Origin of the sequence: Halococcus dombrowskii, assembly GCF_022870485.1 — an archaeon.
In the GTDB taxonomy this organism is placed as follows: Archaea; Halobacteriota; Halobacteria; order Halobacteriales; family Halococcaceae; genus Halococcus; species Halococcus morrhuae.
Map to the genome: position 1 here is coordinate 115,344 of NZ_CP095006.1, position 57,671 is coordinate 173,014.

Here is a 57,671-nt window from a genome sequence, read left to right on the forward strand (position 1 = left end):
CCGACGAATCGCTCCTCGTTTGTTGAACGCGTATCCCCCTCCCGGGTCGTCTCGAATTTGGCCTTGAAGCCGTCCTAGTCGGTGATCGTCTGGTCCGTTCGCGCGTCGAGATCCATCCATTCTCGTATCGAAGCCACCGTCGACGAGAGATGGACGAGATATGACATTCCAACTACAGTGGCATGGAAGGCGACGATCGCACCGATGTGTGAGTCTGTCTGGATCCTAGCATTGGCCTTGATCTAGTTGATACTCCTTGCCTGTTCGGCGACTATCAACTTGGCGCGTTCGTCCACGGCGCCACGGGATCATCCATCTCCGATCTCGCGATCCCGTAGATGTTCTACCATTCCCTGGTGACGTTACCGAGTTCAAGAAACCCAAGGATGAGGTAGTAGATCTCGTCCTTGTGCACGACGTAGCCATCCTCCGCAACGTCTGGAGGTGGTTGTGGACGGTTCTCGTTGAACGGTTTGTCCCCCGGCCAGCGTGGTAATACTTCTACCGGCGTGATCGCGCAGTAGTTCGACGATGGCGAATGACGTTTCGGTAGCGCCTATCCGCTTTTTCGCTTATTTCTCAAGCGCAACCAAAGAAGCATTTCTTGCCATGACGCGTCTTTCCGGCTTCACGCTACTACTCTTGATATCAGTCCTTGTGGCGTGGCTCTGCAGCCAAGCAAAACATCCAAATAGACGGCCTTCATAGATGAAAGAGAAATGACTCAATCAACCGGTGCGTCGCGCGACATGGATCAACCACCCTCGTGTAAGATCGACCGAGCGGCTGCTGCATACGATCTCTCCGACGAAGCCGAACGGTTAGAGAAGTACTGGACACGCGATGACGAACGGTACAGCCTCAGAGAGCTTGCCGTTCATTTCAACTATCTACTTCTCCGCGCAGCCATGAAACGCGCGGGACTGAACCCGCTCGATGGGGAAGTCGACAACACGTATCGTTTGCTGACTGACGAGGACGTAAGTCAGGGTATGCGCACGCAAGCGCGCAACCGTCTCGAAAAACAGGGTATCGATGTCGACCAACTTCACTTGGATTTCGTCTCGTATGGGACCGTCCGCCGTCATCTCAAGAACTGTCTCGGCGTTGAGCGAGAATCTACCGGGACAGACAACAACCCTGCTGAAACCGGTGCCCAGCGTATCGCTGCCTTACAGAATCGCACGGTTGCCGTTACCGAAAACACGCTCTCACAGCTTGCTTCTGCTGATGAACTCGCTGCTGGCGATATCGATGTGTTTGTCGATATCACCGTCTCCTGTACTCAGTGTGGGATGCACGCTACTATCCAGGAATTCATCGAGAGTGATGGGTGCGATTGTGAGAATCCTACTCTAGAGTAACACACATAGTGATGTTACACACATCTCCGCTTCTATATAACACACATAGTGGTGTTACAGATGCCTGCAGTCATTGTGAAGACACTCTTTCGACGACAACAACTTAGTAAGTCGCGCTATGAGTGATGGCTGAGAAATGAGCCAACCACAGACTTCGGAACGACTTGCCGAGATTCATGCCGAGAACATCGGTGGGATTGACGACACCACTGTGTCGCTCTCATCAGGTGTGACCGCTCTGACCGGCCGTAACGCGACGAATCGTACGTCGCTCCTGCGAGCACTCATGGGAGCGCTTGGTAGCGATCGTGTTTCGTTAAAGGGTGACGCTGACAAGGGCCGAATCGAACTTACCCTCGGCGGAGAGGATGACAGTATCTATACGCGCACACTCGCGCGTGAGGACGGTACGGTCGTGATGGGTGGCGAGCCATATCTGGAGGATTCGGAAGGTGCTGACTTGTTCGCGTTTCTTCTTGAAAACAACGAAGCACGTCAGGCCGTCGCCCGCGGCGAGGATCTTCGCGAAGTCATCATGCGGCCCGTCGACACTGACGCGATCCAAGCCGAAATCCGCCAGCTTGAAACCCAAAAACGTGATCTCGACGAGCAACTCGACCGGCTAGAGTCGCTCGACGATCAGCTTCCCGACCTCGAACGACAGCGCACACAACTCGAAGACCAGATCGAGGACAAACGCACTGAACTCGACGAGAAAGAGGCAGCTATTGAAGACGCAGATAGCACTGTCGACGATACCCGCGAGCAAAAAGCCGAGTTCGAAGACGCGCTCGACGATCTGCAAGAGGCGCGCTCGGACCTTGATGACATCCGCTATCGTCTCGATACCGAACGAGAGAGCATCCAAGCACTCGAAGACGAACGTGAGGGGATCCGTACAGAACTACAGGAAATGTCCGAGACGCCGGCGGGTGATCTCTCGGATATCGACGCGGAGATCGATCACCTCCGCGAGCACAAACAATCGCTCGAATCGACCATCAGCCAACTCCAGCGTGTCCTCCAGTTCAACGAGGAGATGCTTGAGGGAGACAGCCCCGAACTCCAGCAAGCTCTGCAGAACACCACTGATAGCGGGAGTGCGGACGAGGGAGCACTCACCGACCAACTGCTTGCCGACGAGGGCGAAACCACGGTCTGTTGGACCTGTGGAAGTGAAGTCGAACGCGAAACGATTGACGAGACCCTTGAGAGTCTCCGCTCGCTGCGGGAGGAAAAATCCCACGAGCGTAACGACCTCCGGTCCGAACTCGACGAGCTGACGACCAAACGCAGTGAACTCCAGGCCGATCGCGATCGCCGCGAGCGTCTCGACCGGAAACTCGACGAGATTGATCGCGAAATCGACGATCGCGAGAGTACCGTCGCAGAGTTGACCGACGAGCAGCAGGAGCTTGAAGACGAAATCAACGATCTCGAAGCCGATGTCGAAGCCTTGGAAGCAGAAGAGCACAGCGAGCTCCTCGATCTGCACAAAGAGGCCAACCAGCTCGAATTCGAGCTCGGCCGACTCAAAAATGATCTTGAAGACGTCACCGACGAAATCGAGACGGTTGAGGCAGACCTCGACGAGCGCGAGAACTTGGAAAAAGAGCGTACCACCTTCCAAGAGGAGTTAGCGGATCTGCGAACACGCATCGAACAACTCGAAGCACAGGCTGTCGAGGAATTCAACGAGCACATGCAGACCATCCTCGAGATCCTCGCCTACGAGAACATCGAACGTATCTGGATCGAGCGTGCCGAACGCACGGTTCGTGAAGGCCGACGGAAGGTCCAGCGAGGCGTCTTCGATCTTCACATCGTGCGGAACACAGATGAAGATGCCACCTACGAGGATACCATCGAGCATCTCTCTGAAAGCGAGCGTGAGGTCACTGGGTTGGTTTTCGCGCTCGCGGGCTATCTGGTCCATAACCTCTACGAGACGCTTCCGTTCATTGTGGTGGACTCGCTCGAAGCACTCGATTCCGACCGGATCGCCGCGCTGGTCGAATATTTCGAGGAGTATGCTGAATATCTCGTCGTCGCGCTGCTACCCGAGGATGCAGTTGCACTTGATGGACAACATCATCGCCTCAACGAGATATAGGCTCGAGATCACGTACCCCTCAGCCATCCACCGCTTTCTCGGCTCTGCACGTTCATAAACTCCCCTCAGAATGGAGGAAGAGGTGGTCGATCTCCTCCATCAGTCCGTCGAGATCGTGGTCTGGCTGGTCACGCACCCACGAAAACATGTTGTAGATCGTCTCTTTGAGGCCGTGTTCGAGCTGCGCTCGGAGCGACGAGGCTTTCGAGACGAGTCGCTCCGAGACGCTCGATTCGGGACCAAGGCGAAGGAGGCTGTAGGTCAGCATCTGAAGGTGCCAGTGGCGACTGGCACCGTCAGAATCACGCACCTCGCAGCCTCCAAGGCCGAGATCCTGCTTCGAGTCCTCGAAGAACGTCTCGATTCGCCACCTGTACGAATAGCTCCGAATGAGATGGCCAGAGGGAGCGTCGATCTTGTTCGTTGCGAGATACTTGACCGGGTTGTTTTCGTCCTCGTCAGTGACTTTCTCGGCGATTACCAGCCGTATCTCACCTAACTTCGAGATCGGGAGCGTCTTCGTCCAGATCTTGTACGTTTCCTCGTTGATTTCTCGCTCTACTTTGTCGATGCGCTCTTCCAGCGCATCGACGCGCATCTCCTCGTTATCGAAGGTCACCTGCCGGTTGCTCCGTAGTGGTCCGATCCAGTCCTTGCCGTAGGATTCGACGTGCTTGATCAGGTCCGAGTCGTGGGCGAACCACGAGTCGAAGAGGTAGGTGTCCGCAGGTACACCTACCTCTTCTTCCAGTTCTGTGACTATCTCTCGGGAGAGATCGTACTTCGTCTCCTCGTTGTCCTGGTCTTCGTCGTCAGCTTTCTGGTACTGGCGAAATGCGAGTGGATAGGAGGTTTTGTCGTCAGTGTAGAATGCGTAGACGAGGTCCTGTCCCCAGACGGGTTCTCCTTCGGTGTGATCGTAGAACTCTCCAGCACCGGGAAGTTTCTTCCCGGTTCGCTGGAACACCGAGTCGTCGATGACGATGTAGCCGTCCTGTGACCAGCGCGTCTCGCCGTGTTTTTGCAACTCCTCTAATCGCTCGTGGTTGAGTTGATCTTCGTTCCAGTCGTACTCAGTGAGGAATTTGTTGAGTGCTCGGTCGCCTTGAGCTGGAAGGACTTCACGTGCGATCCCGGTCACGGTCTTGCTGCGGGCCGCAGCAAGACCTGTTACGTACGTTTTGGCGTGATGAATCTGGTGATACGACAGCGAGTCGAACTCGTCCAGTGGATCGGTGCAGGACAGGAAGTCCGTAATCGGAAGCATCGGCCGTCACTGCCGTCTACATCGCGTTCCTACTTAAACGTGCAGAGCCGAGTCAGTCACTAAACGATCGGTTCTTCCGATAGCTGCGCCGCCCAATCAGGGTATGGTCGTGAATGGCGACACTGTCGCGTCGGCGGCGATTTGCCGCCGACAGCGACTCACCAGTCCAAAACTCACCGGCGCTATCGTTCCGATGTCCGTTTGGGAATCAGTCATACGGATTCAACACCTGTCGGACGACGTCGGGACTGTATCATATGGTTAACTGAACGTGCATTCGAACTAAGCATTGACGACAAAATCATACCGCTCGCCGTACTTGCCAATCTCATCATCGACCAGAACATCCAATCGGCATTTTCGAAGAATTGGTCGAAAGCCGCGATACGGGATCGGCTTCGACGGACAGGATCGCTATCAACAGGATATCACGGCTAAGAGTGTTGATTCAGCTATCACTTTCCGCTATTGGATGCAGCCGATCACGTCACCGGCATCGAAACGAAGCCGTCACCGATCACCATCAACCGCTGTGCCAAAGAATACGGTAGCAAGCTCAAGCAGTTCCGTCCAGACTATGTTGCGAGAACAGACACTGACGCTATCATCACCGACGGAACAAAGTGTCACAGTCGAGATGAGATCGTGCGTACCACTCCGTCCAAGCAACGCTTGGCAAAAATAGCTGGAGATCTACGATCCATGTTGAATCTACCAGTCAACGGTGACTGGAACGAGATAGTATCCAAACTTTAGAGGACTTTGTGACACGACCAAATCAGTTATCCAAGCAATTTCTCACGGTCAGGATCAAATCGTGGTTCTTCGCGGACCGACGCAGCGTAGCGTTCATCGTTGACAGCGACTTCAATCGAGGTTCCAGAATCCGTATATTCTATTGGGAGATAGCCGTAGAGAATGCTCTCATCAACCGAATATCCGAAGTCACTGCGGACGGGCTCACCTAGTTCAGCATCATCATCGACAAACATCGCGTCGAAGCCAGGAATGGTCCGCGAATCATCGAGTGTGACAGGGACGAGCTGTTGGTTGACGCCCTCCTTTTTGATTGTTTTGAGCGCCTCTTTGCCAACGAAATCAGTGTTCATATCAACAGTAAACGCTAGGTTTGCCTCGTAAGGATTGTAGTCAGGAGATATATCTGCTCCCCAGAAGCGGAATCCTTTTTCTAGACCCATTGAGTTGAGTGCAGCAGTCCCCATAGGAATGCCCTCATATTCTTCAATGGTTTCTGCAAGTGTATCCCACAGTTGCCCGCCGTAACCCATTGGAGTCCACAGTTCCCAGCCAAGTTCGCCAACGTAGGAGAGTCGCAGCGCTGCTACCGGCACTTCGTCGACCACTAGTTCTTGTGCTGTGTAGTACGGGAAAGCACTATTTGAGAGGTCTGCATTGGTGACTGACTCAAGGACATTGCGAGCGTTTGGTCCCCATACGCCAATACCACAGAATTCCTCACCACGGTTGACGACGTTAATACCGTCGGGTGCAAATTCACGGATCCAAGATGTATGCTGGCGCCCGGTCCCAACTCCGAGCGTGATAACACGGAATCGATCATCGCTCATTCGGACAACGGTGAGGTCAGCCTGAATGCCACCGTCCTCGTTTAGCATCGTTGTGTAGCGCATCTGACCGACATCGATTGCCATGTCGTTGGCGAACCGTTCTTGCATGAATGACTCTGCTGAGGACCCTTGCACCTCAATAGGTGTGAATGGAGTCAAATCGTATAGACCTACATGCTCACGAACATGCTTATGCTCAACTGCCTGCCGCATTGAGAGGTCAGCGCCTGTCGCACCGTCATAGGATTCCTTGAGGTGCTCATTTTCACCATACCAGTTCGGAGAGTGCCAATCACCAAGATTGACAAAATCCCCGTTCAATTGCCGCTGTTGCTCATAGAATGGACTCCGACGAAGAGGTTCAACGACTGTGTGCATCTGTTGATCGAGTTGGTTGCCAGTGTAGTTAGTGTCGTCTGACATGTGTTCAGTCATCCAACTACAACATCGATCAGTAGGACCAAAAGAATTTCCCATATTAATAGAATATTTCTAATATCAAAAAACGAATTTGAAGAGTGTCGAAGACAGTGGATCAGTTGTCACTCAGTGGACCATCCAGTAAATCCGTACCCAGATAGAACTGCAACGTTATCTCCTCTCAGCCCCTCTATATGGGTGTTCTCTGTGGAGAAATGTATATCATGTCGCCCGGACCTTACCCCGTCACAATCACCCTGACCGCTCAAGATCGTCTCGATCTTGAAGCAGTCATATGCAAAGCAACCAGCCCACAACGGGATGTGTTCCGTGCGCGGATTGTTCTCCTCGCAGCTGCGGGAGCCACTAATACTGAAATCGCGGAGGAACTCGCCTACACGAGGAAAACCGTCCGCAAGTGGCGCGGACGCTTTGCTGAGGCTGGCCGGGCCGAGCTCGTGGACGCGCCCCGGTCCGGCCGACCGCCCATCTACGATGATACTGTCCGTGCGCACATCACCGCTCTCGCGTGTGAACTCCCGGTCAAACACGATCTTCCCCTCTCCCCTCGGCTTGGAAACTCTTTCCTACGCTCGCTGACCGATCAGCGAGCAGCCAGTAGTGAGATCGAACGGCGGTTCCGGGTGCGATCCTAATGTTTTCGTCCTGTGCTCGGCGTTACTCGTCTCCCGCCGTGGTTCGAACAAGCACTCTCAGCGTTTGAGCCAGCTTTCTCCGACAGCCGCAACGCTGATTCGCTCAAATACCTCGTGAGCGCGCTGATTCTCGCCGAAACGCAGTGGACTGTTAGCGGACTCTCCCAAGGGATTTCGCGTCCCGACGGGAACGCGAAATCCCGCAGAGCCTACGACTACTTCTTCGAGGGAGCTGATTGGTCGGCCACCGATCTTGCCCAACTCCACGCTGAGTACGTCTTTGACCAGCTCCAGGTCGGTGCCGGTGACGACGTGCTCCTCCACATCGACGATACGTTCGCCGGCAAAACCGGCGACGCCACCGATGGCGTCGCCCGGTTGTACAATCCAGTCGAAGGAGAGACGGAGCTTGGCAACAAGCTCGTCACTTCCTGCCTTCAGGTTGGCGACGTCTATGTTCCTTACCTTGCGCGGATGTACGTTCCAGAGGATCTCGCGCCGGATTTCGACGAGCCGTTCAAGAAAAAGACCGAGATCGCTGTCGAGGAGATCGCCACGCCGCTCCAGCTGCCGGCTGGAGCGGCTCTCACCGTCGTTTTCGACTCCGCGTACTATGGCGACGAGAGAGTTGCTACGATCCAAAATCAGGGCCATAATGTCGTCTGTCGGCTGAAATCCGACAAACACGTCTCACCACAGAGTGTCGTCTGGACCCAACGCGTCGACGCCCTCGCGTCGACGCTGGAGTACGAATCGACGTCGATCACAGTTCGTGGGAAGGAGAAAACCTACGATGTCGCGAGCGAGATCGTCGAAATCGAAGACGTTGGACCGGTGAAGATCATCGCGAGCAAGACCGAGGACACGACTCGGCACTACTTGAGTACGGATCTCGGCCGATCAGCGGCCGAGATCCTCGAACTCGTCGAACACAGGTGGAACATCGAGACGGTCCACGAGGAATCGAACGCGAAGTTCGGCTTCAAGCAGTACCAGCTGGAAGGAAAACAGGCAATAGAGCGCTACCTCCAGTTGGTGTTTCTGGCATGGACGCTGGTAACATTCGCTGAACAGGCGAACGTGGCGTTTTGGGACGAACGAGGCGGACTGAGTGTCCGCCTCGATCACGCCAAGGAAGCGTATCTCGTGGAAACGATGCTCGAAATCATCGAAGAGGTCGCTCCGCTCGCGGGAGCGACGGAGCGACGGGAGCAACTGCATGAACTGGTGCGTGAGTTCTCGTGGTCCTCTTTCGCAAATTCTTTTATTACAGTTGATAACGGATATATTCCATCAAGTGGATTATGTAGTTTCTATGCTGATTTGATTCGGAGAGTCACTTCGATAAAACGAATACAGCATCTCTGGCCAGATTAGACCCAGTTCGCTGATTCAGACGATCTTGCCAAGCCGAGCTCTCCCGATTGAGCATCACCGATATTCATATGGTCGCTGTTTCTGAGATCGATCTCTGTCCCTCACCATCAACGATCGCCGCCTGGCTCAAGCACGCGGCGATCAAACCGTGGACGTGGATCTTGTGGAATAATGATCCAGGCACGCTCTGCAAGTTCGTCCAGAGATTTATGATTAGAAGGCCGTTACTGCTGGTTCACAGAAATCACGAAATCGGTGAATCGAGGTTTATATGACGCCGATCAAAACAGTCATATTCAGGTATGTAATGAGGCAATTCAGCCATTACTGATTCGCCCGGGCGAGATTACGGTAAACATTACAGTAAACACTTAACTGGATTAGATCGCTGTACACCCGGTGTACGGCTTTCTTAGATCGTTATTTCTCTTCCGTGAATCTACTTTCAAAGCTTCTCTCACCCATTACACCACGAGATCCGGAGTTTGCCCAGAAAGCTGTGCCTGTCCTCGATCTGTACAACGGAACGTGGACGGCGAAAATCTAACTGACGGAGACGTAGTCATCTGTGCTGACGAAAAGACAGCGATCAAAGCCCGGTCCCGGCACCGCAGTCCGCCGGAACCGGGCACACCGTTGCACGTCAAGCATGAATACGATCGCCACGGTGGCTGTACGTATCAAGCGACTCTCATCGTCGGTACAGGAGAAGTCTATGGACAGTGTGTGACACGGAATACCCGAGCGAATTTCGAGCGACTCGTCGAAGACGTGATGAACCACCCGCTCTGCTCGATGGCAGATCGGGTGTTCTGGATCCTCGACAACGGGACTGCACATCACCCAAACACGTTCACTGGCTGGCTGAAAAAGCAGTATGACAACGTCGAAGGAGTGCATCTGCCGAAGGGAGCCTCGTGGCTGAATCAGATTGAACTCTACTTCTCAGTACTAACTCGGAAAACGTTGACTGGTGGGAGCTTCGAGTCGATCGTGGAATTGATGCACCAGATCGCGGGATTCGAAGTGCTCTGGAACGCGGTTCCAGAGCCGTTCGAGTAGACCTACACGACAAGTGATTTGGAGCGGTTGCTTGCGAAGCTGCCAGCAATAGCGTAAAGCTCGCTGGAAGCGTCTGAGTAGTATGGCCCCGATTCCAGAGCCAGTTCGCCGGACGCTCACCGATCGCCTTGAGACCCACGCGCGCACCGCGTGGGTGAGCGGTGCGCGCGTGTAGACGTTCGCTTCCGCGGCGACTATGCCTACATCGACGCCTTCGAGAGGAATCCATGGATTCGGCCTGATGCATCCGAAGAAGAGCAAGAACAGATCCAACAGACACCGACGAAACTCTGCCGTCTAACGTGAATGGGCAATCTTGACTCATGAAAATTCGCCTTCTACAAATACAGTGACGAGCGGTACGGGCCGTCGATTTCCCTCGACGGCTCGTTCGGTGGATCTCCAGAAGCCTGCTTCGACACCGCTGCGCAAGTCTATCTCCGGTAGCGGTGGTCACACGGGGCCTGCTACTGGGTACGGATTTACTGGATGGTCCACTCAGAAGCACAAAGCTGCATCTGTTGATGATCGATTCGAATCAATGAACTGTCGCTCACAAGTTGTCCGTTTGAAAAACCTGCCTAACCTTCGGCAATGGAAGATTTCGTCCGGTAACTGGAATAGCGATTGTTTCGCCAACAAGATCATCTTGAAGCTGATCCATGATGCTAATTGGGGGCGCACAGGCCCCTTCGATCAAGATCCGTTCCTCAGCGAATAGTGCTGCAACCGTCTCAATGATCTCTGATTCACTGCTTGTAAACATTGCATCTAACTGCTCTCGCATGATTTCTAGTGGTACGGTGAACGGGACACGTGCGCCGATTCCTTCGGCAAACGTGTCAGCATTTTCTTGAGGAGTAAGATCGCCAGTCTGCCACGCTTGATACACTGCATCGGCATCGGTGGCCTGCACTCCAATCATGCGTGCATCTGTGACTGTTCCGACAGACAACGAATATCCGGCACCCACGCTTCCGGCCCCCACTGGACACAGAACAGTATCGACCTCAGGAAGTGCTTCGGCGATTTCTAATCCACCTGTTCCAGCACCTGCGATGACGAGGCGCTCGTTACCGGGATGAGCGTATCGGTAACCCTGTTCGGCTGCCTGCTGTTCGGCCCACTCACGTGATTCGTCGTAATCGGTTCCCAATATCTCTACACGTGCGCCCAGTTGTTCGATACTATCGATCTGATTCTGGCCTGTACCCTCGGGAACTACGATGATTGCAGGGATGTCGAACCGTCGGGCCGCGTGGGCGATAGCTCGTCCATAATTACCGGTACTCGCGGTGATGACGCCACGTTCGTGGAATTTCTCGTCTATATTGGCGATGAGATTCGTTGCCCCACGAATTTTGAACGATCCGGTCGGCAGCGTATCCTCACGTTTCAGGTAGACCTCAGCATTGTACTTGGTAGAAAGCCGCTCACTCCGAACAAGGGGTGTCTGCGGGATGAATTCACGAATTGTCTTCCGTGCCCGGTACACGTCGGCAGTTGTCGGTGGTGTCAAATCATGATATTCGAAAACGGTCGATGCATCCGGAGACTCAACGGGTTGGTATTCTGGCGACGACATTGAATCCGATTGAGAGGCCAAGCATTGTGAAGCTACCTTTCATATCGTGTCAATCTAATGAGATGGTAAACTAGCGAGTACAAATCTGAAGCTACACTCAGCTCCGTGTTGAAGGCTTGAGCCACTCATTTGTTTAGGGTGAGGCGTGATCTCTCTGGTTGGCGTGCCTCACGACGCACCAGTTCAGGAAGATTTGGCGGTGGATGGCCCAGAGCAACGCCAAGATTACCAAGCACTAGCTGAGCGACGACCTTTCAGTCGGTCGCCCAGCGTTCTACTGGATACTCTACGTCAGGATCCAGCTTCTGAAACACCGCCAGCAAGGCTCCGCTGACCAGTAGCGTCAGTAGAGCCGCCACTACAAGCAACTCTGCAATCGCTTTATTGCCAGTCTCGAACTTCCCCAGGCCGTACCGTGACTTCAACTCGCGGAACAGCAATTCGACCTTCCACCGCAGGCTGTACAGCGCCGCTACTTGCTCCGGCGTGAACCCATCCGGGAGGTTCATCACGTAGAGGTGGTAGTCGTCGGTTCCTTCGTTGCGGACACCGACGACGCGGAACTTTGCTGTGTCACTCGATTGCTGCTCACCGTACGGTCGTCGCTTGAACCCGAATCGACCAGTTACGTCGATATGCTTCCGCTTGAGGTCTGAGAGATGATCCTGGAGATACGTTCCTTTCAAGCAAATAGCGCGTCGCGCCATTTCCGTCGCTCACCCACGATCAGCGGATTCGCATTCATCTTCGTCAGTAAAGGCCGGCTCCGGCCGAGGTCTCTTCAGCGAGACCCCGGCCTTGTTCATGAATCGACAGACGTGACGGGAAGAGAAAGCAACATCAAGCATCTCAATGAGGGAGTGTTGAGCGAGAATGCTACTTTACGGGAACACAGCGATAATCTAGAACGCATGCCTTTGCACCAGGGTTCAACGGCCATACGCCAACAAAAGGAGGATTAGTCAGAGCATATAAAAATCCATCAATATTGGATCTTTTCGAGTGCAAATAATCAGAGGCTAACAACAGTAATCTTGTTATTTTACTGGATTTCACTGAATGACCCTCAGTGAGAATTCTATATATTATTTAATTATCTAGAGTTAATTTTGTTCTAGTTCTTGCATATAATTGGATCTTCTGAAATCTCTATTCAAAATGCTCTTCTCGATATGCTTCTTCAATTCTTGTTTCAAGCGATAATGTAACATCTTTTAGTATTTTTGGTATTTCATCATCAATTCGATCATTCTGGAATCGATACGTCGGCCCAAAGACGGCAATGGCGCCAAGAACGCTGCCATCTGGATTTTTAACTCTGCGACCAACTTCTCGGAGTCCTTCCATATATTCTCCATCAGTAAACGCTATTCCGCTTTGTCTAACTGTTTCTAAATTTTCAAGCAATGAAGATCTATCAGTGATTGTATTTTCAGTTTGTTCTTTTAATCCCCATTGATCCAATATTTCATCAATATATTTTTCCGAATATTCAGCCAGTATCGCTTTTCCGGTTGCAATTGTATGAAGATCATAATAAATACCAGTGGTTGTGGCAGGTGATGACAGATGTGAATCTTTTAGAACAAATTGACTATCTGGATGGAATGATTCATGCACGAGGATACCACGTCCGTTGTTTTCAACGACGAACTCTACTTCTTCGTCGATACGGTTAGAAAGATCAGTGACTGCTTCTTCGGCAAGAACGTAAGCATGCTTTCTCGATCGTGCGTACTCGCCGTGATTAAGAAATCGTAAACCAATGTGGTAAACCTCTCCATTTTTTGTTAAATATCCATGAGTGTCAAGAGTACGAAGATGGATATGTATCGTACTTCTTGCCATGTCTAATTCGGTGGTCAATTCATCTAATGTTGCACCGTCTAGTCGCTGTATTGTATTTACTAGCGATAGAGAACGGATAGTCGTTCTGGCAATTTGTTCATCCATACACAGTTATCTTAGTGTTCTATTAAAAAAGTTCGGGCTTATTGGACTAGTATATAGATAGTCATCATACAACAATGATGGAATAAACAACCCCTACACTACGCTCGTGTGACCATGTCCATTTATGGAACCACATTCTCTGAAAATTGTCAAAAAATCATTCTATGGCTGAAGAAAGTCCATCAAAATTGGATTGGTTTTGTTCATTAGTAATGCGATCAGTACCAGTGTCAGTACCTCACAAAGTGGGTTAGTGAACGGGCTGCTTGGTCTCGGTTGATGCGACCGGATCAAGCAGCCAACGAACTCACAGAAGAGCAGGTGCTTAACTTTCTCGTCAACATCCTCGATAAGGAGATCGTACGTGTTTACTCCGAGGACGCAACAGCGGGTACAGCCTGAGATCGTGAAATCAGCTCATTGTCCCGGGCGACTCGCTTGAACTCTTCGTAGGGATTGCGTCCCTGCTGGCGCCAGGTCGCCAGCAGGGACAGCAGTGTCTCATGCACGAACATACCGCGGTCGTTCCGAAGTGTTCCAATGATCTTCCGGAGAACCACCGGCTCACGAAGCGCACTTTCAGCGGCGTTGTTCGTCGGAGAGACCGCTGGCTCACCGATGAAGGTGAGCCAGTGGTCGAGGCCTCCTTCGATCTTTCCGAGTAGTGTTGCCACTGGTCCGTCGGGAACTGACCGCTCTATCAGCGATTCAAGCTCTCTCCGCGCCACACGCTGGAGATCTGCTCGCTCACGGACTGTCAAGTCGCTCTCCAGCCGGGTCTGGAGAGCGACGTACAACTGTTTGAGGGCACGGTAGATCGGTTCGCCTTCTGCCTGCTTCTCGGCGGCATCTTCAGCTTCCCGTAGAATATGCGCCCAACACCGCTGGAGGTTGCTGCTGAAGGCAGGATATGCCGTCCACCCATCACAGACGACCGTTCCCGCGAAGTCCTCGCCGAGGACTTCTGCGGGAACATCACTTCCTCTACTCTCCCTGACCGCGTACAGCGTGTGGTTCTCAGTGGTGAACGTCCAGATCCATGCCTGTTCCCCGTCTCGTTTGATTCCAGTCTCGTCAACGTGGACAACGTCGGCTTGCTGTATCTGGTAGCGGATCTGCTCGTACTCACAGCGACCGGCGCGCGCAGCGCGCTCGGTCGCGTGCCACGCGGACGCGCCTGAGAGTTCCAGCCCGTGCAGTTGCTCGAAGCGGTCGCCGATCTTCCGGTAGGGAAGGCGGTGATCGTACCGAGAAAGTGCTGACTGAGCGATGACGTTCACCCCGAACTGCCCTTCATCGGGACAGTCGGGGTGTGAGGCGACAGTCTCTGTCCCACAGGAGTGACACTCGTAGTGGTGGCGGTTGTACTGGGTGACCTCTGGCGGCTGTGGGTCTGGGAGTTCCTCGACGAGTCGGGGGCTGACGCCCGCCGACTCGTCAAATTGTTCGCCACACTCAGGACAACAGTCACACGTGACCTCGATTTCTTGGTCAGGATCAGGAGCATCGCGCCATTCTGGCTCGTGTCCGGCTTTTCGACCAGGCGTGCCGCCGTCGGTACGCGGCTGTTCGTCGTCCTCGTCCCCATCGGACGAGGACGACTCTTCATCGCCTGGTTGTTCCTTGCTTGGCGGAGTATGCGGTCCCTCGTACCACCGGAGTTTGGCCCTGAGATGCTTGTTCTCCTTCCGGAGCTCTTCGAGCTCCTCAACCTGTTCCCGAAGCTGCTGGTTCTCTTCTTCAAGCGCAGCAAGGCGGTCGAGTATCTCCTCTTTGGTTGGCTCTGACGGAGTCATAACCAGACGAGACGGGATGGTCTCCGGATCGGAGACCATCCCTCGAAGATGAACTCGTTCGCCTGTTGCATCGACCTACTACACTACTCGTACGGGTCCTAGGAGAGACTACCGAAATCGCTCGGGGCTAAACACGTACAGGAGATCGATATCGACCTTGGTGAGAATGCTGATATCGATTCTGAGGACATCTGGGACGTCCTCGTCGGCGTGGAGTGATCTGCGTAAGTTATGACTACCTACTCAGGCTTGGCACTGCTGTCGCTTCATTCCAGTGCTATCTAGCGGTTTAATAGAGACTTGACTTCGCACGTTATCTCGTTAGAGCCCGTATAGAGCGTGTGAAACGTGGATGCTGCCGATAACGTCGTTCCTATCATGTACTGAACCGATCGACCAGTTCGAGTGTTTCTCGACGCGACAGAAACACCACGCCAAGACATACGTGACCGGTCTTGTTGCAGTAATGGGTGAGAGAAGATCTGAAAGTGAATTCGCAGAAGAGAAATAAAACCCTCAGAGAGCCGTGCACATAGTGTACGCCGATCTAAGTCAGTCTAGTGTTTACCGTATCTTTTACCGTAATTGTTCGGGATCATGTTATCGGTGGCTGAATTCAGCTTGTACATACCTGAATACGCCGGTTCTGATCGTGAGCATATAAATCTCTATTCACTGGTATCGTGTTCGCTGTGAATTAGCAGTAACGGGCTTCTAACCCCGTGATTGTGATCTGGTTTTCAGGGCAGACCTGGGTCATTAGCACTGGCACCTGCTGATGCTGGCCTACAGTCTCCTCAAGTTCGGTGCTGCACACAGCGCCCTTAGAACGATTCTCGGACACGCGAGTTCACTTCGCAACGACATCAAGCGTTCCTTCCGCGAAAGCGTTCAAAACCTTCTCTCTTGGGCACTCAACAGTCCCGACCGCAGCACCGACGAGCTAATGCACCAGATTGAGGGAATGTTCGTCTAACGTGCGAAGTCAAGTAGAGATTCTCCCACTTGTTCTGGTAGGGTTCAATTCTTTCGCAGACCACGCACTGCCGACGAGAATTCAGTTAGTCATCTCTGCGAGATTTCAGAGAAATCGTCCCACACCAACACGATCCTCCACCATCTTCCGGACGAAGTTCGAGCTCGCAGAACCCGAACAAGTCAGAAAGACACTCATCTAGCAGGATATCCTCGAACTGCTTCCGGATCGGTCGGTGGAGGTCCTTGGCGGTTAATAGGAGATGTCGTTCTCAGTCATTGGCTCAATATGTGAGGAGTGACCAGTTTCATGTGTATGCGTTTCAGCCTGTGATTCTGCACCGATCCGTGAGGGGTGAAAACCGTATTCACCACACTTCTCACAAATGATCTTGTACATGGGTTATTTGCTCCGCAGTCCGGAATTGTTATGTATGATCATTAAAGTTTCGGCTGTATTAGAAATGATCCCCACCGAACACAGATGCATTCCGAATAGATATACGTACCATATCTTTAATATTTTAGTAGTTTTATAAACTATATATTTAACGTTAAGATCAGCGCTGTTCAGTCGATAGTTGTCAAAGAAAATTGTTAGGATTTCAAACTGTATCTTTGTCAACGTGCCAACCTACCGTTAAACGATCTAGAGACGCCATCGACTCCATGTCATCCGGCAATTGTACCATCACGATTTCATCATGGATAACTGATTCGGTACACCTATCTGTTTGACGGTCACTTCATCTATTCATGCCAGCGCGGACCGACGGCGGTGCGACCACAGAATTCTCCCGGACAATCGGGTTACAAGATCTTCTCCTGATGAGTATCGGCGGGATGATTGGGCCTGCGGTGTTTTATTATCCAGCGGTTACGAGCCGACAGGCTGGGCCGGCAGCGGTGCTCGCGTGGCTCGCTGCCGGCGTTGGGATGACTGCAATCGCGTTGTGTTATACTGAACTTGCGACAGCGTTTCCCAGGGAAGGCGGCCCAGCGGTATTTCCGGCTGAAACCCTTGGAAAGAGACCGATTGTAGGACGGTTTTTTGCTTACATTGAGGGTGTGTGTTACGTTATCGGCTGGACGTTCGGGATTTCAATTTCCGCGTGGTTTGTCACCACTTATTTCGGTCAGCTACCCGGGTTAGGAGGGATTGCGGGCCATACAGTGGTGCTCCCGGTTGTTGCAGTGGCAGCGAGCTTCGTGGTCACGCTGTTTGGGATTAACCTCACGAAACGGACGACGCTCGTCCTGACAGCGTTCATTCTCGCAGTGTTGGTATTCCTCGTCGCGGCTGGTCTTGGTGACCTCAAAAGCGCGAGTGGTGGATTTACACCGTTTTTCACCGGTAGTGCAAGCGAATTTTTCGGAATGATGGGTGTTACGCTCTCGGCATACGGTGCATGGACGGTGATCCCCGCGAGCGCCGAGGAGATAAAGCGGCCAGCATGGACAATTCCCCGTGCGATTCTTGGATCGTTGCTTGCTGTTACGCTTCTCTATACCGTGATGATGATCGTCTTCATCGCTGTGATTCCAACAGCGTCAATCACAGCAGATTCGACAGTCCTGTTCGCCCCACTTTCTGTACTCGCAGTGAACGTGGGAATCGGTACGATCGGACAGTATCTTGTGCCGCTTGCAGCGCTCGTAGCAATCTTTACTACAATGCTGATCGGGATCTCTTCCAGTGCACGGGTGCTGGTAGCAATGGGCCGACAGGGACTGCTTCCGAAAGCATTCACAACAGTGAGCACCCGCAGCGGCACCCCAGTTGTCTCGGTCGCCATTGTCGCGGTGGCCGCGCTCGGACTCGTTCTCGTTCGCGGTCTCTACGATCAGATTGTGCTTGCGTCGCTCGTCGGAACAGTACTACCCTATGCAATCAACGTGCTCTCGTTGATCGGACTACGACGATATCGGACGGATGTGACCCCGACGTTCGAGGCACCAGGCGGGATGGCACTACCGGCGATCGCACTCATCTTCCTTGGCTTGATGGTTATTGGTCTTGGCGTCGAACAACCATTCACAGCTGTGCTTGTCCTCTGTGGGGTGATTTTTACATTTATAATTTTAGAAATAATAACCGATTCGAGTTCACCGAGGACGGTTGTAGAATCAGATGATTGAATTCAGGACCCACCAGAGCCACCAGCGTATACTGTCCGCATGGAAGACACTGACGGTGGCGCAAGATCACGATAGAGGACACTGATGGTATGAAAGCCTGCTAAGTCCCCAGAGCATGGAACAAGAATGGGGTAGCAAAGGCTGACAACTAGACAGCGCAAACTACTGGTCGGAACAGATATTTGACCCTCTCCATCGATAGGTCAGATGTGACCTTCGCTAACCAGACAATCAATGAATTCCTCGGAAATGTTGCAGCAAGCGCCGTAACACCAAGCGGCGGTGCAGTCGCTGCCATCGGTGGTGCTTCCGGAGCGGCACTCTGTGAAATGGTGTGTATTCACACAATAGAAAAGGATGGGTATACCGACGCTCAAACTGAGCTAACCGGCATCCGTGACGAACTTGGAAATCACCGGAACCGTTTGTTGGAACTCGCAGATGAAGATTCAATGGCCGTTGACGAATTGCAGACCGCGTTCGAAACATCGAACAATGGGGATCGTACCGACCTAATTCAAGAGAAATCACGCCAGGCTGCCGAGGTACCTCTCGAAATAGCCGAAACCTGTCTTGATATCCTCAAACACGCAAGAGTGGTGACGGCAAACGGAAATAGGAATGCTCTTGCTGATGCTGGAACCGGTGCATTTCTTGCTCATTCAGCCCATCAAGCGTCGATATTTACTGTACAGAGCAATCTAGCGTTAATAGAGGATACAACCATCGTTACGGAAATTGAGGAGCGTCTGACCGAAGTCGATGGAGATGCTGCCAAAGCGCTAAAACAAGTGAAAATGAATGTTGAGGAAACCGTATGACTACCGGTCTATCCTATTGCTTGTTTCGCTACGCGTAGTGCCTTCTCAACGAAGTCGAGGAGGACGATTGCCATATCCAACTCCTCGACTTCATTGCCTCAAACCAGTACCGAACAATCTCGACGCCGTGTGTCGTTTTCAATAGAGCATCGTTTTCAGCGACTGGAAGGAGTAATCAGCACGATTACGGTAGTGGTAGCTGGTCTGATCGCGCTGGAAGCCACTGACGTCGATGGCTGCCTCGCCACTCCAGCCAGCCTGCTCTGCCGAAGCGCGGAGCAGGCGGCGTAGCTCGCTCATCTGGAACTGCTGCTCCCAACGGCAGAACGAACTGTAGTGCGGTACTCGTTCGAGGCCGAATTCGTCGAGGATAACGGTTGAATCGTTGAATCACGCTTCGGTCTCACGGAGACTCTTGTCGAGTTCGACACGCATCAGAATCAGAGCGATCTGGACCCACTCGGCGTACCCGCTGTCACCGTGAGTGATCTGCGAGTACGTGTTTACCCCGAGGACGCAACAGCGGGTACAGCCTGAGCTCGTGAAATCATCTTGTTGTTTTGGGCGATTCGCTTGAACTCTTCGTAGGGATTGCGTCCCTGCTGGCGGCAGGTCGCCAGCAGGGACAGCAGCGTCTCATGCACGAACATACCGCGATCGTTCCGAAGTGTTCCGATGAGCTTCCGGAGAACTACCGGTTCACGAAGCGCGTTTTCAGCGGCATTGTTCGTTGGGGAGACCGCTGGCTCACCGACGAAGGTGAGCCAGTGGTCGAGACCTCCTTCGATCTTCCCGAGCAGTGTTGCCACTGGTCCGTTGGGTACTGACCGCCCAATCAGCGATTCAAGCTCTCTTCGTGCCACACGCTGAAGTTCTGCCCGTTCACGGACTGTCAAGTCGCTCTCCAGCCGAGTCTGGAGAGCGACGTACAGCTGTTTGAGGGCACGGTAGATTGGTTCGCCTTCCGCCTGCTTCTCGGCGGCGTCTTCAGCCTCCCGTAGAATATGTGCCCAACACCGCTGGAGATTGCTGCTGAAGGCCGGATACGCCGTCCACCCATCACAGACGACCGTTCCCGCGAAGTCATCGCCGAGGACTTCTGCGGGAACATCACTTCCTCGACTCTCCCTGACTGCGTACAGCGTGTAGTCTTCGCTGGTGAACGTCCAGATCCATGCCTGTTCCCCGTCTCGTTTGATTCCAGTCTCGTCAACGTGGACAACGTCGGCTTGCTGTATCTGGTAGCGGATCTGCTCGTACTCACAGCGACCGGCGCGCGCAGCGCGCTCGGTCGCGTGCCACGCGGACGCGCCTGAGAGTTCCAGCCCGTGCAGTTGCTCGAAGCGGTCGCCGATCTTCCGGTAGGGAAGGCGGTGATCGTACCGAGAAAGTGCTGACTGAGCGATGACGTTCACCCCGAACTGCCCTTCATCGGGGCAGTCGGGGTGTGAGGCGACAGTTTCTGTCCCACAGGAGTGACACTCGTAGTGGTGGCGGTTGTACTGGGTGACCTGGCGGCTGTGGGTCTGGGAGTTCCTCGACGAGTCGGGGGCTGACGCCCGCCGACTCGTCAAATTGTTCGCCACACTCAGGACAACAGTCACACGTGACCTCAATTTCTTGGTCAGGATCAGGAGCATCGCGCCATTCTGGCTCGTGTCCGGCTTTTCGACCAGGCGTGCCGCCGTCAGTACGCGGCTGTTCGTCGTCCTCGTCCCCGAGTGGTCTGCGCAAAGTATGGATACTCACAGCGCCTACTGACTTCATGATTGGACACCGCCGATTCGATGTGATCGAGCATCTTCCCGAAGCCGAACTCGATACAGCGATCAATGAGGCACAGATGGCGGACGAGGCCCGGCTCGTCCGCCGACTGTGTTTCGTCAAGAATCTCTACGCGGGCGATGTACTCGAAGAAGCCGCCAGACGCGTCGGAGTTTCACAGGCTAACAGCAGCCGCTGGGCACACGCCTGGAACGACGCCGGCGTCGATGGACTCCGACCGAGTTTCGGAGGTGGCCGGCCTCCGAAACTCTCCAACGAGCAGTTCGCCGAACTGTGTGACATCCTCGAGGAAGGCCAACCGTGGACGCCACAGGCAATCCACACACTCATCGAAGAACGCTACGGCATCACCTACGATCCGTCTCATTTGAGCCGGAAGCTACGCGAGAGCGGGATGTATTACGCCAAACCACGTCCAATGGATCCGCGCAGTCCCGAGAACGCGGATGAGATACTCGCCGAGCGCCTCGGCGAGGCGCTCGACGAGAAGGATACCGAGGAACAGGAGGATGATCCAGTCGTCCTGGGTTTCTTTCGATGAAGCGTGGCCACAACCATTCGACAATTCCCAGCGGATGTGGTCGTACGACCGAACGGTGACGATCGAGAAACCGCTGGTGACCGCTCCGTGGCGCTCGTTTGGCTTCTATGCATTGACTGGGAAGAGTACGCTCTCGTTTGGCAAACGAATCAACAAAGAGACCGTCTGTGAAGCGTTAGAGACGATTCGTGAGCAGAATCCGGTCGGGCGGATTCTGCTCGTGGCAGACAACTACGGCTCCCATCACGCGAAGCTCACGCAAGAACGGGCCGACGAACTCGGCATCGAGTTCGTCTTCATCCCGCCGTATTCGCCGACGCTGAACGCGATCGAACCACTTTGGAAGAGTCTCAAGCGAGAGATCTCGCCAGAGATCTACGAGAACGAAGACCACTTCAGAGAATTCCTCACCGAGACGTTTCTTCGGTTGAGCCACCGCGTGAGCTTTGCTGTTGACTGGATCGAGAAATTCCTGCCGAACATTCAGAGGTTGCGCTGATCACTCTCGGACGAGGACGACTCTTCATCGCCTGGTTGTTCCTTGCTTGGCGGTGTATGCGGTCCTTCGTACCACCGGAGCTTGGCTCTGAGATGCTTGTTTTCCTTACGGAGATCTTCGAGCTCCTCAACCTGTTCCCGAAGCTGCTGGTTCTCTTCTTCAAGCGCAGCAAGGCGGTCGAGTATCTCTTCTTTGGTTGGCTTCGACGGAGTCATAATTAGATGAAACGGGATGGTCTCCGATCCGGAGACCATCCCTCGAAGATGAACTCGTTCGCCTGTTGCATCGACCTACTGCACTGCTCGTACGGGACCTAGGAGAGACTACCGAAATCGCTCGGGGCTAAACACGTACATCTGCGAAAGAATTGATCCCTTAGAAGCCTCTCTATGGTGATGAAGAACAATCAGCGAGGTCTGTTGGTAAAGCATCTGTCGAGTGATGAGCTTGATCGAGCGATTGCAGATGCGCAAAAGGCGGACGAGACGCATCTCGTCCGGCGGCTCTGCTACGTGAAGAATCTCTACGCTGGTGATACGCGCGAGGAAGCCGGCGATCGCGTCGGGATCTCCCCATCCACGACGCGGCGATGGGCACAAGCGTGGAACGAAGTGCTCTATTGAAAACGACACACGGCGTCGGGATTGTTCGGTATTGGTTTGAGGAGATGAAGCCGAAGAGTCGGATATGGCAATCGTCCTCCTCGACTTCGTTGAGAAGGCACTACGCGTAGCGAAACAAGCGTTGGGGAAGCACGCGGGGAAGCCCGAATCAGGCGGGCTTCCCCGCGAGGCGCACATCGTCGCTCACTGTATTCGGAAGGAAGAAGGCCACACCTTCACCGAACTTGTTGATCGGATCGGTCTCATGCCTGAGGTGTGCGATCTCCTCGGACTCCATACAGACGCGCTGCCTGATCCGACCACGTTCTACCATTCGATTGATCGGTACGCGATGTACGTCTGGCGGGCGTTGCTGCGCACTTCGGCGCAGCAACTCCGCCAATCTGGTCATGTGGCACTGGACAGTACGTTCTTCGAGCGCAAGCAGGCCTCTCAGTACTATCTCCAGCGAAGCGGCCGCACCGTCAAGACGATCAAGGCGACGACGCTGACCGATACGGAGTCGCTTGCAGTGCTGGACGTCCATTGCTGTATCGAGCGTGAACACGACACGAAGGCTGGCCCGCGGGTCGTCCGCAGGAACGCGGACGACCTGCGGTCAGTCGCTGCTGACAACGGGTTCCAAGACTGGCACACCGAATGCGAAATCGCTGCGTTAGACGTTGAATACCTTGTTCACCATCAAGGATCGAGACCGATGGCCGTTGCGAATAACGCGCTCATCCGAGCGAAGGGCTACACCCAGCGATGGATGTCCGAGACGTCTTATTCGACGGTCAAGCGAACGCAGGAGTACCTGTTTAGCGCAGTCTGTTCGTAGATGCCTCTGCACGTGATTCTGGTTGCTCTCCTCCGAGCATCGACGTCAGTTGATCCGGCGGATCGAGTCCTTGGCGTTCCCAGGTTGCTACCATCGTCGAGAGTGTCTCGTGGATGCGGACTCCGGTTTCCGACCGGAGTCCGCCGAACATCTTCCGCATCACTACCTGCTCGCGCAGAGCGCGCTCTGCGCGATTATTCGTCGAATCAACGTCCGGCTCCGTGACGAACGTCAGCCAACTTCCCAGCCCGTTCCTGATCTTCTCGGCTAACTGCGTCACTTCATCAGCCTCGTAGTCCGCTCTGATCAACTCCTCCAGACACAGCGAGGCCTGCGCCCGCCTCCGCTCGCGGGCGGAGGCGGGCGGGTCCTCCTCGTCGAACGCGGTCAAATCCTCGTGGAGGTCGTGCAGTACCTCCGAGACCGGCTCAGCCCCCTCGTGCCGTTCAGCTACGTACTTCGCTTCCCGGAGCAGATGCGCCCAGCAACGCTGAAGCTTCCCGTGATAGCTCGGATATGCCGACCAGCCGTCACAACTCAAGGTGGCGTCCTCGGCGAGTTCGTCGCCGAGGACGTCCTCCAGTACCTGACTGCCGCGACTCTCGTCGATCGTATAGAAGACGTCCTCGTCGGTCACGAACGTCCAGACCCAGTGCTGGTCGCCGTCAACCGGAAAGCCGGTTTCGTCGCAGTAGATGACGTCGCTGTCACGGACGCTGGCTCGAACGTCCTCGTACGCGGGTCGCAGCCGGTCTGCGACCCGCTCGGTCATGTTGTAGATCGTTGCCGGTGAGACTGGATGATCGAGCTGCCAGTCGAAGAGTTCGGCCTGTTTCCGATGCGGAAGCCGGCCGTGATAGCGGAGGAGAGCGGTTTGGGCCAGCAAGTGTGGCCCAAACCGCCCGGTCTCCGGGCAGTCAGGATGTTCGGCGACGACTTCGTTGCCACAGGAGCACTGCTGCTTTCCGAGCTCGTATTTCGTGACCTCGGTTGGAATAGGGAGCGGAATATCGACGATAACGCGGGAGACGTATTCGTCGGGATCGGTGAGAACGCGGTCGCAATCGGGACAGTACGCCTCCCCGACCCGGACGGTCCTGTCCGGGTCGGGTGGTGGCCGGGTCGTTCCTTCGTGGCCGGGGTTGCGTCCGGGTCCGGACGAGGAGTCGCTGGCGGCGTCGGAGTCGCCGCCAGCTTCGTCGCTCTCGTCGTCTTGTTCTGACTCCTCATTCTGTGGCTGTTGTCCAGCACCGCCCTGCTTGCTAGACGGTGTGTGGGCGTTTTCGTACTTCTTGAGGCGGTTTTCGAGCTCTTCGATTCGTTCGTTTTGGGCAGCGTTTTGCTGGCGAAGAAACGCGTTCTCAGCGAGAAGAGCGAAATCTCGTTGGGGGAGGATCGTCCGATCCACAGAACGGATCGCCGGGTCGTTTGACCTCGGCGATCCGTCAGGCCCGGAAAGCACGATTAGCAGCTGTTCGTCCTGCTCTTCCCTGAGAGCTACGATTTCGACTTGGCTGTTCCGCTAAACAGATACACGCAGGACTCCGCCCTGCGTTCGCGATTCTGGTATCGCCAGTTTCGTGAGATCGTTCTTCTGTTCGCGCTCAACAACATCAAGAAACTCGCCAAGACGCTATGATCGTACTCCCGTACCGCATTTTCAATAGAGCAGAACGAAGGAGGCGTCGAAGGCCTCCGACCGGGCTTCGGCGGCGGCCGGCCGCCGAAGCTCACCAACAAGCAGTTCGCCGAACTCTGTGACATCCTCGAAGAGGGCCAGCCCTGGACGCCACGAGCGATCCACACACTTATCGAAGAACGCTATGGCGTGATCTACGACCCGGCACACCTGAGCCGGAAGTTACGCGCGAGCGGGATGCATTACGCCAAACCACGTCCAATGGATCCCCGCAGTCCCGAGAACGCAGAGGAAATCCTCGCCGAGCGCCTCGCCAAGGCGCTCGGCGAGAAAGATGTCGAGGAACAGGAGGCTGGTCCCGTCGTGCTGGGGTTCTTTCGATGAGTCGTGGCCGCAGCCGTTTGACAACTCTCAGCGGATGTAGTCGTACGACCGAACAGTGACAATCGAGAAACCGCTGGTGACAGCTCCGTGGCGCTCGTTCGGCTTCTATGCGCTGACTGGGAACAGCACGATCTCGTTCGGTGAACGAATCATCAAGGAGACCGTCTGTGAAGCCTTGGAGAAGATACGCGAGCAGAATCCGGTAGGGCGGATTCTGCTCGTCGTGGACAACTACGGCTCCCATCACGCGAAGCTCACCCAACAACGGGCCGACGAACTCGGCATCGAGTTCGTCTTCATCCCGCCGTATTCGCCGACATTGAACGCAATCGGGCCGCTCTGGAAAAGTCTCAAACGAGAGATCTCGCCAGAGATCTACGAGGACAAAGATCACTTTCGAGAATTCCTCACCGAGACGTTTCTTCGCTTGAGCCACCGACTGAGCTTTGCGGTTGATTGGATCGAGACGTTTCTCCCAGATGTCCAAATGTTACGCTGACCACTCTCGGCGACAGCGGGTACGTCCGAGTCGTCGACGTACTGCTTGGCAAGCTTCTTACACTGTCGCGCGAGCGGCCGCTTCGACCTCATATCGCAAGAGGGCATCCAAATCCCCACAAGTCTCACGGAAACACCGCAGAAAGCAGCTGAGAACACTCTCAGCTAGCGCTGCAACAAGGTAAGCTATCAGCAACCCTGGGCCTGTCAGAGAACTCATCCCACGGAATTCTCACATCAGTAGTGTACTCGCACGGCAGTAGCCGGTGTAGAGCGAGCATATAAATCGGCTCGCGGCCAATCCACCAATATGACTGAATCCGAACTTGCCGAGCGCGAGTGCGTGGCGTGTACGAGCGACGACGACCCGCTGACGGGCGACGAGATCGACGAGTTCCACGACGATATCGATGGGTCAGTGTGGGAGGTCGTGGACGAACACCACCTCGAAGGCACCTACGAGTTCGAGGATTTCCGGGACGCTCTCGAATTCACCTACGAGGTTGGCGAGCTCGCCGAGGAAGAGTTTCACCACCCTGATCTCCATCTCTCATGGGGCGAAGTCGTCGTCAAGATGTGGACCCACAAAATCGACGGACTGTTTGAAACCGACTTCATCATGGCTGCGCGAATGGACCATATCTCCGAGGAATATTCTTCGGACGAATAACCGGGCGACCAGCGGGTCAGGAACTGCACCACCTGGTCGCCGTACTCCGGTTCGGCCAGCGCTATGACGATTGACGCCGTGGCCACACCGTCAGCAAGCGGATGGTTCAATTAATCGATCGCGTCGCAAGGCGGTCAAGATTGCTGCCGGAGGTAACGTAGAATGTTTACATCACTTCTGATCAGGGAATCTCCACAATGTAATTGACACTGTCAGACAGTAGCACATGAGGACTCGATTCCGAAATTCGCTGCAGCGAGCTGATTTTCACGTCACAGGTTCTCGATCAGATCTGTCCGACAGTATGAATTGAAGATGGAACTTGTATTCTTACTCTGGGGGTACGTTGCCGGTGAGGATATTCCGTATAGCGTGAATTCCAGTCGCCACAAGCACAACAAACAAATTCACAAGTGTGTACGGGACAACGGTTTTCGTTCGGCTAATCTGACTTTCACAGTTAGGGCAAATCGTCCTTTCAACATCGAATCGTTCTCCGCAGACTGTGCATTCGTGAACAGTATACTCTCGATTGCTTTCGACGCCGACCTCGCCACCGCTGATGCCCGCCAGCCGCTTGATGGTGCGTGTGACGCTCATCTTAGTCGTCAGTGGTTACGGTCGGTTCGTCGCGTTCAGTCTCGATCTCGCTCGGTGTGCGTTCGCCTTCCGGCTGACCCTCAGCCGTTAGCTGCACATTGGTGACTTTGTACTCAGCAGTTTTGCTCGGTGGATCAAGCGGTTCTTCTTTGGTGAGATTGTTCGCGCCACCTTTGAAATAGTGCATTGGTGTGAACACCTCACCTGGACTCGGACGTTCGGTAACTGCTGCTTTCATCTCGGCCGTCCCGTGCCTGGAAGTCAGCGTGACATACTCACCCTCTGAGACGCCGTACTCGGCTGCCGTATCTGGGTGAATCTCGACGAAGCTCTCACCGGTGTAGCCCTCTGTGAGACCTTCTTCACGGAAGGTCAGTGTCCCAGTGTGGTACTGATAGAGTACGCGACCGGTTGTCATCACTAGCGGGAACTGTTCATCGGGCAACTCCGCTGGGTCAATTCCCTCCGCAACGTGCATATGAGCCAGCTCATCACCCTCGTCGGTCAGGAATTTTTCGTCGTAGAGATACGGCGTTCCAGGGTGATCTTCATCCCAAACGGGCCACTGGAGCTCTTCACCGTTTTCGAGTCGTTCGTGGCTAACACCGCCGTAAATTGGGGTTAAATCCGATATTTCATTCATGATATCAGATGCAGTTTCGTACTCCCATTCGTAGCCAAAGCGCTGGGCGAGCGCTTTCGTGATCGCCCAGTCGGGTTTCGTGTTCCCCTTTGGCTCAATGGCGCGTTTCACCAATTGGACGTGCCGAGACGAACTCGTGTACGTCCCGTTCGATTCTACTGTTGATGTCGCTGGTAGAACGACATCCGCGTGTTCTGCGGTCCTGGTTAGGAAGATGTCCTGTACAGCGAGGAATTCTAGATCTTCCAAGACTTTCTGTGCGTGGTCGATGTTTGGTTCCGATACTGTGGGGTTTTCACCCTGTACGAACATTCCTTTGAGGTCACCATCGTCTGCAGCGAGGAACATTTCGGTGAGTCGGTAGCCCTCTTCGTCGGGCATGTCCTCGATATCCATGTCCCAGTAGTCGGCAAATTTCGCTCTGTTTTCATCGTCAGTTGCCGATTGGTAGCCAGGGAAGTTGTTTGGTAGCGGGCCCATGTCTCCACCACCTCCTTGAACATTGTTCTGCCCGCGGAACGGTGCGAGACCGCTTTTCGAATCGCCAACGTGGCCAGTGATCAGTGCAAGGTTCGCTATCGCGTAGATGTTGTCGGTGCCGTGGGTATGTTCTGCTAGCCCAAGTGCCCAACCGAACATACACGAGTCAGCGTTGGCAATAGTCTCGGCCGCGCTTTTCAATTCTTCAGGTGGTACGCCCGCCTTCTTCTCGACGAATTCCGGCGTGAATTGCTGGACGCTTTCTTTCACTTTCTCGAAGCCATCGACACGCTCTTCGATGAACTTCTCGTCGTGGAGATCTTCTTCGATGATATATCGAATCATTCCATTTATCCACGTCGTATCGTACCCGGGTTCGACACGGGTGAACTGATCAGCGTATTCGGCAGCCTGAATCTTTCGCGGGTCGAAGACGATGAGTTCTGCTCCCTCAGCAACGTTCTGTTTGACTCGTGTCGCAAAGACAGGATGGGCCTCAGTAATGTTCGATCCGGTGAGCAGATAGCAGTCGGTCTCCTCTAAGGCTTCCAATCCCGTGGAAGCAGCACCGAAACCGAGTGTGGCCGCAAGTCCTTCGACGGTCGCCGCATGACACAGGCGATTGCAGTTGTCGATATTGTTCGTTCCGAGTACCTCACGGGCGAAGCGCTGCATCACGTAGTTATCTTCGTTGGTGGCCTTTGAGGAGGCGATCAGTCCGAGCGCATCGGGGCCGTACTCATCGATGATATCGCCGAGCCCCTCAACCACTCGATCGAGGGCTTCATCCCACGAGGCTTCGCGGAACTCGCCGTTTTCTTTCACAAGAGGTTCGGTGAGGCGATCCTCATCATCCACGTAGCTGTAGGTGAACTTGCCCTTGACACACGTCGAAATACCATTGACAGGCGCTTTCTCGGGGTCGGTCGGCCGTGCACCGAGCACCTCGCCGTCCTTCGTGTAGAGGTCAAACCGACAGCCCACCGCACAGTGCCCACACGTCGTATCTGTTACGTTTACATCAGACAGCCGGTAGTCAGCGAGCGCGTCAGCTGTATCGAATAGCTGTCCTTCGGTCATCGTGTTCTTTGCGACACTCTCTGCCGTCTGCTCAAAGGCTTTGAATGGGGCGCTTTCCGTCACAGTGGTCTCGCTTGTTTTCTCGCGCGCCTGTTGTTTGGCACGCTGCATGAAGCCTGCGACGCCGCTTTTCTCGTCTGTTTTGTTGTTCTCAGTCATTGTTCGTCACATCGTTATCCGGAGTCGCATCGTCTTCGGTGGACGATTCCTCTTTCATCGGTGTCGCCAACGAAGATTGGAATTGGTCGTTTTCCGCTTCGATGGTTTCACCGACAGAGTTTTTCTGGGTGAATCCTGGTACCGGGATTGTCGTCGCGTCGGTCATATCCTGTTCAACCAGTGCACCAGTCGGACAGACCGTCGCACAGTGACCACACGAGACGCATGTCGAGTCCATCATCGTATCCGCGCCATTCTGAAACCCAATGCGCGTGTCCGGACCTGACCCTTCGATACGGAGGACGCCCTCGACCTGTACGTCGTTACAGGCCTCAACACAGCGATTGCAGAGAATGCATTTGTTCCGATCGATCTGGATGAATGGCGAGGAGTCGTCGAGTGGTTCGTATTCGTCGCGCTCGTCGAATACGCCATATCGGGGGGCCTCCACATCCGCATCGATGGCGGCATCCTGTAGCTCACAACGACCGTTCTTTCCACAAGTTGTACACCGAAGATTGTGGTCTGAGAGCACGAGATCGAGATTCACCGACCGTGCTTCCTCGGCTTCCTCACTGTCGGTTCGTACGGTTATCCCATCATCGGCGGGGAAACTGCATGATGGAACAAGCCCGTGTTCATCGGTCTCAACCATGCAAGTCCGACATTCGCTGCGTGGGCCGATTTGATCGGTATCTTCGCGATCGTAGTAACACAGTGCGGAGATATCTTCGTCGGCACCAACTGACTTAACCGCATCAAGCAGCGTCGCGTCCTGCTGGACAGTTACTTTCTGCCCATCGACAGTGAGTTCGCTTCTCTCTTCATTCGTGCCGATAGCGGGATCAGTGGCGGTCCCGGTGTTGAAGTTCTCAGTCAGCGGCGGACTTGGGCGCGGATTGTCAACTGACGGTACACTCGGCAGCGATTCCGAACTTGTATCTAGGTTTTCCGTACTCATGTTAACTACCTCGGTTGCATGTTCCACTCGGACAGCGCCCCTCAGCGTGGGCGGCGATTTCGCTCTCGAATTCGTTCAACGCAGTGGTAATCGGTCGCGGCGCAGCTTGCCCAAATTCACAGACGCTTGATTCACGAATGACGCGTGTGAGTTCGCGAAGTTTGCTCGCCTCGTAGCTTCCATCGTAAATCTCTCGAAGCAGATCCACGAGCTGTTTCGATCCCTCACGGCAGGGAACACACCGGCCACAGTTCGATTCGCGCGCGAACTTCACTCGGTCGCCTACGAGTTTAAGCGCACAAGTATTCGTGTCAAACAATTCAACCACACCGTTGGTGCCGAGATGCGCACCGGTGAGTGCGGGGGCACTCGTGGGAACGTCGAGCGAGCGCGTTACGCCTCCAAAACGTCCGCCAACACATGCCATCTTGAATCTATCGACGTTGACCGCACCAGCGGCCTTTGCAAGCGAACTCTCCGTCGAGAGTTCGACCGTCGTTGGTGCGGAAACACCATCACCCGCGACCGTCACAAGCCGGGTTCCCGGATCTGTAGCTGTTCTGTTGAATTGTTCGGGTGTGGCCAACAGCGCGCGAACCTGTGTCAGCGTTCGCGGCGTGTGGATGATCGTTGGTCGCCCGTAGAGTCCGAAGTTGGTTGGCTCGGGCGGTCGCAACCGTGCTTCGAGGCGGTCGTTGCCCTCCATCGATTCGAGCGCCATCGTCATCTCACCAGCGATGTATTCGTCAGGTCCCGTGACGAAGAGGGTGTCATAGAACAGTTACCACACTAACGAGCAGGGTGAACGCTGAGGTGGATGAGTTCAGCGACCCTGCGGGACGATCCTTCGGTAGAGTCGTTCTTTAATCTCGTGGCGACAGAGACACTTGCGTTGTTTGAGCACCTCTCCTTCGAGTTTCTCGACGAGTACGAAGTGTTCGTCCCGTCGGAGGCGGGACGAACACGAGACCACGAGCCATCAGAGCTGATGCGTGGCTTTCTCCACTGCTACTACAAGAACATCTACGGCATCCGTCCCGTTACACGAGAGCTTCAGAACACGTTCGTCTGGCTTGGCTGCGGCTTCGATCGACCGCCGTCCAGAGACACGGTCGATCGGTTTCTCACCGACCTCGAACACGTCGCCGACGAGGTCTTCGACTATCTCGTCGAGCAGGCCGCCGTCCGCGGCCTGCTCGACTTGACCTACTCTATCGACTCGACCGACGTGAGAACGATGCCAGCGGATCAAGATGCATCAAAATGCTACGATCCGACGACTGAGGAGTACTATTACGGCTACGGTTGTACAATCGTCTCGACCGGCTCGAAGATACCGATTGCAGCCGAATTCACCGTGAGCAAACAAGCGCCTGAAGAGACGGCGATGCGCGTCACACGTGACGCGCTCGCCGTCGATCAACCGGTCTGGATGATCGGTGACAGCGCCTACGACACGCTCGATTGGCACGACTACCTGCTGACGGCAGGAGTCGTGCCAATCGCCCCGTACAATCCACGAAATACCGATGATCCGCTCGATATCGAGTACCGGGTCGAAGACCGTATCGACGAACACAGCGAGGACGTTCAGCTGAAGCAATCAACACTAGATGAGACGTACAACCGGCGGAGTGGTGTTGAACGAACCAATGAGGCGGTCAAAGACTGCGGCCTCGGGCACGTCCGCGCCCGAGGCCGCGTCCATGCACGAGCGCAGGTCTTCCTCGCGCTGTGTCTGCGGCTTGTCGTCGCCATCACCAACGACGAGCGTGGAGACAATCCGGGCAGCACGATCATCACGGTGTGACAAGAGTTCTATGACACCCTCGTGACGAAGTCTATCGATACATCGCCTGCGAGATCTACCTCGGTGATGGTGTTTTTCGCCTCGCGGATCCGTCGCGCCGCGAGATTGTCATTCTCGTTGAGATAGATGACGATATCTTCGGATCCAACGATGGCAGCGACAACGAGAGCTCCGTCGAGCACGTCGATTGGTGCCCCTTCGAGTAGCGTTCGGTCACCACACGCCACTGGGTCACTCTCATTTGCGTTGATGACGACCACTGGATCGCCATTCGCATCTCGAGTGTCCGACCATCCCTCCGCAATCAAGGTATCGGTCTGCCCGTCGCCGCGTCCGCGCCCGAGCAGCGCGGTGTTTGCCACCTGATTGAGTGCTTTGGTGGGATTTTTCCGTGCCATCTCGGTGACGAACTCTCGTTCGTTATGCGCCGTCGGAATCGCCCACCCACAGCGGGCTAGCATACGCCGGTGACCGGATGCGAGTGGTCCTGCCTTGGGAACTGGTAGCGTCGTTGTTTCGGCATCATGTTCGACCACCGCGTGCGCATCGTCAGTCGGGAGATTGCCGTCTTCGAGTGCCGCAACGAATTCTCGGACTGTCTCGGGTGAGCAGTGTGCGTGAAAACTCGTGGTTCCTCCGTCAGTAAGCGCTACCAACGGGGCAAGTTCAGCCGCGCCAGTCGGACCGACACCAGCGATACGGATCGTTTCTGCGGCGTCACGTGCTGTTGACAGCACTGATTGTGCTTCATCGGGCCGTTCGTCAGAGCCGATAGAAACGCGAACAACTGGATTGTCTGTTTCCATGCTGGTGTCTCCCATCAACTACCTTTCGAGAGAGACGGTAAAAATGTTATTCAAAATTAACTAGCTATGTTCTTGTCGTGCCTCGACAAATTACCCAATGCTGGGACCTCACTGAAAATTCTTGGTCGTGTCTCAAAGCCGTGCTTGAAGAACTCGCCGAACCAGACAAGCAGGTTTCGGCGGACAAGATGGAAACGCTGTCCTTGATCTCCTCTCAGCACTCCCCATGGAAGGCGTCGAGGGTTCGCACGAGGTTTTCGATCATCAGTGAGGGAAACAGCGAGTCAGGAGAGAACGGATCGCTTCTGAAGAGAGGTCATCCATTTCACCCTCTCCTCATCGCTACCGCCACAGGTAGCCGTCGGCTTGCGATTCACTTCCTTAACCGAAGACGAATGTAGTGGACACACGTCACCGTTCCGTTAGAAGATATACAAGAATTCACACATTTCCAAACAGTAGGATAATCAGACTCGGAAAACATAGACAAATCTATATATAATATAATATTCGTTTATTATCTAAAACCTAATTCAGTAGCAGAAAGTTAGATCCAACAACAATACAGAAATCTTTATCTACATGGCGAGAAACACAGAATATGGAGATACAATGGTAGCAACGATTCCACTTGAGCAAGCGACAGAAATAATCGAAGCGGCCGAACAGCACGCCGAAGAGATCGGGGTTCCATCAGTTATCGCAGTGTCGAATTCCGAAGGCAACCTTATCGCCCAACATCGGATGGATAGTGCATGGTTGCCGAGCGTCACCATCTCTCGGAACAAAGCCTACACGGCTGCTGGTCTGAAGATGCCGACTCACGAACTCGCCGATGTGGCACAACCCGGCGAAACGCTATATGGGCTTCAAACAGTCGACGAAGGTCGTATCGTCATCTTCGGTGGTGGATTCCCGCTCGAAAACGACGGTGAGATCGTCGGAGCCGTGGGCTCAAGCGGTGGTATGCCAGACGAGGATGTCGAAATTGCAGAGGCTGCTATCGAAAAGTTCCAAGAACTAGCCGAGTAGCGCCACTCGGCACATTCGTAAATCACACGTTCAAGAACCCTGATGGCGGGCAGTCGATTGATCTATGGTAGAGCAGATTCGACAAGCGCTGTTGCAAGTTACTTGTCCTTTAAGCTCTAATCCTGAGTACACGTGCGAGATTCAATTCGGATGAACGGGACGAATGGTTCTGAATATAAGTGTTACTGCGTCGCTTATTGAGTGAGGCGGAGTCCTTTAGTTCGCATATACCGAGCCAACCATAGGAAGTGAGCCGAGGTAGCTCAGGCTGGCCAGAGCAGCTCCCTTGTAAGGAGCACGTCGGGGGTTCGAATCCCTCTCTCGGCTTCTCCAGTTATGCAACGCGTAAGAACCGCGTCTAGGTTGTGATCAACCTGACCTACTTTGAGGTTTGCATGAGGCACGGTTGACCTCGAAAACGTGGGCACGAGCGAACGAAGACATGACGACCATTCCACCCACGTTTGCTGTCTGACTCGAAACACCTACCGCACCCAAATCAACAATTCATGATGATAAATGTCTTGCGGTCCGTTAGGCGGTGGCGCAGAAGTCCTCACAAGGAATGCGGTAGGATGGACTTGATGTGTCTACGACCAAGTCCGTCCTACCGGGTAACGCGACGGTCGAACAGGTCTTCAAAGCATTGGAGACCGAGACAGCAGCACTTTTCGAACATCTTGACTTCTCGTTTCTCGTTGACTATTCCGTGTTCGCCCCCTCGGATCGGGGGCGAACACGGGTTCACCAGCCACCGGAACTTCTGAAAGGGTTCCTTCACTGCTTCTACCACGATATCTACGGACCGCGTCCAATGGCCCAAGAACTCCACAACGAGGACGTCTGGCGACAGTGTGGATTCACGCGTCCGCCGGGACGGCGGACGCTTGAGCGGTTCATCACTGATTTCGCTTTCGTTGCTGAGGACGTGTTCATCACGCTGGTTCACGAGCTTGCCGAGCAGGTACCGCTCGGCAAGCTCTATCGAATCGATGGCACCGACATCCCTGTCGACCAGCAGGATGATGAGGCTGAGTGGAACTACGATCATGCTGAAGATGACTTCTACTACGGGTACGGCTGCTGTCTGGTGACTGCTGCTGATAATATTCCGGTTGCAGCCACGTTTACACCCGCGAAGAAGGTCGATCAGGAGACGGCGATGCGCGTCACCAGTGACGCGCTCGCCGTCAAGAAACCGATCTGGACGCTAGGTGATGCGGAATTCGATATGCTCGACTGGCACGACCGCCTGCTGGAGCAGGGGGTCGTGCCGGTTGTCCCGTATAACCAACGCAACGCTTCTGATCCGCTCGATATCGAATATCGTGTTGAGGATACGATTGCGGTTACTGAAGAGCGGTTGGATGAGGCCTATCGGAAGCGGTCACGGATCGAGACAGCGATTGGTGTCTGTAAGGATCTCGGCCTCGGGACCCCGCGGGTCCGAGGCCGAGTCAGAGTCGAATCCCACGTCTTCTTGGCGTTGTGTCTTCGGCTCGCGGTTGCACTCACAAATCACGAACGGGATAATGACATCGCTAGTCCAACCATCACCCTATGAGAACCATTCTGCGCCACCGCCGGTCCGTTGGTCGCGTCGCAAAGTCCTCTAGACTTTGCCTCTGGTAGCCTCGACTGTGAGGTCACAGCTCATGGTTGTTTTGGTTGAGCGGGTGAGGAGTTCGTCGAAGAACGCTCGGTAGTAGTCTGGATTGGCGTATTTCACGAGCCTGAGTTGGAGCAACGCCTCTAATCCGGCCTCTGTCCAGCGCATCCACTGGTTCTTGCAGCGCTTGGCGACTTCTCCCATCGCCCGTTCCACGGGGTTCGAGGTCCACGGCACCTCGAACCCCTCAAGAGCCTGCTCGGCGAACGTCACTATCGACGGCAGCCACCGCCGAAGATACCCCGCAGCCTTCCTCGAACCGTACTGCGAGAGCTGCCACGCTGTCTTCTCAATGCGCTTGGTCGTTCGCGCGATCCGTTCGCGGATCGCGGCGAACTCTTCCTCGGGGCGGTGCTTGGCGACCGAGTTCTTCAGATGAAACACCTCGTCGATCACTTCTGTGACGATCTCGGTGCGTCGCTCCAGGGAAAACACGCCGTCATCCCAGAGGTTGTAGCCTAGCGTCCGGCCGACGTGGACGAGGTCGAGCTGATGCTCGCGGTTTTCGTTGGTAAACGCCGTGACGATACTGGTATCTGCGTCACTGACGACCGCAGCGTCGTCAGTGACTGCGTTGATATCGTCGAGAGCGGCTGCTGTCTCGTCCCAGTTAGCGTTGACCGACAGATCCAGCAAGGAGTGTGAGTCCTCGGCAGTATCCTCGCCAAGCGTTGCTTGGACGGAGTGGTATGAGCGGTCTTTGTCCTGACTGTGGCACTTCGTCCCGTCGGCGATGACAGCGTCAGCGTCCGTTCCGCCAACACAGTCCGGAAGGAATTGCTTGAGCTTGGTGCCGTACTCTTTGGCACGGCGGTTGATGGTATCTGGCGACGGCATCGAAACGAAGCCGTCGCCGTGATCGGCGGCATCTCGATAGCTGAGAGAGGTAGCGAGATCGACGCTCTTGGCCGCGATATCCTGTTGATAGCGATTCTGCCCGTCGAAGTCGATGACGTCTTCGACGGGCCGAAGATAGCTCGGTTCGTCGTGGTCAGCGGCTGTATCTTCGACGTAGTGGAGGTCGAACTCGTGCTCGCCGGCGGTTGTAACGGCTGTGCGGGGGTCGGTGCCGCGGCGCTGGAACCGCTTATCACCGTTGCCGTGGGCGTATTTTTCACCACAGAGCGCCTCGACGCGGCCCGCGTCGAGGCTCTCGACCAGTTCTTCGAGAAGTACCGATTCGATGTTCTGGTCGGTGACGAACTCGGCGAGTACGGCGAGCGGTATGGTTTTGTCGTCGTCGGTACTGAGTTCGAACCGCACGTTGATTTCAGCGTGCATGGGGTGGTCTCGGTTTGGTCACCAGAGACAACCCCTTCCTGAGGGGAGTCAGTTGCTACCGAAGTCTAGACCGCTTTGCGACACGACCCATCGATTACGACGACGCCCGCGATCCCGACACCGAGCGCATCCATCCGACCGTCTGCGAGCATATCGAGCGGGCAGGCAGCTATGCCGATATTTCGACTTCGGGGACCGGTATTCACATCCTGCTTCGCGGTGAGCTTCCCGAGGGTGTGAAGGCCATCGAGGCGGCGCTTCCCGACCATTCCGAGTTCCCCGACGCCGAGATCGAGGTGTACGATTCAGGGCGGTTCGTCGCCATGACCGGCGAGCATATCCGAGCAACGCCGCGAGAGACGACCGCCGCGCAGGGGTTCGTTGATGACCTCGCCGACGAGTACGCGACCGTTGCGGAGGGGACGCCCGACGAACTCGTGCGCGACCCGGAGAACTCCCGCGCCGAACTCGCCGATGTCGAAACGACCACCGAGATTCAGAAGGTCTTTGACGCGATTCAACACACTGGCCCCCGCGACGTTCGCCTTCGTTCGACGGTGACGCACGAGCGTGGTGACGGGTCGAAGTCGCTTGACCCCGCATGGGCCGATAGCAAGAGCGGGTCACGGCTCGCACAGATTGATGATGGATGGGTGAATCGAAAAGGGATGCACGGTCTTGACGCGCTTCAGGTGGTCGCGCTGGAAGACCGGATTATCCACCGCCCCGACCAATACCCGGACGGTGAGGAGTTCTGGCAGGCGGTTGAGGCACTTCGGGAGCGCGGCGCACATATCCCCGAGTACGATCCACCAGCAGACTGGGGGGAGGGGATACATTCCGTCGAACAGTGCGCGCGCCCCGTTTACAACCCCAAAGAGTTCGATCGCGAGCAGCGCTGGAGTGAACTTCAGGACGGCCGGTATGAGGCGTTTCTTGACGGGAGTGGACCGCACGTCTGGGCCGACCCACCCGGTGTCGGTAAGAGTACGAATGCTGAACGCGCCGCCGCCCAGCGCGACCGCCCGTATTTCGCGGGGTTCGACAAACACGAGAAAGGTCGTGAGGCGATTTCCGACGACGCGACACCCGACGAGCAGTACCACCTCAAAGGCGCGGAACAGCCCCGCGAGGACTGTTGTATGGACGCCACTGCTGCAGCCGAGGGGAACGAGACCCCACACTGCCCCGAACACGGCCACCCGAACGACTGGCCCCGGATGTGTCCCATCTATGAGCGCACGCAGGAGGACCTGCTTCGCCAGCGCTTCGAGGCGCTTGTCGGCCCGCTCGGCACGCTCGGCACACACCTCAAGCTCGGACTGTTCGATGAGGACGACCACCCGTGGCACGGAACGCACGCCAGGTGGAGCGACCAGTTCGACCACCTCCTAGACGACGAGGGCCAACCGCTTGCCGAGCGGGTCGTCGGCGTTCACGAGTACCAGCTGCTCAAGAGTGCTACCGAAGGCCGCGACGTGATCGTGGACGAAAGCCCCCGGACGCTCACCACCGAGCAGCGCGTCGATGTTGACGATCTACTCCGAGCGCAAGCGCGTCTCGAACAACTCGCGGAAGTGCATCGCAGCGACGACGACAGTGCTCTCAGCAACAATCTCGCCGCGCTCGCTACCTTTGCTGACGGCCTTGCACACGCGATTGCTTGCGACGACGCCGCAGCGTTCGCGGACCTCGATACGCCCGGTGTGCAACCAGTGACCTTCGACCGGCCGGTTGACCCCAACGACCTGCCGGCGGAGGTTGCCCCCGAGGATGTCGAGCGCACGACGTGGCGGGAGTATCAGGGCGTCAATAACGAGCATTACGTCGAACACGACCGCTACGTTGCCCCGACCGAGGTCTATGACGAACCGCTTGCACAGGTCAAGCTCGCCTACAACGAGGGACTTGTAAGCCGGATTCAGCAGACCGATGATGAACTTCCATCCGCGCCGTTTTGCATCGATGCGTTGTTCGCGGCGGCTGGAAAAGCGGGAGTGCCGACTGACGACGTGCGGCGCGCGGTCGCTGTCCCGCCGGTCCTCGACGACTGTCCGTGGTGTGGGTCAGCGCTTGATGCTGAGAATGGCGCGCGGGTCTGTGCGTCCGACGAGTGTGACTGGGACGAACGCAAGAACACCATCACGCAGCAGGGCGGCGAGAAGGCGCGTGCGAGCGCGTGGCTTGACGACAATCCCGCTGATCTCGATACTGGTGAGCAGCCAGCGCTCGTTTTTGGCCGACTTCCGGCGGTCGAGAACCTTCCCAATGACCCGCTCATCCTCGACGCGACCGCAACACCCGAGAAAATCGCCGGGCTGTACGGCGCATCCATGAACGGTGTTGATATTCGTGGCGACGGCCATCTCGACCTTGACGGACGATTGAACGTCACGCAGGTCCTCGACGGCCAGTATCACGCCAATACGATCCGGCAGAGCGAGACGGCACGAGAACGAATTCAGAACGTGATCGAGACCGCTATCGATACCCATGACAAGCCATTGTTCGGGATTCGGCGCGACCTCATTTCGCTATTCGAGTTTGTGGGAACTGAGGGAGAAGACTACGAGATGCTTGTCTACGGCGGAGCACGCGGACTGAATCGTACCGAGTGTGACGCTGTGGTGTGTATCGGCGCTCCGCATCCCGATATGAACGACGTCCAGCGACAGGCCGAGCTGCTTGCGATGGACCACGACGACCTCTGTGCCGGCGGCGAGGAGTATAGTACGCGGCGGAACGCGCCGAACCCGCCCGTCTATCGGAAGTTGTTGTTCGAAGACGAATACGGCGATGGTCTCGCAGTCCCGACGAAAGCGTATTCCGGGGTTGCCGGCGCGCTGTTCCGCGAAGCCCGCGAGAAAGAACTCGAACAGTTCGTGCATCGTATTCGGCCGCTGCTCGTCGGCGACGCGGATTCCGCGAAAGATGCCTATCTCCTGACGAACGTACCCACGAACCTCCCAGTTGATGAAGTCTGTCGGTTCGAGGAGCTTGCCGATGACCTCTCGGCGCTGTTCCCCGTTCCCGAGCGAGCGATCGAGTTGCTGGGTCACGGCAGGGACGTGCTCGTCGGAGACGGTCCAGACGGCTTTCGTGACGGGGCATTGGTCGAGAAACATGACGACGGAACGCTTGCCAACAAGGTTGCTGGCTGGCATCAGCTGGCCCAGTTGAACGGCATGGACGTGACCGAGCGTACCGTTCGCAACTGGATTGACGCGCTCGAAAGCGTCGGTCTGCTCACCGCCGAAAACTACGAACAGCGCGCTGGAGTGTCCTACACCGCTGAAATTTCTACTTTGAAATCAGCGTTACAGGTATTGTCTAGTAACGTCGGTTTCGAAGTAGCCGCTGTACGGCGATTAGCCGAAAAAATCCGCGAATCGGATGGGGCGCTTGAGTGGCTTGCGTGGGCCGAAGGCGTCTTCGACCTCTCCGGCGACCGCTGTGAGTGGGGACCACCGCCCAATCCACCCGGATAGACCCCGCCGCGAGGCATGATTGACGCGGTACGTGTAGCGGGCGGGCCAGCGGCGGCTTCGGCCTTTCACGCCTTGTGTAACATTTAGAGTGGTTTTGTAGCATCATCTGTTACATAAGGCGACGGAACCACCAGTAAATCTCAAAACAGGGTTGTTGAGCCAGAACGGACAACTAGCGAAAGTATTATCCATCAAACCAGCGAAATAACAGACCGATTAGAAGGTGAGTGAAATTCATGGGTCCAACTATCGATCTAGATCAGGCAGATCCTAGACTGAAAACAGCACTTGATGACGGGCTTGGAAATCAATTCGAACAAGCACGTCAGCAGGCTATCGACAAACTAGACCGATTGGACGAAAAAAATGGGTTGGCGTTTTGGCTCCAAGTTGTTGGTGACGGATCGCCGATGATGAGCGATCAAGAAAGCCAAATCGAACGTTCGACCTTGCATCAAGTCGCGCATCTTGCTGGATACAACGATGAGCTTATTTATCCCGATATTGCTCAGATAGCAACACGGCTATTCGCCCATCATAACGGGTTCTTCTCTGATTTGAGAGATATGAGAGACCCCATGCAAATTGCCCGCGAAGATGTCCAAGAACTCATTTCCATCGCCAATCAGCTATATCCGTCTGACCAATATCCAGACGGTGCTGTCCAGTATCCTGAACCAGTATCAATAGAAGAGCGATGTGACCAAGCAATTGCACTGCTCAATGAATCTGATCTCACAACGTTTTGGTTCCAACTATTGACGTATGAAGGTGAAATCACAACGTTCTCTGTTTCTTCGGAAGGAGAAGCATCGGTGGATACATGACCTAAGCATCCCATTGAGTATGTTCATTCTGGCCCGGAAGGATTAGCAGACTTGGAACTGTATCAGCAGCTGACTGTCGAACCGCTCATCCAGCATCTGTTCATTGCAGCTCGAACCGCTGACAAGCCGCTCGATGAGTTTGGCGAAGAAAGCGTGAAATTGGCACAAGAACACAACTACTTCGCCGAAGAGCCATCTAGTCTGTAGTACGTCTCGCACTGTGTCTGGTTCGTTTCATCGGTGTTGGTCGATCGCGTCTGTGAGCTGTTTCGTATTCGGAGCTTCGAGTTTTTTCTCGTTAACAAAGATCGTTGGTGTGCCTTCAACGCCCTTCTGCTGGCCTTTCTGTATGTTCTCGTTGATGGTGCGGCAGTACGCTTGGTCACGAGCAGCCTTCCGCACCGGATCTGGTGCGATGTTGATATCCTCGGCGAGACTGGCGAACAGATCGTCTGAGAAATCGTCTTGGTGGCGGTAGAGCGCTGTCGCATAGCGGGCAAACGCTGTGTCGCCACTCCGGCGTTGGACCTCCCGTGCAGCACTCGCAGCCGGACGGGACCAGTCGTCAACTGGGATGGGGAAATCGTAGTGACGGTAGGTGATTTTCCTTGACTGCAGATACTGCTGGCGAAGCGTTGGCATGACGTTGAGCGCAAACTCCCGACAGTGTGGGCACGAAAAGTCGCTGAATTCGACAACAGTTGGCCCCGAACTCGATTGGCCGAGGGTTGGAGCGTCAAGGTCGGCTGGTGGAGTGGTCTCGCAGTCTGGTGTCGATGGACCGCCACCGAAACCACCAGCACCGACGATATACAGGCCCGTGGCTCCAGCGACACCGAACGCGCCTGCTTTGAGATACTGCCGACGGGTGTGCTTGCCCATTGTTCTATCTGGGGGTGCCATCCCGGAGACGGACATCACGGACGTGTTGGTGTCGAGATGGTGGTACGATGGGATCGCTGCTGAAATCCATACTATGGTTATGGGATTGGATGATAGAAATCTTCGGGATAAAGATTAAATTGTCGGATGGAGAACAAGCAGCATGGCTTCTCACGATCGCGATCAGGACGCGCTTGACGGCGACACGCTTGCTCAGCGATTCAATCGCTCTCATCAAGAGGTAGGGGAATGTGATTACTGCTCGGGAAACATCACATCGGGGGCAGAGATAGCCCTCTACGCTTCGGACACGACTCTCGGCACCGAGAGTGGGTCCCAGTCGTCTCAGGCGTCTCAGCGTAGCTGGTGGCTGCATCGCAGCTACTGCGAAGGGTGTGACCAGCATGAGATTGTGTACCCACATCAGGGAACACACGAACTACTCTACGAAGCAACGATTACTGAGAAGGGGGAGTTGAGTAACTGTACGATTCGAGCGGAGTCGCCTGCAGACGACGGTGTGTCATGGGACGCAAGCGAACTCTTCGAGGCTGCCTATGATCGACCGTTGGAAGAGCAAGCACAGGAACTGGCTGCGCATGGCTATTCGTATGGTCATCAGGATATCGTCGACGATCTCAGGCTCGCTGGGATCGCCGTTTCGGATCTCTTCGATGGTGATGGTGATCTGCAGCTGTCGTCGCGCGAGCGGGACACGCTTCGAGAGCAACTGCTAGCGAATCTGTTGAAAACTGCTTCCGGTGGGGAGAGATGACTTTCACTTTCATCACCGAGCGTCGTCATCGCGACTGAAGACAGTGATCAGAAGCGATGCTCACTCCCCTGACCAGCATGGATGTGAAGTAGAGTCAGTAGAATGGGATCCTAGGACCGAACTCATGGTTTCAGATGCGTCACGTGGGGAGATAGTAGCGGGAGGATACATCCCGTTCAGCATCCCGCTGGTACTCGGTCGAGAGGCAGTATCGATCGGGGTAGGGGTTGGGCAGCCATCGATGGTGGCTCTCTCAGTCACTGCGTACGCGCCGCTCGTTATTCGGGGGTTTATCATCGCGGGATTGATCGGTGGCGTCGCCGGGGCACTGTATGGCGCTCATGCTGATAACCCACAGAAAGAGCGCTATACCCGCAACTTTCGGACATATTCGATGGGGCTTTTCGCTTGCGCCCTCCTGGTTGGGCTCGTCCTCGATCTCGTCCTCTGTTCTGGCATCCTCTCGACCGACTGTGTTGATATTATCCCCTATGTTTAATTTGTACGAGCAATGAGATTGGGTTAGAGTTGGGTCAGTACCTATGCGATCATCCACACACACAGCTGGTCTCGCTGGCACTGTCGCTGGTGACCGAGCGATGCCGTCGGTTTCGTCTACGTGGGTCACTCCAGAGGTGGATGGGAGAACACCAATGGTGGTGAACTGAATGGGATATACACGTGAGTACCTTCGGGTGACGCCCACTTCGGAGGAATTTTCGCCGCGAAACATTCCGGAGACGATCAGTACGTTTCACAAACTCTGGCGAAGTCGCTCATGCACGTGGAAGCAGGTGTTGAACGTGTTCTCTAGTTTGACACCTGCCCCAGTAACGTTCGAGTTGATTGCGCTTTCGCAAGGGGAGGGTGAACCTGTCGAGTTCTACTACGGGGTTGACGATCCGAGAGAAGACGCCTTCGATACGCTGGAAAAACGGCTGCGGTCGATCTACCCGTCGTCGTTCGACATCGAACGAGTCGAAGAGGATCTGATCGCCAAACTCGTTCCTCCTGTTAAGTATCCAGCATCGGAGTTCGCCGATCGTCTCGAACAGGGGAAGTTGTACTATGATCCGGACGAAGATCGTGCCGCCAGACACACGCAGACACAGACACAGTCCGGTAGTGGATCGGCAGCAAGTGCGGACGGCGGTGTCGATGTCTCGGATGGTGCGCAGACGTTCACCCATCCCGATGGAACAGTGACGCTTGATCCGCCGAGTGCGATACCAGATGATCGGTCGTTAAGCCATCTGTCGCGCCCGACGCTCGCGACTGAGATGGATGAGCCCGAACCCGTTCAGGAGGATACACAGACGGATAGTCAGGGGAGCGAGCATGAAGAGAGGAATGACGTAGCCACATCTGAAGACAACGATTGGTCTGATGCTGCCGTCTCCGACGAGTCGAGCAGTGACGGAGAATATTTGTCGGGAGACGAGCAGTATGTGTACGCTCGGCCGCCGCTCGACGAGATCACTCCCACTGGAGTCCGGTGGGAGGCGCATGCGGTGACCGAGAAGAAGGACTATATGACGATGCTGAAGCCGTTTTCTGAACAAGCGCCGGCCTCTGTTTCATCGGCAGAGCTCGACCGTGAGCGAGATGAGCCGGTAAAGGCAGAGCCACCATTGGCAACGTTGATCGACCACCTGACCGAAGCCTCGCAACCGCTTGCATTCCAAGTCCTGTTTCGGCCAAAGGAAGACTGGTCACACAAGGCAAAGGGCCGCCGAAGGGATATTCAAGCACGGACAACCACCTCCTACGAGACGGGATCATACAATTCCGGTCCGGGCGGGGGCGGCACATCGATCGAGTATGATGTCGGGCCGGACGAAGGAAGCGACGACCAAATGCGGCTGGATCTATTGGATCAGGTCAATTCAAAACAGTCGTTTTTCACGAACGTGCGCGCGTTTTCCGCACTGGTTGATGGCGGTATTCCTCCGGATCTCGACGAAAAACTCGATCAGATCTGCCCGGCGTTCGATATGTTTGACGGGGAATTTTATCGCATCGAAGGCGAGCGATTCGGCCAAGGGGTAAGCGGACGATTCTCGGCGAAGTGGTCGTTCAAACGCTTCCGCGAGCGGACGATGAAGGTCGGGTCGGGACTCATCCCTGGGACGGGTATCTGCCAGCAGAGCGGCACGCGGAACAACTGCCTCCCGAGTAACAAACTCCGGCCCGGCGGACGGAGAATCCGGCCGGATTTCATTCTCGATCCGGACGAGCTCGCCAACCTCCTGATAGTGCCGCCGTCGAGTCAGCTCTCAGTTGAAGCGGCGCGGGGAGCACGTGCTGAACAGGAGGCTCGAAACCCCCAGCCACGGCCGCATCAAGATATCATGGGGAAACTGCGGACCGGTCTCGCGACCGGCTTCGCAAAGGACAACGATGGGAATCCAGAAGGCGTTCCAACATGCATTCCACCAGCGTTGCTGTTTTACCACTATCTCCGGGCAGGAACTACCGGTGCGGGGAAGTCCGTCGCGCTCAATAACGACATCCTCTCGCTGTACGAAACGACGGATGGGCCGATATTCGTCGTGGATCAGAAAGGCGGCGACATGATGGAGAACTATATGCGTACGCACGCGGCGCGATTCGGATTCGAGGATCTCAAGGAGAATGTCCTCTACTTCGATATTCCAGACATCCTCCCCGGCCTCTCGTTTTTCGACATCCGATCGGCACGGGACGAGGACCGAAGCCGGACGGACGCTGCGCAGTACCAGGCCGATTACTACGAGGAGATTGCCAAACTCCAGATGGGCGAAGAGAAATACGAACAAGCGATCACATCACCAACGCTGATCAAGCATCTCGTGAAGGCGCTCTACGATGAGGAACACGGGCTGCAAAACGGGAATGCGAACGGGATGTACCGCGAATCGGTCGATTATTTCCCACACGACGCACTCGAACGAGAACTGGACCAAATGCGGCATGCGAAGGCAGAAGACGACATGAGTCTCGCGCCACAATCGAGCAATGACCAGACGCAGCGAGTGTTTAAACGGCGTCTGATGTCTGTCTCGGATCGCCGGTTCGATGCGGTGATGGATGGTGTGGAAAACCGGATCGGGGCGGTGTCTCAGGACGACCGCCTCCGTGAAATTTTCAATAACACTGAGCCACGATTTGATTTTCGCGAAATCCTTGACGAGCGTAAGGTGGTGTTATTGGACTTCGGACGGCTACGCGACGAGTCGGCGCGACTCATGACAGCGGTAGTCCTCACGCAGCTGTATGACGCGCTGCGGGATCGGGACGCATCGTCGAAACCTGACGACTACGTGGCGAACCTGATCATCGACGAAGCCGCGTCAGCGGTGGTGTCGGACACGATGAACACGCTGTTGGAGAAAGGTCGAGAATTCGCGTTGAGTGTGGGGGTGGCGGTGCAGTTCCCTCAACAGTTCCAAGAAGAAGGTGATCGGGGTGTGTATCTGAACGCGCTGAACAACATTGGGACCAAGTTGATCGGAAAGGTCAACGTCGACGACGATTTGGCGAAAGCGCTGTCACACGAAGATCTGGACAAAAGCGAGGTCGATAACGTGATCGGTGCGATGCCGCGCGGGGAGGTTTTGACTCAGATACCATCACCGACGTTCGGGAAAACTGGTCCAACACCGTTCACCGCGGCACCGATGCCGATACCGCCAGGCCATCCAGAGGGCGAGAACCCATTCACAGACGAGGAAGAAGCCAAATTCCAGAAAACGCTCAAACGCGTCCGCGAACACACGCGGAACGAGTACGGAGTTGCGGGCGACGAAGGGCCGCCGGAAGAACAGACGCCAGAAGAGATCCAGGAACTGGTCGGAGTGGATACGAACAACCTCGATGACTTGTTGGCTCACACAGTTGCGAATCTCCAGCTGCGGGTAGATATGCCCACCAAGCCAGACCACCCGGACGAAACGACACTGGACAAATCTACAACAGACGATGCTGACCCGGTAGATGAGGACGACGATGAAACACCGGAGACGGGTCGGGATGCAAATGTGTGGATTGCCGCCGAGGACGTTGACGACGAAATCGAAGCATATTTCGAACGTGTCGAAGGCGACGTATCGCCACCCGATCAAGAAACGCTCAGCGGCGTTCGTGAGAAATCACAGCTGTTCGAGATGCAGCTGGGCGATGAGCACCAGCCAGTCGTGAGACTGACTGCAATGGGTGAAGAAACCGTTACCATCGAGACGGGATCGGTCCGAGCGTCAGGTGGGGACGATCACGACTCGGCGCTTGAGCGTATGCATACCGCGCTGTCGGCCCGCGGCTATCACGTTCAAGTGTTCGAGCAGGATCGGAGTGATATGGGTGATGCACAAGCGTTCCACCCGGATGGCGAGGAGACCTACGCTATCGAAGCCGAGACGACGACACCAGACAACCCACGGAAAGTGCTGAAAAACCTGCGACGGGCCCAAGAAGACGGCCATCAGCCAGTGTTCGTCGTCGAACCGGGTGAAGACGACAAAGATTTCGAGTACTGGGCAAACCGTGTCGAAGGCATCCTCAACCCGCCGGTGAAAAACATCGTCGAGGAAAGCGGCGATGTCGCGTTGTACACAACCGACGACCCGCTCACATTCAACGGCGGGCGAGCAGTCCGGGAAGCGACGAGCGAAGGTCGGCTATCGCTCTGGACCCAGAAATGCGAAGAGCTAGTGTTGACGGACTCGTTGAACGTCGAGCACGCCACGCTATCGAGTCTTGATGAAGTAGGTGCGATGCGAGAGTTCCCCGGCGTTGCGCACTATAACGAAACCGACGGCAGCTACACGGTGATCAAAGACAACGGCGGGAAACTGACGTACCCCGACCGTGAATCACTCAGGGACAGGTGGATCGAAGTGAAACGGCCGTTCATTCCCGAGATCGATCTGCCGAATCCAGAGTTCGATCACGACGATTATGTCATCGTCATCCTCCCAGAAGACAACACCAAAGAGCCAGTGGTTTACCGCGATGGTTCGACGTATTCGCTCGATGTATTCGGTGAGGAATCGTTTGAATCAATCCCCAGTTTCGATGTTTCTTCCGCTCCGTCAGAAGAGAATGATAACACATCCTCTGAGCAGCAGACAGCGGTGAATGGTGGTCGTGATCCAGTCGATAACGGGGCGACCAGCGATGATCATGCTGACGAAACACCTCACAATTCTGGTACTGGTAGTCAAGAATCTATGGGTGAGGGAATGACCATGGAAGAAACCCCTGCCGACGAGGCGGTTGGTCCCGATTCGGTTAATGCTACTCCTCATGATTCTGATACTGGAAACGGGGAGTCTATGAGTGATGAAGCAGACCCGAAAGAAACCCCTGACAAAGAACTTGGTGATCCGGATGATGGAGTGGCTGCATTTGCCGTCACCCATCTCGTCGAGGCAGAAGACACTGTCACTCCAGTCGGCGAAATATATGACGTATACGAAGAGTACACGGATACACATCGATACGAAACTCGGAACCGAAGCCAGTTCACAAGATCGTTGAAGAAGGTGATTGACTACGATATTATGACCAAATCGAAACGTGTTGATGGAGAGCCAACCCGAGTCTACATCGGAATCGATTTCAGTTTCAGATAATCCCAATCTCCCATCTCTGTATTTTGATATTTCAATCCCTATCTCGGTGATTACCAGGTATTCTAGTTAGAATCCATTCACAACAAAAATCACCATACGGAGCGGCGTTACGGGAATATTATTCGTGGGTAAAACGGGACTTACCACTTGATCCATTCGAGACACAAAATCGCCATACTACGCGGTGTTACGCCGATTTATGGTCTTGGATTGTCATCATCAACCCCACTCAGTCGCCGTAACGCCGTTCCATCATGCGATTTTCTTCATTATGGGGGTGGGTGTAACGGCAAAAACCAACTAATATAGATGGGGGGGTGGCCGTTGGCCGAGGCTTTCAGCCGAGGAGTAGAGACAACACAGTACATCCAGGGGTGAACACACTATGTCAGGAGGTAGAGGGCTACCTCCTCCAATCTCACAGAGCATATCACAACACACCCCCCCTCACACGAGCTCTCCACAACCACACTCACCCCCAACAACTCATCACTCACCCACGACCACAACAGCACCCACAGCAACAGCTCACATCCGACATCGAAACCACAACCGCACCCAGAACAGATCGAAACCGCAACCGCACTCAGCACACCATCCAAACAGAAACAGCACTCAGCATCACCAGCAACTACCCACGACCAACCAGGAAACACGGATCACCGACAACCCCAAACACTACCGAAAATTACCCTCAAATCAGAGCCAACCAACACACCCGAATCAGCAATTCGCATCACCGAATGTCTCCACAAACTGGTACATTGAAACAGGAAGCTCGAGGTCACGATCCGAAACGGTTGACCACAGGATCGCCACAGCAATTTATCCACCCCAGTGGGGTGAGGGAATTACAATGATTCAGACACTACTCACAAGCATCGCCTCAGTGCTCTCAACCAGCCACGACGACACTCCATCGAACCACTCAGAACTCTCACCCTGTGCAGCACAACTCCACTGCAACCATCCAGCAGACAAACAGTACGAACGCCTCGACGACGGCTACGTCCACCGACTGTGTGAATGCGGTGCCTACCTCTCCTGTCGCGACGCCACCCCAGCCGACGCAACGCTCGAGCCATGGGTCGGCACAGACACGACACACCCCGACAACCAATAGGACGCCACCCCATTTATCGCACACCCCGAAGGGGTGAGGTGTTCGGAAGATGGCCAGCACTCAGCCACCGACGGACGAACAGACACGCAACTGCCCCGACTGCGGCGACGAGATGGACTACGACGTCATCCGCGAACACGGGACCGAATTCGCAACGACGCTCTACCAAGGCTGGTGGTGCAGCAACTGCTCGAAAGGCATGGTCCACTGCGACGACTGCAACAGCCTCCACCACCCGGACTTCGAATGCGCGCCGAAAAAGAAAGCCCGTCTCGAAAACGCACGCGAACAATGGGGCGGGGTCGCAGAAATCCCCCGATACGGGTTCGTCGACATCGACGACTGCGAACTGATCAACGACGACACAGCAGTGTACAGCAAAGACGGTCGCTGTCCGCACTGTGGCGGCGACCTCATCTTCGAACTGCGGCGAAACCCCCGGTTCGCACACCAACGCCCCCATCCCGATCCAGAATACACAGCCATCGCCGAATACTGCTCAGAAATCACCGACGGCTGCTCATACCGACACACCTGATAACCCCTTTTTCCCATGTCTGCGCCCGCACAGCACAGCACAGCACAGTACAGTACAGCACCGCATCGGGTTGGGACTCCCTCCGGTCGTCCCAACCCTGCTCCGGACATCATCTCGTCTCGCCCGTCCCAATCGCCCCGTCTCATCACAGCTCAGCTCAGCTCCTCTCCTCACATCTCGTGTCGCACCACCGAGCCCAGCAAATCGAAGAAGACCGGTGTGTACGCCGCCCCATTTGTCGCACACCCCGAAGGGGTGAGGTGTTCGGAGAGATGAGTACCTACAGCCGTGCCGACGGACGCACAGACGACGAAACATGCCCCAACTGCGGGCACACCGGCGAACCGATCGTCCACGAACAGCGCGTCGACCACGCCGATCCCAGCAACACAGTCCCGGTTCTCGCCCAGTGCGGCGAATGTGGCCACCCGCTCTAACTCCAGACCAATGGACTCCATCACCGATCGCATTCGACGACACGCGACCAGTTCCCAGACACTGACAGACGTCATCATCAACTCCGTTCGCCAACGCTACCGACAGCACATCACCGACTCTGATTCACCGATCGAACAACGACTGAGCGTTCGGTCGCACAGCAACCAGCCAATGGACGAAGAGCTCCTCGACGCTGGCTACGCCGAACTCGGCGACATCGTCCAAGCCTACTGCGATCACCCGCCGGAACTCCAGGACGAATACCTCGACGACATCCATCTCCACCGAAGCTGTAAGTGCGGCACGTACCTCGGACTCGTCGACGACCAGTAACGGCTTCCCGGCTTTTTTTTGACAGCGCTGCAACCGCGGCCGGACGGCGTGTCCGCCCCGCGACCGCGACGCGTGGGACAGACGTCCCACGCTGCTTCCACACTACAGCCTCCTGCCCACCACGACCGCACCGCAACCGAAAAACGCATCGCGCGCGTTCCTCACGCGCGTTCAGCACGACCGCTACCGCCACCGTACCGCCACTGCTACCGCTACCGCGACCGCTGCCAGACCGCGACCGCTGCCGGACCACAACCGCCACTGCTTACCGCTACCGTACCGCTACCGCCACCGTACCGCCACTGCTACCGCTACCGCGACCGCTGCCAGACCGCGACCGCTGCCGGACCACAACCGCCACTGCTTACCGCTACCGTACCGCTACCGCCACCGTACCGCCACTGCTACCGCTACCGTACCGCTACCGCGACCGCTGCCGGACTGCTCCGTACTGCTACCGCTACCGTACCACAACCGCTACTGCTACCGCGACCGCTGCCGGACTGCTCCGTACTGCTACCGCTACCGTACCACAACCGTACTGCTACCGCGACCATACCGTGACCGCTACCGTACCACTACCGCACCAGCTATCCAGGACCGTCTTTTTCCCAAGCATACTCCTTCCGATACGATCTGTTAGTAGGGGCTTCTATAACTCTCTCTGGTCAGTTTTGTCTCGTCCAAGAGGACGGAAGACAGGTGTGTACGAAGCCCCATTTATCGGGCCCCCCGAAGGGGTGAGGGTTTCAAGAGATGAACGTCGTCACAGCAGCGGACGGCGATGCCTCTCCCGTACAAAGAACGGTGAGGGGAGATGAAGCCCTCAAGGTTCTACCAATGAGTAGTGAGAGCTACAGCAGTAAGACGGTTTCGGTCGCACAGGACGACAACGATGCGGGCGCAGAGACGGCCACCGAGCGGTGTGCCACGCGGTTCCGAGAGCGCGGGAACACGAGGACGAACGACCACGTGACGCCGGCAGATGCGTTCACGGCACCAACGAGTGTGACTCAGCGCGAGGGTGAGAGCGGCCTCGGTCGAGACAACATCGCCCTCGACGTGCGCGAGGACGATGAAGGCGGCGTCACCAGCCCGGTTGCGTCACAGGTCGCATCGGACGAGATCCTCGCCCAGGTGGGTGCCACCGAGAGCGGTCAGCCGACGGTGACCTCAAAACAGCGCGAGCTCGACATCGAGACCGAGCAGGGTGAGAACGTCGTCTACATGGGCAACTTCGACTTCGCCGAGACGGACGATGATCCCTACGACTGGACGTGTGCCTTCGACGAGGAACGTCGGACACTCGAACAGGAAGAGCGTGCAGCCGGCGTCGAAGCCGAGTTCGATCGACACCACGACCGTGCTCACGCCGCGCACGAGCGCGGCGAGGAGCCCGAACAGGCCACTGCAGCGGCCACCAAGCGGCTGGCTCAGTCGTGGCTCCCCGACCCTCGCGGGACGACGGTCGAGGAAGTTCGAGAGGAGATGGAGGCCGAGGCGGCGAAGCCCCATCCCCGAGAGCGCACCTCGAAGGAGGTCGCCGGAACGATCTACACGGAGGCCAAGCGCATCCGAGAGCAGTACGCGGAAGCGTGCCCGGATGTGCATCTCATCGCAAAAGACATCGCCCAGCGCGTCGCCGCTGGCGACGAGCTGAACGAGGCGATCCTCGCAGCCGATGAGCACGCTGGCAGTACGAAGCCCATCTCGGGCCAGCGCCAGTACATCGCGAACATCTCGAAGTGGCAGTGGGATGCTACCATCGAGGGCGAAGTCGTCACCCTGTGGGAACCGAACGATCCCGCGAGTCAACAGCAGGTCGGTCTCGTCGATGATGGCTCCGGGCAACAGTGCAAGGTCACGGTCTGGAACAACTCCTACGAGGAGACGATCCTCCACGAGGGTGACCGGGTGCGGATCATCGACGGTGAGCCGGATCGGTACAACGGGCAGCCGACGTTGGCCGTCTCCGGTCGGACCGAGATCCGGGTGCTCGAAGAAGGTGACGGACCAGCGCCCCAGGGGGCGCGCTGGTACAATCCCCCGAGCTTCGACGAGCCATCGATGGAGGAGATCCATCGACGGCGGACCTACCGACACCGGAACCCCGAGCGAGGATTCTCGGCCAACCCGAACGAGCGGTTCGCAAGAGGCGATACCACCATCGGGGTTGAAGAATTCATCAGTTCGGAGTAGCCGTCCACAGCGGTTTTCGGTTTTTTTTGGCGACTCCGACCACCCGCGCTTCGCTCCCGACGGTCGCTCGCGCGTCCTCCCCAGCCTCCTCCCTGCGGGGCGCACTGACGTGCGCCTCCTCGGTCGTCCCTCGCGCGCGGACTGCGCCAAGGCGCAGTCAACGCACGCGCCACCGCTACCGGACCGTTCCGTATCGCTCCGGACTGCTACTGCTACCGCCACTGCCACTGCCACCGCGACCGTACCGTAACCGCTACCGTACCGCTGCCAGACTGCTCCGTACTGCTACCGCTACCGCCACCGTACCACTACTGCTACTGCTACCGCGACCATACCGCGACCGCTGCCAGACCGCTAACCGCTGCCGGACCACTACCGCTGCCGGACCACTACCGCTACTGCTACTGCTACCGCTACTGCTACTGCTACCGCTACTGCTACTGCTACCGCTACCGTACCACTACCGCACCAGCTGTCCAGGACCGTCTATTTCCAAGGATGCTCCTTCCGATACGATCTGTTAGTAGGGGCTTCTACAACTCTCTCCAGTCCGTTTTATCTCGTCCAAGAGGTGGATGACAGGTGTACGCCGCCCCATTTGTCGGAACCCCCGAAGGGGTGAGGTGTTCGAGAGATGAGCAGCACCAGCGCCGACGGCGACGAGGGACAGACTCGTGATTGTCCGGACTGCGGGAGCGAAATGGAGTATGACGTCATCAAGGAGGCCGGCAATGAACAGCAGACGACGCTGTACGAGGGATGGTGGTGTAGCTCCTGCCGGTGCGGGATGGTCGCCTGCGAGCACTGCGATGGTCTGCACCATCCTGACTTCATCTGTGAGCCAGAGCGGAAAGCGCGACTCGAAGCGGCGAAAGAGAAGTACGGCAGTACGGCGAAGGTGCCCGGCCATGGTCTCGTCCCGCTCGAGGAGTGCGAGACGATCGGCAAGGGGACACCCGTCTACATCATCGACGATGGGTGCCCCGAAGACGACTGCGACGGCGATCTCGTCTTCGAGATGGTGAAGACAAGCGACTTCGCGAAGGGGCGGCGACCCGAGGCCGAGTATCAACCGATCTGTGATTACTGCTCGAAGTTCGATGACGGCGAGTGTAGCCACCGGCGGCCGTGACGGCGCGGGGTTCCTTTTTTGGTGCGTGTCGACCACCCGCGCTTCGCTCCCTGCGGTCGCTCGCGCGTCCTCCCCAGCCTCCTCCCTGCGGGGCGCACGTTGTGCGCCTCCTCGGTCGTCCCTCGCGCGCGGACTGCGCCAAGGCGCAGTCACGCACGCGCCGCCGCTACCACCGGGTCCTACTACTACTGCTATCACTGCCACGACCGCTACTACTCCTACTTCCACGATGGTTGTCGAGTACAACTACGAGGGTGGACGACCGGTGTGTACGCCGCCCCATTTGTCGCACACCCCGAAGGGGTGAGGTGTTCGAAAGATGGTGACCAACTCCAGCGCCGACGGCGACGGTGCTCGCTCGCAAACCACCCACGCCCCTGACGGTCTCTCGGTGATCGTCGCCGGGTCGCGATCGATTCTCGACTGTCTCTCGCCGGACGGCCAGCGCCGGATCGTTGCCGAAGCCATCGACGAATCCGGCTTCCCGGTTGCGGAAGTCGTCTCGGGGACGGCTCGTGGCGTCGATCAGCTCGGCGAAGATTGGGCCGACGAACACGGTATCCCAGTCGAGCGCTTCCCTGCCGATTGGGATACCCACGGTCGATCAGCAGGCCCCATCCGTAACGAGGAGATGGCCGAGTACGCCGACGCCCTCGTGGCCATCCACGTCAACGACTCGCGCGGGACGGCGGACATGATCGACACCGGACGCGAGCTGCTTGGACGGGATCGCGTCCACCGGGTGCCGGTCACGGCCAGCGAGTGAGGCTCCCGGTTCCGAGAGGAAGGATGCAAGAGAGACGAACAGACGAGAACGCGAGCGCTACGCGACTCGATGAAGACCGCTGTGGTGCAGCCCGATTTGTTTCCCCCCAGAGGGGTGAGGTGTTCAAGAGATGAGTTCAAAAACCGCTAACCAGCAGATGGTCGCAGCCGTACAGAGTGGACCGAACACGACACCGCGCTTGACAGCAACTCTCGGCGCGCTGCTAGCGTACGCGCCGTTCGGCTGGTGGATCGCCGACGCCTATCCAGCCTTCGCCGTCGCGGGCGGCATCGCTGCAGTGGGCGTCGCCAGCATCCCCGACAAGCTGAGCCCGTGGATCATCCCCGACGAGTGGACGCACTCGCTGCTGGGTGCCGCTGCCGTCGGTGGACTGGTAGCCGCCGCCGGCTGGCTGATCGCCGACAACATCGTCATCTACGCAGGCTCACGAATCGTTACTTCAGAAGCAGCAGCACAGTACGGCTTCGCCGTCGGCGGGCTGGCTGCGTACGGTCACATCCTTGCCGATGGACTCACTGCGACTGATGTCCGGCCGCTGTGGCCGATCTCGGAACGTGAAGGCTCTCTCGATCTGCCCGCGCTGGTCGATCCTCGAAACAACGACGGACGGATCAATCTCGTCGGGACGATCGTCATCGTCGCACTCGCCGTTGGCGTGATGTCATCGACAGTGACTGCAACGATGTTGTGAGATCGCCCCAGCTTTTTTGTTGAGTGTGCGGCCACCCGCGCCCTCGCTTCGCGTCGGGCGCGTCCTCCCCATCCTCCTCCCTGCGGGGCGCACTCACAAGGAGTGCGCCTCCTCGGTCGTCCCTCGCGCGCGGACTGCGCCTGGCGGCGCAGTCACGCACGCGCCACCGCTACCGCTACCGGACCGTTCCATATCGCTCCGTACTGCTACCGCGACCGCTGCCAGACCGCTAACCGCTGCCAGACCACTACTGCTACCGCTACCGCCACTGCCACCGCTACCGCGACCGTACCGTAACCGCCACCGTACCGCTGCCGGACTGCTCCGTACTGCTACCGCTACCGCCACCGTACCACTACTGCTACCGCTACCGTACCACAACCGCTACTGCTACCGCGACCATACCGTGACCGCTACTGCTACTGCCACCGTACCGCGACCGCTGGCAGACCGCTACCGCTACCGTACTGCTACCGCGACCGAGACCGTACCACTACCGCACCAGCTGTCCAGGGGGCATCTTTTTCCAATCATACTACTCTCGGTGCGATCTGTTAGTAGGGGCTTCTACAACTCTCCAGTCGGTTTGTCTCGTCCAAGAGGTGGATGACAGGTGTACGCCACGCCCCATTTGTCACACCCCCAAAGGGGTGAGGGTTTCGAGAGATGACCGTCGTCGTGACAGCGGCAGACAGCGACGCCTCTCCCGTGCAAAGAACGGTGAGGGGAGATGAAGCCCTCAGGTCTAATCCAATGAGCAGTGAGAGCTACAGCGCTAAGACGGTTGCGGTGATGACCGACGAACAGACCGGACGAACGTTCGACAGCGACCACGAGCCAGTCGTCGACCTCGAAGAAGATATCGTCGGTAGCAAGAATCATCTCCTCGGTTAAGCCGTCGTCTCTCCCCTTTTTGGCAGTGGTGCAACCGCGGCCGGACGGTGTGTTCGCCCCGCAACCGCGACGCGTGGGACAGACGTCCCACGCTGTTTCCGCACCCGCGACCGCCGTTTTTCCTCCCCGAAGGGGTGAGGGGGCCACGACCCCCCGCGGACGTACCGACAGTCGATCCTGGTGTCTGATCAGGTCGATTGCCGCTGAGTCGAGGCGGGTTCAGTCGAGATCGTCGCATTCCGTTCCGCGTCCGCTCGGCAGTTTTGTTTCCCCTACGGGGGTGCAGGGGTCGAGAGCACACACGAAGCGTGACTCGGCCCGTCCAGTCGAAGTCAGAGGGAGTTCACAATGTCTGTGACCGAAACCAGTCAGTCGATCGAGGAACAGTTCCAGAACAACGCCGGTATCGAGGTCGATAGCGACGAGGTCGAACAGCGAGTGAGCACGCTGGTACACGAGTACATGGTGCCCGAGGATGAAGCACGTCGGAGCGTCGTCACGCACCTACTCGATGAACACGACATCGAGCGTGACGCGTTCTACGCTCAGTCGGGGTCGGGGAACGATCTCGTGGCGTGTGGCGACATCGACAAGCCCGAGTTGTGGATCGACGTGCGCGCCGAGGTCGTCCAGCTGTGGGAGCCCAAGAGCGATTCCATCGCACAGGTCGGCCTGCTCGCCGACGAATCCGGCACGGTGAAGTTCGTCTCGTGGGCAACCTCGGACCTGCCGGAGCTCGAAGAAGGTGAAACATACGCGCTCGAAAACGTCGTCACCGATGAGTACGACGGCCGCTATTCGGTGAAGCTGAACAAGACGACCGAGATCGAGCATCTCGACGAGGAGATCGACACT

At 56.1% G+C, this 57,671-nt stretch carries 43 protein-coding genes, 1 tRNA gene and 9 pseudogenes (1 of these 53 only partly in view); 37 read left to right on the forward strand and 16 right to left on the reverse strand.

The window, feature by feature from the left end; genetic code table 11:
- Positions 1-719 precede the first annotated feature (719 nt).
- Together rdfA and MUK72_RS14880 are read left to right on the forward strand one after the other, a co-directional pair.
- Positions 720-1,364 (forward strand): rod-determining factor RdfA, encoded by a 645-nt coding sequence (gene rdfA, locus MUK72_RS14875; protein ID WP_244705877.1) that lies wholly within the window; start codon positions 720-722, stop codon positions 1,362-1,364.
- A 136-nt stretch (positions 1,365-1,500) separates the two neighbouring features.
- On the forward strand, positions 1,501-3,477 hold the full coding sequence (locus MUK72_RS14880; RefSeq protein WP_244705879.1) for an archaea-specific SMC-related protein: 1,977 nt from the start codon (positions 1,501-1,503) through the stop codon (positions 3,475-3,477).
- A gap of 52 nt (positions 3,478-3,529) precedes the next feature.
- Here the strand turns inward: MUK72_RS14880 and MUK72_RS14885 are convergent, their stop codons facing one another.
- Positions 3,530-4,744, reverse strand: a complete 1,215-nt coding sequence (locus MUK72_RS14885) for an IS701 family transposase (RefSeq protein WP_244705881.1) — start codon at positions 4,742-4,744, stop codon at positions 3,530-3,532.
- A gap of 252 nt (positions 4,745-4,996) precedes the next feature.
- Here MUK72_RS14885 and MUK72_RS14890 point away from each other — a divergent pair.
- A pseudogene (locus MUK72_RS14890) lies at positions 4,997-5,497 on the forward strand (ISH6 family transposase); the annotation flags it as partial.
- 29 nt (positions 5,498-5,526) lie between these two features.
- On the opposite strand, the gene MUK72_RS14895 reads toward MUK72_RS14890, so the two are convergent.
- Positions 5,527-6,756, reverse strand: a complete 1,230-nt coding sequence (locus MUK72_RS14895; RefSeq protein ID WP_244705883.1) for an aminomethyl transferase family protein — start codon at positions 6,754-6,756, stop codon at positions 5,527-5,529.
- Between the two features lie 221 nt (positions 6,757-6,977).
- Here MUK72_RS14895 and MUK72_RS14900 point away from each other — a divergent pair, with 221 nt between their 5' ends.
- The 3 genes from MUK72_RS14900 to MUK72_RS14910 all read left to right on the forward strand — a co-directional run bounded on the left by MUK72_RS14900 (position 6,978) and on the right by MUK72_RS14910 (position 9,848).
- A complete protein-coding gene (locus MUK72_RS14900; RefSeq protein ID WP_425311092.1) occupies positions 6,978-7,409 on the forward strand; it encodes a helix-turn-helix domain-containing protein in 432 nt (143 codons plus the stop codon).
- Between the two features lie 12 nt (positions 7,410-7,421).
- Positions 7,422-8,786, forward strand: coding sequence for an IS701 family transposase (locus tag MUK72_RS14905; RefSeq protein ID WP_425311093.1), 1,365 nt, complete (start codon positions 7,422-7,424; stop codon positions 8,784-8,786).
- A gap of 528 nt (positions 8,787-9,314) precedes the next feature.
- Positions 9,315-9,848: a transposase gene (locus MUK72_RS14910; protein WP_244706033.1), complete on the forward strand. Its 534-nt coding sequence runs from the start codon at positions 9,315-9,317 to the stop codon at positions 9,846-9,848.
- Positions 9,849-10,401: 553 nt separating this feature from the next.
- Here MUK72_RS14910 and MUK72_RS14915 read toward each other — a convergent pair.
- From MUK72_RS14915 to tnpC (MUK72_RS14935), 4 genes and pseudogenes are all read right to left on the reverse strand, one after another.
- The gene (locus MUK72_RS14915; protein WP_244705887.1) at positions 10,402-11,433 is read right to left on the reverse strand and encodes a threonine ammonia-lyase; all 1,032 of its coding nucleotides are present in this window, start codon (positions 11,431-11,433) and stop codon (positions 10,402-10,404) included.
- Between the two features lie 125 nt (positions 11,434-11,558).
- A pseudogene (locus MUK72_RS14920) lies at positions 11,559-12,181 on the reverse strand (transposase); the annotation flags it as partial.
- 401 nt (positions 12,182-12,582) lie between these two features.
- On the reverse strand, positions 12,583-13,386 hold the full coding sequence (locus MUK72_RS14930) for an IclR family transcriptional regulator (RefSeq protein WP_244705890.1): 804 nt from the start codon (positions 13,384-13,386) through the stop codon (positions 12,583-12,585).
- Between the two features lie 368 nt (positions 13,387-13,754).
- Entirely contained in the window at positions 13,755-15,182 is a 1,428-nt protein-coding gene (gene tnpC, locus MUK72_RS14935; protein WP_244705892.1) for an IS66 family transposase, read from the reverse strand.
- Positions 15,183-16,913: 1,731 nt separating this feature from the next.
- Between tnpC (MUK72_RS14935) and MUK72_RS14940 the strand changes: the two genes are divergently transcribed.
- Positions 16,914-18,296: an APC family permease gene (locus MUK72_RS14940; protein ID WP_244705894.1), complete on the forward strand. Its 1,383-nt coding sequence runs from the start codon at positions 16,914-16,916 to the stop codon at positions 18,294-18,296.
- 209 nt (positions 18,297-18,505) lie between these two features.
- A complete protein-coding gene (locus MUK72_RS14945) occupies positions 18,506-19,117 on the forward strand; it encodes a cyclodeaminase/cyclohydrolase family protein (RefSeq protein ID WP_244705896.1) in 612 nt (203 codons plus the stop codon).
- Between the two features lie 144 nt (positions 19,118-19,261).
- Here the strand turns inward: MUK72_RS14945 and MUK72_RS14950 are convergent.
- Positions 19,262-19,606, reverse strand: a pseudogene (locus tag MUK72_RS14950) (transposase); the annotation flags it as partial.
- 14 nt (positions 19,607-19,620) lie between these two features.
- Positions 19,621-20,818, reverse strand: a pseudogene (tnpC, locus tag MUK72_RS14955) (IS66 family transposase); the annotation flags it as partial.
- Between the two features lie 64 nt (positions 20,819-20,882).
- Between tnpC (MUK72_RS14955) and MUK72_RS20250 the strand changes: the two are divergent.
- Positions 20,883-21,443 carry an IS630 family transposase gene (locus MUK72_RS20250; RefSeq protein WP_275039323.1) on the forward strand — a complete coding sequence of 187 codons (561 nt, stop codon included), beginning with the start codon at positions 20,883-20,885 and terminating at the stop codon, positions 21,441-21,443.
- Complete coding sequence (locus MUK72_RS20255) at positions 21,412-21,942, forward strand: IS630 family transposase (RefSeq protein ID WP_275039324.1); 531 nt, start codon at positions 21,412-21,414, stop codon at positions 21,940-21,942. Before MUK72_RS20250 ends, MUK72_RS20255 begins: the two co-directional genes overlap by 32 nt.
- Here MUK72_RS20255 and MUK72_RS14965 read toward each other — a convergent pair.
- Positions 21,939-22,196: pseudogene (locus tag MUK72_RS14965) on the reverse strand (hypothetical protein); the annotation flags it as partial. The gene MUK72_RS20255 and the pseudogene MUK72_RS14965 sit on opposite strands and share 4 nt — an antisense overlap.
- Before the next feature lie 141 nt (positions 22,197-22,337).
- Between MUK72_RS14965 and MUK72_RS20450 the strand changes: the two are divergent.
- Entirely contained in the window at positions 22,338-22,565 is a 228-nt protein-coding gene (locus MUK72_RS20450) for a helix-turn-helix domain-containing protein (protein ID WP_425311095.1), read from the forward strand.
- Between the two features lie 64 nt (positions 22,566-22,629).
- A pseudogene (locus tag MUK72_RS14975) lies at positions 22,630-23,352 on the forward strand (transposase); the annotation flags it as partial.
- Between the two features lie 13 nt (positions 23,353-23,365).
- On the opposite strand, the gene tnpC (MUK72_RS14980) reads toward MUK72_RS14975, so the two are convergent.
- Entirely contained in the window at positions 23,366-24,847 is a 1,482-nt protein-coding gene (tnpC, locus tag MUK72_RS14980; RefSeq protein ID WP_244705900.1) for an IS66 family transposase, read from the reverse strand.
- Positions 24,848-24,919: 72 nt separating this feature from the next.
- Between tnpC (MUK72_RS14980) and MUK72_RS20320 the strand changes: the two are divergent.
- From MUK72_RS20320 to MUK72_RS14995, 5 genes and pseudogenes are all read left to right on the forward strand, one after another.
- Positions 24,920-25,024, forward strand: a pseudogene (locus MUK72_RS20320) (IS5/IS1182 family transposase); the annotation flags it as partial.
- Positions 25,025-25,048: 24 nt separating this feature from the next.
- A pseudogene (locus MUK72_RS20455) lies at positions 25,049-25,225 on the forward strand (helix-turn-helix domain-containing protein); the annotation flags it as partial.
- A gap of 60 nt (positions 25,226-25,285) precedes the next feature.
- Positions 25,286-25,408 (forward strand): hypothetical protein, encoded by a 123-nt coding sequence (locus MUK72_RS20260; RefSeq protein ID WP_280518331.1) that lies wholly within the window; start codon positions 25,286-25,288, stop codon positions 25,406-25,408.
- A gap of 55 nt (positions 25,409-25,463) precedes the next feature.
- Positions 25,464-25,907 (forward strand): IS630 family transposase, encoded by a 444-nt coding sequence (locus tag MUK72_RS14990; RefSeq protein ID WP_244705904.1) that lies wholly within the window; start codon positions 25,464-25,466, stop codon positions 25,905-25,907.
- A gap of 309 nt (positions 25,908-26,216) precedes the next feature.
- A complete protein-coding gene (locus MUK72_RS14995; RefSeq protein ID WP_244705906.1) occupies positions 26,217-26,576 on the forward strand; it encodes a 4a-hydroxytetrahydrobiopterin dehydratase in 360 nt (119 codons plus the stop codon).
- Between the two features lie 601 nt (positions 26,577-27,177).
- On the opposite strand, the gene fdhF is transcribed toward MUK72_RS14995, so the two are convergent.
- The 3 genes and pseudogenes from fdhF to MUK72_RS15010 all read right to left on the reverse strand — a co-directional run.
- Positions 27,178-29,538, reverse strand: a complete 2,361-nt coding sequence (gene fdhF, locus MUK72_RS15000) for a formate dehydrogenase subunit alpha (RefSeq protein ID WP_244705909.1) — start codon at positions 29,536-29,538, stop codon at positions 27,178-27,180.
- Positions 29,531-30,499 (reverse strand): 2Fe-2S iron-sulfur cluster-binding protein, encoded by a 969-nt coding sequence (locus MUK72_RS15005; RefSeq protein ID WP_244705911.1) that lies wholly within the window; start codon positions 30,497-30,499, stop codon positions 29,531-29,533. The genes fdhF and MUK72_RS15005 overlap by 8 nt, the downstream gene beginning before the upstream one ends.
- Before the next feature lies 1 nt (position 30,500).
- Positions 30,501-31,259, reverse strand: a pseudogene (locus MUK72_RS15010) (NADH-ubiquinone oxidoreductase-F iron-sulfur binding region domain-containing protein); the annotation flags it as partial.
- A 57-nt stretch (positions 31,260-31,316) separates the two neighbouring features.
- On the opposite strand from MUK72_RS15010, the gene MUK72_RS15015 reads away from it, so the two are divergent.
- The gene (locus tag MUK72_RS15015; protein ID WP_244705914.1) at positions 31,317-32,309 is read left to right on the forward strand and encodes a transposase; all 993 of its coding nucleotides are present in this window, start codon (positions 31,317-31,319) and stop codon (positions 32,307-32,309) included.
- 8 nt (positions 32,310-32,317) lie between these two features.
- Here MUK72_RS15015 and MUK72_RS15020 read toward each other — a convergent pair whose 3' ends face one another.
- On the reverse strand, positions 32,318-33,130 hold the full coding sequence (locus tag MUK72_RS15020) for a hypothetical protein (RefSeq protein WP_244705916.1): 813 nt from the start codon (positions 33,128-33,130) through the stop codon (positions 32,318-32,320).
- A gap of 597 nt (positions 33,131-33,727) precedes the next feature.
- Here MUK72_RS15020 and MUK72_RS15025 point away from each other — a divergent pair.
- From MUK72_RS15025 to MUK72_RS15035, 3 genes are all read left to right on the forward strand, one after another.
- Entirely contained in the window at positions 33,728-34,147 is a 420-nt protein-coding gene (locus tag MUK72_RS15025) for a GlcG/HbpS family heme-binding protein (RefSeq protein ID WP_244705918.1), read from the forward strand.
- A 252-nt stretch (positions 34,148-34,399) separates the two neighbouring features.
- Positions 34,400-34,474 (forward strand) — tRNA-Thr (locus tag MUK72_RS15030).
- Positions 34,475-34,733: 259 nt separating this feature from the next.
- Entirely contained in the window at positions 34,734-35,711 is a 978-nt protein-coding gene (locus MUK72_RS15035; RefSeq protein ID WP_244705920.1) for a transposase, read from the forward strand.
- A 48-nt stretch (positions 35,712-35,759) separates the two neighbouring features.
- On the opposite strand, the gene MUK72_RS15040 is transcribed toward MUK72_RS15035, so the two are convergent.
- Complete coding sequence (locus MUK72_RS15040; RefSeq protein ID WP_244705599.1) at positions 35,760-37,097, reverse strand: ISH6 family transposase; 1,338 nt, start codon at positions 37,095-37,097, stop codon at positions 35,760-35,762.
- A 14-nt stretch (positions 37,098-37,111) separates the two neighbouring features.
- On the opposite strand from MUK72_RS15040, the gene MUK72_RS15045 reads away from it, so the two are divergent.
- From MUK72_RS15045 to MUK72_RS15055, 3 genes are all read left to right on the forward strand, one after another.
- Positions 37,112-40,585 (forward strand): hypothetical protein, encoded by a 3,474-nt coding sequence (locus MUK72_RS15045; RefSeq protein ID WP_244705922.1) that lies wholly within the window; start codon positions 37,112-37,114, stop codon positions 40,583-40,585.
- A 236-nt stretch (positions 40,586-40,821) separates the two neighbouring features.
- On the forward strand, positions 40,822-41,412 hold the full coding sequence (locus MUK72_RS15050; protein WP_244705924.1) for a hypothetical protein: 591 nt from the start codon (positions 40,822-40,824) through the stop codon (positions 41,410-41,412).
- Between the two features lie 51 nt (positions 41,413-41,463).
- Entirely contained in the window at positions 41,464-41,619 is a 156-nt protein-coding gene (locus MUK72_RS15055; RefSeq protein ID WP_161605823.1) for a hypothetical protein, read from the forward strand.
- Positions 41,620-41,646: 27 nt separating this feature from the next.
- Here the strand turns inward: MUK72_RS15055 and MUK72_RS15060 are convergent, their stop codons facing one another.
- Positions 41,647-42,294: a DsbA family protein gene (locus tag MUK72_RS15060; protein ID WP_244705926.1), complete on the reverse strand. Its 648-nt coding sequence runs from the start codon at positions 42,292-42,294 to the stop codon at positions 41,647-41,649.
- 163 nt (positions 42,295-42,457) lie between these two features.
- Here MUK72_RS15060 and MUK72_RS15065 point away from each other — a divergent pair, with 163 nt between their 5' ends.
- The 13 genes from MUK72_RS15065 to MUK72_RS15125 all read left to right on the forward strand — a co-directional run.
- Positions 42,458-43,069: a hypothetical protein gene (locus tag MUK72_RS15065; protein ID WP_007737511.1), complete on the forward strand. Its 612-nt coding sequence runs from the start codon at positions 42,458-42,460 to the stop codon at positions 43,067-43,069.
- Positions 43,070-43,193: 124 nt separating this feature from the next.
- Complete coding sequence (locus MUK72_RS15070) at positions 43,194-43,568, forward strand: hypothetical protein (RefSeq protein WP_244705928.1); 375 nt, start codon at positions 43,194-43,196, stop codon at positions 43,566-43,568.
- A 298-nt stretch (positions 43,569-43,866) separates the two neighbouring features.
- Positions 43,867-48,681 (forward strand): type IV secretory system conjugative DNA transfer family protein, encoded by a 4,815-nt coding sequence (locus tag MUK72_RS15075; protein ID WP_244705930.1) that lies wholly within the window; start codon positions 43,867-43,869, stop codon positions 48,679-48,681.
- 856 nt (positions 48,682-49,537) lie between these two features.
- The gene (locus MUK72_RS15080) at positions 49,538-49,804 is read left to right on the forward strand and encodes a hypothetical protein (protein WP_244705932.1); all 267 of its coding nucleotides are present in this window, start codon (positions 49,538-49,540) and stop codon (positions 49,802-49,804) included.
- A gap of 49 nt (positions 49,805-49,853) precedes the next feature.
- The gene (locus tag MUK72_RS15085) at positions 49,854-50,342 is read left to right on the forward strand and encodes a hypothetical protein (RefSeq protein ID WP_244705934.1); all 489 of its coding nucleotides are present in this window, start codon (positions 49,854-49,856) and stop codon (positions 50,340-50,342) included.
- A 272-nt stretch (positions 50,343-50,614) separates the two neighbouring features.
- On the forward strand, positions 50,615-50,779 hold the full coding sequence (locus MUK72_RS15090) for a hypothetical protein (RefSeq protein WP_244705936.1): 165 nt from the start codon (positions 50,615-50,617) through the stop codon (positions 50,777-50,779).
- Between the two features lie 172 nt (positions 50,780-50,951).
- Positions 50,952-51,113: a hypothetical protein gene (locus MUK72_RS15095; RefSeq protein ID WP_244705938.1), complete on the forward strand. Its 162-nt coding sequence runs from the start codon at positions 50,952-50,954 to the stop codon at positions 51,111-51,113.
- Between the two features lie 840 nt (positions 51,114-51,953).
- Entirely contained in the window at positions 51,954-53,312 is a 1,359-nt protein-coding gene (locus MUK72_RS15100; protein WP_244705940.1) for an SOSS complex subunit B family protein, read from the forward strand.
- Positions 53,313-53,946: 634 nt separating this feature from the next.
- Positions 53,947-54,444: a hypothetical protein gene (locus MUK72_RS15105; protein WP_244705942.1), complete on the forward strand. Its 498-nt coding sequence runs from the start codon at positions 53,947-53,949 to the stop codon at positions 54,442-54,444.
- Positions 54,445-54,763: 319 nt separating this feature from the next.
- Positions 54,764-55,210 (forward strand): SLOG family protein, encoded by a 447-nt coding sequence (locus MUK72_RS15110; protein WP_244705944.1) that lies wholly within the window; start codon positions 54,764-54,766, stop codon positions 55,208-55,210.
- Positions 55,211-55,340: 130 nt separating this feature from the next.
- Positions 55,341-55,922, forward strand: coding sequence for a metal-dependent hydrolase (locus tag MUK72_RS15115; protein WP_244705946.1), 582 nt, complete (start codon positions 55,341-55,343; stop codon positions 55,920-55,922).
- A gap of 666 nt (positions 55,923-56,588) precedes the next feature.
- The gene (locus MUK72_RS15120) at positions 56,589-56,816 is read left to right on the forward strand and encodes a hypothetical protein (RefSeq protein ID WP_244705948.1); all 228 of its coding nucleotides are present in this window, start codon (positions 56,589-56,591) and stop codon (positions 56,814-56,816) included.
- 348 nt (positions 56,817-57,164) lie between these two features.
- On the forward strand, positions 57,165-57,671 hold the 5' portion of the coding sequence (locus MUK72_RS15125) for a replication factor A (RefSeq protein WP_244705950.1). Its footprint extends 471 nt past the window's final position; only the first 507 of its 978 coding nucleotides appear in the window; the start codon lies at positions 57,165-57,167; its stop codon lies off the right edge, out of view.

Bases quoted from the DNA above. Each gene is read 5' to 3' on its own strand.
- rdfA (WP_244705877.1), top strand. From the start codon at position 720: ATGACTCAATCAACCGGTGCGTCGCGCGACATGGATCAACCACCCTCG.
- MUK72_RS14880 (WP_244705879.1), top strand. From the start codon at position 1,501: ATGAGCCAACCACAGACTTCGGAACGACTTGCCGAGATTCATGCCGAG.
- MUK72_RS14885 (WP_244705881.1), bottom strand. From the start codon at position 4,744: ATGCTTCCGATTACGGACTTCCTGTCCTGCACCGATCCACTGGACGAG.
- MUK72_RS14895 (WP_244705883.1), bottom strand. From the start codon at position 6,756: ATGTCAGACGACACTAACTACACTGGCAACCAACTCGATCAACAGATG.
- MUK72_RS14900 (WP_425311092.1), top strand. From the start codon at position 6,978: ATGTCGCCCGGACCTTACCCCGTCACAATCACCCTGACCGCTCAAGAT.
- MUK72_RS14915 (WP_244705887.1), bottom strand. From the start codon at position 11,433: ATGTCGTCGCCAGAATACCAACCCGTTGAGTCTCCGGATGCATCGACC.
- MUK72_RS14930 (WP_244705890.1), bottom strand. From the start codon at position 13,386: ATGGATGAACAAATTGCCAGAACGACTATCCGTTCTCTATCGCTAGTA.
- tnpC (WP_244705892.1), bottom strand. From the start codon at position 15,182: ATGACTCCGTCAGAGCCAACCAAAGAGGAGATACTCGACCGCCTTGCT.
- MUK72_RS14940 (WP_244705894.1), top strand. From the start codon at position 16,914: ATGCCAGCGCGGACCGACGGCGGTGCGACCACAGAATTCTCCCGGACA.
- MUK72_RS20250 (WP_275039323.1), top strand. From the start codon at position 20,883: ATGATTGGACACCGCCGATTCGATGTGATCGAGCATCTTCCCGAAGCC.
- MUK72_RS20255 (WP_275039324.1), top strand. From the start codon at position 21,412: ATGATCCAGTCGTCCTGGGTTTCTTTCGATGAAGCGTGGCCACAACCA.
- MUK72_RS20450 (WP_425311095.1), top strand. From the start codon at position 22,338: ATGAAGAACAATCAGCGAGGTCTGTTGGTAAAGCATCTGTCGAGTGAT.
- MUK72_RS20260 (WP_280518331.1), top strand. From the start codon at position 25,286: ATGGATCCCCGCAGTCCCGAGAACGCAGAGGAAATCCTCGCCGAGCGC.
- MUK72_RS14995 (WP_244705906.1), top strand. From the start codon at position 26,217: ATGACTGAATCCGAACTTGCCGAGCGCGAGTGCGTGGCGTGTACGAGC.
- fdhF (WP_244705909.1), bottom strand. From the start codon at position 29,538: ATGACTGAGAACAACAAAACAGACGAGAAAAGCGGCGTCGCAGGCTTC.
- MUK72_RS15005 (WP_244705911.1), bottom strand. From the start codon at position 30,499: ATGAGTACGGAAAACCTAGATACAAGTTCGGAATCGCTGCCGAGTGTA.
- MUK72_RS15015 (WP_244705914.1), top strand. From the start codon at position 31,317: ATGAGTTCAGCGACCCTGCGGGACGATCCTTCGGTAGAGTCGTTCTTT.
- MUK72_RS15020 (WP_244705916.1), bottom strand. From the start codon at position 33,130: ATGGGAGACACCAGCATGGAAACAGACAATCCAGTTGTTCGCGTTTCT.
- MUK72_RS15025 (WP_244705918.1), top strand. From the start codon at position 33,728: ATGGTAGCAACGATTCCACTTGAGCAAGCGACAGAAATAATCGAAGCG.
- MUK72_RS15040 (WP_244705599.1), bottom strand. From the start codon at position 37,097: ATGCACGCTGAAATCAACGTGCGGTTCGAACTCAGTACCGACGACGAC.
- MUK72_RS15050 (WP_244705924.1), top strand. From the start codon at position 40,822: ATGGGTCCAACTATCGATCTAGATCAGGCAGATCCTAGACTGAAAACA.
- MUK72_RS15060 (WP_244705926.1), bottom strand. From the start codon at position 42,294: ATGGGCAAGCACACCCGTCGGCAGTATCTCAAAGCAGGCGCGTTCGGT.
- MUK72_RS15065 (WP_007737511.1), top strand. From the start codon at position 42,458: ATGGCTTCTCACGATCGCGATCAGGACGCGCTTGACGGCGACACGCTT.
- MUK72_RS15070 (WP_244705928.1), top strand. From the start codon at position 43,194: ATGGTTTCAGATGCGTCACGTGGGGAGATAGTAGCGGGAGGATACATC.
- MUK72_RS15080 (WP_244705932.1), top strand. From the start codon at position 49,538: ATGATTCAGACACTACTCACAAGCATCGCCTCAGTGCTCTCAACCAGC.
- MUK72_RS15085 (WP_244705934.1), top strand. From the start codon at position 49,854: ATGGCCAGCACTCAGCCACCGACGGACGAACAGACACGCAACTGCCCC.
- MUK72_RS15090 (WP_244705936.1), top strand. From the start codon at position 50,615: ATGAGTACCTACAGCCGTGCCGACGGACGCACAGACGACGAAACATGC.
- MUK72_RS15095 (WP_244705938.1), top strand. From the start codon at position 50,952: ATGGACGAAGAGCTCCTCGACGCTGGCTACGCCGAACTCGGCGACATC.
- MUK72_RS15100 (WP_244705940.1), top strand. From the start codon at position 51,954: ATGAGTAGTGAGAGCTACAGCAGTAAGACGGTTTCGGTCGCACAGGAC.
- MUK72_RS15105 (WP_244705942.1), top strand. From the start codon at position 53,947: ATGAGCAGCACCAGCGCCGACGGCGACGAGGGACAGACTCGTGATTGT.
- MUK72_RS15110 (WP_244705944.1), top strand. From the start codon at position 54,764: ATGGTGACCAACTCCAGCGCCGACGGCGACGGTGCTCGCTCGCAAACC.
- MUK72_RS15115 (WP_244705946.1), top strand. From the start codon at position 55,341: ATGAGTTCAAAAACCGCTAACCAGCAGATGGTCGCAGCCGTACAGAGT.
- MUK72_RS15120 (WP_244705948.1), top strand. From the start codon at position 56,589: ATGACCGTCGTCGTGACAGCGGCAGACAGCGACGCCTCTCCCGTGCAA.